We start from the raw sequence: 57,671 nt of genomic DNA on the forward strand, positions 1-57,671 counted from the left end.
GGTAGGTCATTTCCCCTTCTTCAACTTGACGTACAACTGACAATTTAAAGGATAAATTATAATTTCGTTGGGTACGCCTTGCTACAGTCTTTCTCAATATTTTCATAAATAAGTCGATTTACTGTCAACTTATTTCAGGACGGGACAGCACAAAAAAAAAGAGGATGCCTTGGCGAGACATCCTCTATAGTAAAACAGTTACTATGAATTTTTTCGATTCGATTTTGGCGTACCGAATCTGCTAGCATCGGAATAGAAAGAATAAACTGAATCTTTCCGCTTTTCATGCCCGAAAGCTAAAATCCATAACCCAGGCAGGTCTTCTGGCTTGTTCCGGCTCTCAACTCCTTCCCATCCCAACAAATTGAGACAGTGGACACTTGTCGAAAACACAGATTCACAATTGAATCGGAACTTACAGCTGCGGGGACAGCTCCTGATTTAAACAGGATTCCCTATTATTCTCCTGTCGGAGAACCTGAATCGCACTACAATTTTAAACAAAATATATTGATCTTGCAACAGATTTTAAATCTGATTTATATTGCAATATCTTCTTCAAAAAACTGATTTCTAGAAGAAATCCTCATCATCGAAATCATCCGAACTTGCACCTGTATCCTCGTTGGAAACCGCATCACAATCCAAATTAATATTCACTCCTCGAGGCTTTTCAAAATCTCCTTTCGAGATATTCAAATCAGTGTCGCCATATACTTTTTGCATGTACAATGCCCAAATTGGTAAAGCCATATTGGCACCCTGTCCGTAAAAAATGGTTTCAAATCGGATGGCTCTGTCTTCTGCTCCAACCCAAACTCCCGAAACCAACTCTGGTGTAATTCCCATGAACCAACCATCAGAATGATTCTGGGTAGTCCCGGTTTTTCCTCCAATTGGATTTCTCAAACCATATTTAGATCTAAGTCTTATTCCTGTACCTTGTTGAACCACACCTTTTAGCAGATTGGTCATCAAGTAAGCAGTTTTCTCGTTCATCACCTCGTTTTTCTGAGCTACCGATTGAGCAACAAGGTTTCCTTTGCTATCTTCAATTTTTGTAATAAATCGAGGTTTGATGTATACTCCTTTGTTCACAAATGATCCGTAGGCTCCCACCATTTCATAAACCGAAATATCCGAGGTTCCCAGGAAAATTGACGGAACTGGCTCAATTGGACTTACAACGCCCATTTTACGAGCCATAGAAACAACGGCATCGGGTTTGGTTTGTTTCAATACCCAGCCCGAAATATTATTTACAGAATTTGCCAAGCCCCATTTTAAGGTTACCATTTCTCCACTATGGGCACTTGTAGAATTTCTTGAGGTCCAAGGAGAACCATCAGGCAAAATAAATGTTTGCGGGATATTCGGCACTTCGTCACATGGAGTAAGACCTTCCTGCATGGCCAGTGTATACAAAAATGGCTTAATGGTTGATCCTACCTGGCGTTTACCAAGGGTTACCATATCATACATGAAGTGTTTGTAGTTTGGACCACCAACATAAGCCCTCACCTCTCCGGTTTGTGGTACCATCGACATAAAGCCGGCACGTAAAAATCCTTTATAATACAACATGGAATCCATAGGCGACAGAAGGGTATCTCTCTCCCCTTTCCATGTAAAAATTTTCATTTTAACAGGCTTTTTAAAGTTTGCCTTAATCTCATCAAATGATAAACCTTTTTTCTTCAGCACACGATGTCTTTCACTGCGTCGAATCGACAGATCCATCTGGTGTTCAAAGGCTTCATCATCTAAATCATCCGAAAAAGGTGGATTCCTGTGATTCTCTTTTTCTCTGTCGAAAGCTTTCTGCAAATCCAGACCCAAATGCTCTTCCACAGCCTGCTCTGCATATTTTTGCATTCTCGAATCAAGCGTGGTGTAAATTTTTAAACCATCCTTATATATATTATATGGTGTTCCATCCGCTTTTTGGTTTTTGTTACACCATCCGTAAAACGGATTGATTTCCCACTCCAAAGAATCCTGTTTGAATTTCTGCATGTTCCATGAAGGGTAATTCGCTCTTTCAGGTTTTTGAGCAGTTAAGGACATACGCAAATATTCTCTAAAATAAGGAGCCATTCCTCGTTTATGGTCCACTTTCTGGTAGTCAATTCCCAATGGAAGTTGTTTCAGCGAATCTGCCACATGCTTATCCAGGTAAGCATATTTCACCATCTGCGAAAGCACTGTGTTTCTTCTTCCTTTAGTCAATTCTGGCCTTCTTAACGGATTGTAGTAAGAAGAGTTCTTCGCCATTCCAACAAGCATAGCTGCCTGCTCCATTTTTAAAGAATCAGGAGTAGTATTGAAATAAACATTAGCTGCCGATTTAATACCCACTGCAAGATTTAAGAAATCATACTTGTTAAAATACATGGTCATGATTTCTTCTTTGGTATAACTTCTTTCCAGCTTTACAGCAATTACCCACTCCCTGAATTTTCTGAAAACAATATCCAGCTTACTATTAAATTCTTCGCGAGGGAATAGCATTTTTGCCAACTGTTGCGAGATGGTACTCCCACCACCGGCATTTTTATCTCTGGTGATTAAACCTTTTGCAACACGACCCAAACCACGAAGGTCGATTCCCGAATGAGACTCGAAACGAACATCTTCGGTAGCAATTAAGGCATCAATTAAATAAGGCGACAATTCATCATGATCGATAAATGATCGGTTCTGGAAATAGAATTTTCCCAGCAATTCGCCATCGGCGGTATACACCTCTGTAGCCAAACTACTTTTAGGATTCTCCAACTCTTCGAATGTTGGCATAAACCCGAATGTTCCATTTGAAACTCCTACGAAAAACAGGACTCCCGCCAGAATTCCAACAACAAAAACCGACCAAAAAATAAGCAATGGCTTTTTGTAGGTTTTCAAACGCGACTCTTTGGTTATTTCCATTCCTGGATCATTTTCCAGATTAGGATCGATTTCAGTCATACTCCTTATAAATTTTAATTGAGCTGTAAAAATAGCAAATTATATTCTAAGATATAAGACGTATTTTTCTTCATTTTATTTGATTTTGAACCTATATTATTATAGTACCATATTAAAATAATTCGCACAAAATTTTGAACTTAGGTAGCTTATTGTTTTACTTTGCAAAAAATTTTAACCTAAACTTTCCAAAGAACAGATTCGAGATGGTAGAGAATTTAGTAATAGTTGAGTCCCCTGCAAAAGCAAAAACAATCGAGAAATTCCTGGGTAAGGATTTCTTGGTAAAATCGAGCTTTGGGCACATTCGGGATTTGGAAAAAAAGGATTTTGGGATTGATATCAAAAACAATTTCACACCTAAATATATTGTATCTACAGACAAGAAAAAGGTAGTTACAGAACTGAAGAAGTTAGCCAAAGAAGCCAAGACGGTTTGGATCGCATCTGATGAAGACCGCGAGGGAGAGGCCATTGCATGGCACTTATTCGAGGTGCTGAAATTGAAAAAAGAGAACACCAAAAGAATTGTATTCCACGAAATTACAAAGAATGCAATCTTAAATGCAATCGAAAATCCTCGCGATATCGATGATAATCTTGTAAATGCACAGCAGGCAAGAAGAATTCTCGATCGATTGGTAGGTTTTGAAATTTCCCCTGTATTGTGGAAAAAAGTAAAACCTCAACTTTCGGCTGGTCGTGTGCAGTCGGTTGCCGTTCGTCTTTTGGTTGAACGTGAAAGAGAAATTATTGCTTTCAAACCAGAGACCTACTATAAGGTTGTAGCCAATTTCCTAATTACGGAAGAAAACGGAAGCCAAAAAACTTTAAAGGCAGAACATCCAAAACGTTTTGCAAGCAAAGAAGGCGTTCTAAAGTTTTTGGAAACTTGTAAAAATGCAGACTATAAAGTGAGCGATATCGAGAAAAAACCATCGGTACGCAAACCTGCAGCTCCATTTACAACTTCTACCCTACAACAAGAAGCAAGTAGAAAATTAGGATTTTCGGTAGCTCAAACCATGGCAGTTGCCCAGCGTTTATACGAGGCCGGAAATATCACATACATGAGAACTGACTCGGTAAACCTTTCTGATACTGCACTGGCAGCAGCAAAAGAGGAAATTACCAAACGTCATGGCGAAGACTATGTGAAAATTAGAAAATACCAAACCAAAAATAAAGGTGCGCAGGAAGCTCACGAGGCAATTCGTCCTACTTACCTAAACAAAGAGGTAATACAAGGAGAGTCGAACGAGATTCGTTTGTACAACCTGATTTGGAAAAGAACCATTGCTTCGCAAATGAGCGATGCCAAATTGGAGAAAACCAATATCAAGATTGCTGCATCTAACAATGGAGAAGAATTTGTTGCTAGCGGGGAAATGATCAAATTCGACGGTTTCCTTAAAGTATACATGGAATCGACCGACGATGAGAACGGCAAGCAGGAGGAAACCTTACTTCCTAATGTGAAGGTAAACGATCCTGTAATGGAAGATTTCCTGAATGCAACACAAAACTTTACCTACCGTCCACCAAGATTTACCGAAGCAAGTTTGGTGAAGAAACTTGAGGAGCTTGGTATTGGTCGTCCATCAACTTACGCTCCAACCATTACTACGGTTCAGAATCGTGGCTATGTGGTAAAAGAGTCGAGAGATGGTGTAGAAAGAAAATACGAGGTAATCAACCTGAAAGACAATAACATTACAGAGGAAATCAAAACTCAAATTACCGGTGCTGAAAAAAGAAAGCTTTTCCCAACCGATATCGGAATGGTAGTTACCGACTTTTTGAACGAACACTTTCCAAATGTAATGAGTTACAACTTTACAGCTGATGTAGAGAAAGAATTCGACGATATTGCACTGGGTAACATGATCTGGCATGAAATGATTGGTAAGTTTTACAATCCATTCCATGAAAATGTTGAAAAAACCCTGGAGCACTCAGAAAGATCGACAGGAGAGAGAATTTTAGGAGAAGATCCTAAAACAGGAAAAGTGATTTTGGTGCGTATCGGTAGGTATGGTCCAATGGCTCAGTTGGGTGAAACTTCGGAAGACAAAGAAGCAGAAGCACCTAAGTTTGCCAGCTTACGTCCTGGACAACACCTGGAAACCATCACACTCGAGGAAGCTTTGGATCTATTCAAGTTACCAAGAGACCTGGGTTTATATGAAGATAAAAAAGTGGTTGTAGCCATTGGTCGATTTGGACCTTACGTTCGCCACGATGGCAAATTTGCTTCATTGAAAAAGGATGTGGATGATCCAATGGAAATTGATCTTCCACGTGCCATTGAACTGATTGAAGAAAAGAGACAAAAGGATCGTGAAAAATTCATCAAAGCATTTGACGAAGATCCGGACTTACAGATATTAAATGGTCGTTGGGGACCTTACATTGCCTACAAAAAGGAAAACTTCCGATTGGCAAAGGATATCGAAGATCCTAAGGCATTGAGCTATGAAGATTGTTTGAAAATCATCAAAGAAGGTCCTAAAAAGAAAAGCACCAAAAAGGCAGCTACGAAAAAGACGAGTGCCAAAAAAACGGTGACGAAAAAGAAAACTACAACGACGAAGAAAAAAACTACCACTGCCAAAAAGGCTAAAAAGTAATTTTTTCAAAAAAAAAAAAAGGCTGTTCCCGTTTCGCGAACAGCCTTTTTTTATTGCCTTATAGCGTATTTTGAGTGCAAGACCAGATTATTTTATTGTTAATCTAATTTGAAAAACATGAAAATGTATTAACAAAATAAAAAAATCATCGTACATATGGATTACGTAATTGGCACAAAGAATATTGATTATGCAGATGTTAAGCTTTTGATTTGTTTAATTTAATGTTTTTATAACAAAAAATGAATTGAAAATAGACAACTGAAAATTGTTGATAAAAGTGCTTGAACCTCTGATAAAACTTGTAAGGAAGATTTATTTTTATTTACTTTACTCCTCGCAGTTTTTGACCGTTACTGAACTATATAATATTTCATGAAAAAAGTATTTTTCCTTATAATATTGAATTGTTTTGCTCTGATTTTAAGGGCACAACAAGACCCACAGTTCAGTCAAAATATGTTTAATATCCTTTCCGTAAATCCGGCTTTTGCTGGTGCCGAAAAGGATATTGTAGTTTCAGCAATTAATCGTCAGCAATGGGTGGGATTTGATAATGCACCCGTAACAACAGTTGTAAACCTAAGTACCCCAGTACGTTTTGCTGGAAAAACACATGGCTTGGGCTTAACAATTGTACGAGACGAGTTGGGTTTTGAAAAGAATACCGGGGTTAAATTCAGTTATTCTTATCAAAAGAAACTTGCGAATGGTTCTTTGCATTTTGGTCTTAGTGTGGGGTTTCAGAACAACGCCTTAAAAGGTGAATGGTTTGTACCCGAAGGAGATGAATATACTTCGGCACAGGAGGATTTGGGATCCCCAACAATAGACGAAGGGAAGATGGTATTGGATCCTGGTTTAGGAATTTTTTACCAAACAGATAACTTTTATGCCGGTCTTTCCGTATTGCATGTCACGGAGCCTTCTGTTGCGTATAGCGAAGCAGTAGAAACCTATTTGGCAAGGCATTATTATGCCACGGCCGGATACACGTTTAAGCTCGATGAAAGCTGGGAAGTAATACCATCCGTTTTTTACAAAACAGATGCTGTTGTTTCACAAATCGACATAAACAGTTTATTACGATACAATAAAAAGATTTGGGGAGGCGTTTCATATAGAGTCGATGATGCAATAGTTGGAATGGTTGGTGTTTTATTCAACAATGGAATTCAAATTGGATATGCTTACGATATTTCAACATCAAAAATTGCGAAAGCATCTCATGAATTTCTGTTAACGTACAGATTCAACACTAAATTGGAAAGCCGAAATCAAAAATATAAGAGTATTCGATTTTTATAAAAAAGATTAAAAATCTGTGCTTTTAGCACAATTTACAAAACCACTATGAATAAACTACTTACAACACTAGGTGTAATTGTTTTATTGTTCTTGTCAGCCTGTGGAAGCCGCACTGGTAATGGAGAACTTGTTGGTGCCGGTCAGAGAGGAAAATGGTTTGAGCCAAAACCTTATGGTATGGTACAAATTCCGAGAGGAAGTTTTACTATGGGACCTAATGACCAGGACGTAGCTTGGGCACTAAATGCTTCAGCTAAAACTGTTTCTGTAGAATCATTTTGGATGGATGAAACAGAAGTTACCAATAATGAATATCGTCAGTTTGTATACTGGGTACGAGACTCTATTGCTCGTCAGTTGTTAGGACAACAATTCGAAGAATTCCTGATTGCTGAAGACGAAAATGGAAACCCTATCGATCCTCCTTTCATCAATTGGGAAGAAAGATTGGAATGGGACGATGAAGAGTATGCAGAAATTCTGGAAGAAATGTATCTGCCTGAGCATGAAAGATTTTTCCGCAACAAGGAAATCGACACAAGAAAGCTGAAGTATCAGTACGAATGGGTTGATTTGCAACAAGCTGCAAAAAAATCGAATCGTTACAACTACGAAACAGGTGAGTACGAAGGAATGGTTGACGACTACAAAGGTGGTAGAAAACAAATCGAAGACAGATCTTCTTTTATCATGAAAGAAGCTTTAAATATTTACCCGGATACCCTTTGCTGGATTCAGGACTTTACTTATTCGTATAACGATCCTTGGACAAAGCAATATTTCTGGCATCCAGGTTACGATGATTACCCTGTGGTAGGTGTATCATGGAAACAAGCAACTGCATTCTCGATCTGGAGAACTCGTTTCCACAATTCTGCATTAAAGCAGGAAGGTGATTACCCTGTACAGGATTACCGTTTGCCAACCGAATCGGAATGGGAATATGCAGCTCGTGGTGGTATTGCTCAAAATATGTACCCTTGGGGTGGTCCATATACAAGAAACGACCAGGGATGTTTCCTTGCCAACTTTAAGCCATTGCGTGGCAACTATGTTGACGATGGTGGTTTGGTAACTCTTCCTGTTGGAAGTTACGAGCCAAACGAATTCGGTCTTTACGATATGGCAGGTAATGTTGCGGAATGGACTTCCGGAGCTTACGACGAATCAGCCTATGCTTTTACACACGATATGAATCCGAATTATGAATACAATGCACTTCCGGATGATCCTCCAGCATTGAAGAGAAAAGTGATTAGAGGTGGATCATGGAAAGACATTGGTTACTATTTGCAATGCGCAACCAGAACATACGAATATCAGGATACTGCTAAATCGTATATCGGTTTCCGCTGTGTAAGAACTCATTTAGGTAAATAATTTTACCGTATAGCTATTTATTTAAGACCTTTTCAATAAATCCGACATGAATATTACAGAACTGGTACAATCTCCGAGATGGAAAAAATTTATGGGTTACGTGTATGGTTGGGGAGCTTCCGTCGTACTAATTGGTGCCTTGTTTAAAATTATGCATTACCCTTACGCAGGCTTACTTTTATCAGTAGGTATGTCTGTAGAGGCAATTATCTTTTTCTTTTCAGCATTTGAACCACCACACGAACAGCCTGACTGGAGTTTGGTATATCCAGAATTAATTGGATTAGAGCCACGCGAAACCATGGTAAAAGGTGGAGGGGCACAGGTTGAAGGACTAGAGCAGTTGCAACAATTACTTGAAAAAATTAGCGTTGAACCAGATAAATTATCACACCTAAGTGCAGGTTTAGCAAAATTAACCAATGCCGCTGATAATTTGTCGAACCTATCTGATGCTGCAAAAGCGACTGATGGTTACGTTCAAACCATTCAGAAGGCATCTGAATCGGTTGGAGAATTTTCTGGAAAATATGCCGATACAACTCAGCAGTTGTCACAATCGGCTGATCAGTTAAGTGCTTCTTACCAGGGTGCAGCTTCTTCTATCGAGAACTCAGGAAAAGAGTTTGCAAACAAAGTGAACGAGTCGGGTAACAACCTATTGAATTCATATCAGAAAATCGACCAATCATTGCAAAATGATTTTGGTAAGATTTCTGAAAACAGTGGAAATTTCAATACCTCTATGGAGGCTATGAATAAGAATCTTTCATCGCTGAACGCAATTTACGAACTGCAATTGAAGCAGGGCAATCAGCAAATGGAAAATTCGAAATCTGTACACCAGGATTTAGATAAAGTTCTGCAGGCATTAACAGCAACATTGGAAAATGCGCAAACTTATCGCAAAGAAACAGAGCAATTGAATCAAAATCTATCGGCACTAAATACCATTTATGGAAATATGCTTAGTGCAATGGATCATACAAAAAAGAACTAGTACTAACAATCAAGCTGAGCTGAAATGGGAGCAAGTAATTGTAAAGAAACGCCGCGGCAACGGATGATTGGAATGATGTATTTATTTCTGACAGCAATGTTGGCGATAAATGTATCGAACGAAGTACTGGACGCTTTTACAACAATCGATAATGGGTTGGCTAAGACCATATCTACTTTTGAAGAAAAAACTGCCGTTACCTACGGAGAATTCAAAACTGCTTACGAAGCAAATGAAAATAAAGTAAAAGAATCTTGGGAATACGCTCAGAATATTAGAATACAATCCGATAGTCTATTCAACTATATTCAAATGTTAAAAGAAAAAATAGTTGAGAAAGCTGATGGCCCAGAGTATGATATGAAGAATATCAAAAGTAGAGATAATATTGATATTCCAGGTGAAGTAATGATAGTAGGAAGACATGGTAAAGATTTAAGACAAGCCATTTCTAATTATCGAGACCTAGTATTGAATCATGTTAATGAAAATGATGAAAGACTTCGTCATGCGATTCAAGAAACATTAGATACTTCTAAGCCTGAAAAGAGTAAAAAAGGGGATCCTAATTATTCATGGGAATCTAAACTGTTTAATCACACACCTTTGGTAGGAGCAGTTACTCTTTTATCAAAAATGCAATCGGATATCAGAAATACAGAATCGGATATTGTAAATTATCTGTTCAACCAAATTGAAGCAGAATCGTTTAGTTTTAACAAATTGAAGGCTGAAGTGTATGCTCCTTCAAGTTATATTATAAAAGGTAATACCTATAAGGCTCAGGTATTTTTAGCTGCTGTAGATACTACTCAGTATCCTAAAGTTGAAGTAGACCGAAGAGGTATTTTAACTGATTATGACAATGATGGTAGAGCGACTTACACCGCTAAAGCAGATAAAGTTGGACCAGTAAAATGGGGGGGGATCCTTACATACATAACTCCTTCTGGTATTGAAAAAGAACTTGAATTTTCATCTGAATACATTGTCGCAGAACCAAATGTGGTGGTTTCTCCTACCAAAATGAATGTGTTTTATGTTGGTGTTGACAATCCTGTAAGTGTATCTGCACCAGGGTTCTCATCAGATAGAATTCGAGCATCTATTTCTAATAGAAATGGTCGCCTGGTTAAGAGAAGTGATGATGAATATATTGCAAAACCAGAAGTAGTTGGCAGAACTGCAAAAGTTCTTGTAGAGGCCAATTTCGATGGAGAATGGAGACCATTACGAACCGTAGATTTCCGTGTAAAACCAATTCCTGATCCTGTTGCAAAGATTGCAGACAAGAATGGTGGAAAAATCAAGAAGAATCTACTATTGGCACAAAGCGGTGTTGATGCAGTAATGGACAACTTCGATTTCGATCTTGAATTTAAGATTACCGGTTTTACCGTATCGACCATACAAAAAGGTTTTACGGTTGACGAAGCATCAAGATCGGATACCTTTACCCCTGAGCAAATGAGATTGCTTAGAAATTTAAGAAGAAATAATAAAGTTTATATAGAAGATATTAGGGCGGTAGGTCCCGATGGTGTAACCAGAAATCTGCCTGCTATTGTATTTAGAATAGAGTAATAAAATTTACATAGGATGAAGAAAAGCTTATTACTATTAATCGGTCTTGCACTGTTTTGTTCTGCGAATGTAATGTCGCAAACAAACCCAACCAGTGTATACAGCAAGAATCACATTAAGAATCGTAAACCAATTCCTTATTCAAACATTCGTGAATCGGATGTGATGTGGTCTAAATTGGTATGGAGAATCGTTGATTTGAGGGAAAAAATGAACCTTCCAATGTATTATCCAACTACGCCACAGGATGATCGTTACAGCTTAATTGATTTGCTGATGTATGGTATCGAAAATGAAGGTTTGACAGCCTATTCTACAAACGATGATGAATTTAAAGAGCCAATGACTTTGGACGAAATTCACACCAAGTTTGATGCTCAGGCCGACACAATGATGCAACGCAACAGGTTAACCGGTGAATTGGAGCCAGTAATTATTCCTGGTGAAATGCACACCGACGATGTGAAACGTTACATGGTAAAAGAGCAGTGGTTCTTCGACAAGCAGACATCTACCATGCAGGTTAGAATTATTGGTATTTGTCCAATTCGCGAGTATGTAAAAGATGGCGATACTGCCATGGACGGTGTACAAATGAAGCAGCTTTTCTGGGTTTATTTCCCTGAGGCAAGACCATTGTTGGCTACTCATGAAGTATTTAACCCGTTTAACGATGCAGCTCGTTACTCATTCGACGATCTTTTTATGAAGAGACGTTTTTCAAGCTTTATTACTCAAATCTCGAACGTTCACAACAACCGTGGTATCAGCGAATACACAGTTGGAATTAATTCTATGCTCGAAGCAGAAAAAATTAAGAACGATATCTTCGAATACGAACACGATCTTTGGGAATACTAGAAAGAGTATTTCATACAAAATAAAAAAGGACCTCAATGAGGTCCTTTTCTTTTGTAAATATCTTGAGTTTAGATATACTCCTCTCCTTTTGTAATTTTCACATCGTTTACAAACTTTCTAATTTCCTGCTCATCGCGTTTGCGGCAAATTAGCAAGGTTTTATCTGTATCCACTACAATGAAATCTTTTAAACCTTGTACAACCACCAATTTCTCGTTAGGAGCATTCACCAAACAATCTTTCGATTCGTACAACATTACATTTTCGCCCTGAACAGCATTCTGGTTGTCATCTTTGCTTGAATGCTCGTACATCGAACCCCAGGTTCCCAGGTCGGACCAACCAAACTCGGTACAGTATACATATACATTATCCGATTTTTCAAGAATTCCATAGTCGATAGAAATATTCTGGCATTCCGGATATATTTTATCAATAGCTGCTTGTTCCTTTTCTGTATCGATATCCTCAAAAATCGATTCGAATAAAGCATTTACATCAGGTAAAAATTTATTGAACGAATTTTGAATGGCTTGCAAAGACCACAAGAAAATTCCTGAATTCCAGAAAAACTCTCCCGACTCGTAAAAGATCTTTGCCAAATCCAAATGTGGTTTCTCAGTAAATGTTTTAACAGGATAAATATCCGATGATTGATCAACCGATTTTTTGCCCACCTGTATGTAACCATATCCCGTTTCCGGCCTGGTAGGTTGCATGCCCAAAGTCATCAGTTTGTCTTCCTCTTTTACAAAGTCGATTCCTTCTTTTAGTACTTCAAGGAATTTCACCTCGTTCAGAATTAAATGATCGGCTGGTGTAACAACAACCGAAGCATTCGGGTTACGCTTTAAGATTTTATAGTTCGCATAAGCAATACAAGGAGCTGTATTTCTTCTTAAGGGTTCCAACAATACCTGATCTGCTTTCAACTCCGGAATTTGTTCCAATACCAAGTCTTTATAAATGGCATTTGTAACCACGAAAAAGTTCTCCACCGGACAAACCGAAGCGAATCGTTCGAAGGTATGCCTGATTAAGGTTTTTCCTGTTCCCAGGATATCAAGAAATTGTTTTGGTCGTAAATTTTTACTTAAAGGCCAGAATCGGGAACCGACTCCTCCTGCCATGATAACGCAGTAGTTGTTAGTATTCATATTGATTAGTAATAATATGCAGATAAATATTAGATATCCTAAAATACATAAATCCCAAGTCAATTCAAAAATAGTTTGGCTTTTCCTTTGGCAGGAAAAAGCAAGCGATACAATAAGTAAATTATTTGTACTTTTATCGTAAACAAGATAAGTTATGAATCTTTTTGAGCACGTTGGCAAATTCTCTAGATTCCTGATTTTGGTTCTTTCCAAACCAGAAAAAGGGAAATTATTTTTCTCTCAGATTGTGAAGGAAATTCATAAGCTGGGAATCAATTCCATTGGAATCGTTGTAATTATCTCCCTGTTTATGGGGGCGGTTATAGCACTTCAAACGGCCTATAACTTAATGAACCCATTGCTACCTGAATACCTGGTAGGTTATACGACTCGCGAATCAATGATTCTTGAATTCTCCTCGACCATTGTTGGCTTAATTCTAGCCGGTAAGGTAGGCTCCAACATTGCTTCTGAAATAGGTTCGATGAGAGTTACCGAGCAAATTGATGCCTTGGAAATTATGGGGATCAACTCGGCTTCTTACCTGATTTTGCCAAAAATTGTAGCTGCGATTTTTATTAATCCATTCCTTTATGTTCTGAGTGTTTTTGTAGGAATTTTGGGCGGATTACTTGCCAGTTACCTCACCAGCACAGTGCCATTAAGCGATTTTATATACGGAACCCAATTCGGATTTATTCCTTACTATATCACCTATTCGTTGGTGAAAACAGTTGTTTTTGCCTTTATTATTACTGCCATTCCATCCTACTATGGATATTACGTAAAAGGTGGAGCCCTGGAAGTTGGTAAAGCCAGTACCAAAGCTGTGGTAAACAGCAGCATCCTAATTCTATTGGCTAATGTGATACTTACTCAAATTCTCTTAAAATGATCAGACTGGACAAGCTTAACAAATCATTTGGCGATTTAAAGGTCTTAAACGATATCTCCATTACATTCGAAGCCGGAAAAACGAATTTAATAATCGGTCAGAGTGGTTCAGGGAAAACAGTACTCCTAAAATCGATCATTGGATTACACGAGGTAGATAATGGGTCCATTTTTTACGACGATAGAGATTTTACAGCTCTAAACCATAAGGGTAAAAAGGAAATCCGTAAAGAAATGGGAATGGTTTTCCAGGGTGGCGCATTGTTCGATTCCTTTAATGTAGAGGAAAATGTAAGGTTCCCACTCGATATGTTCTCAAAAATGTCGGAAAAAGAGAAAAACAATCGCGTTTCTTTTTGCCTCGACAGGGTAAATATTCAAAATGCAAATCACCTTTATCCATCCGAAATTAGTGGTGGAATGCAAAAACGTGTTGCCATTGCCCGCGCCATTGCCCTTAATCCTAAATATCTGTTTTGCGATGAACCCAACTCCGGATTAGATCCGGTTACGGCAATTGTAATCGATAATTTGATTCAGGAGATCACCAAAGAGTTTAATATGACAACAATTATTAACACTCATGATATGAATTCGGTGATGGAGATTGGAGAAAAAATTCTTTTCATTAGTAAAGGTTATAAGGCATGGGAAGGCACAAAAGATGAAATTTTCAATACCGAAAACCAGGCACTGAACGATTTTGTTTTTGCTTCCGATTTGTTTAAAAACATTAAAAAATCGACCTGATTGCCTCTGAACTTAAAGTTTATGCAAGCATTTGTTATCTTTGCCTAACAAACCAGTTTAGTTTCCAATGAACAAAGTATTGATCATTACGATTGTTGCCATTTCGGCCTTTCTTTTTTCCTGTTCGAAAGAGAAAAAGAGTGAACCCAAATTAAATGAGGATGAATTCATTCACATGCTGATTGATATTCATATTGCCGACGGAACTTTATCGGCTCAGAATGTTTATCGAGCTGGTAAAAATTATCGTCCGAGTTATTATTACAATTCTGTTTACGAAAAGTACAATTTGCAACCGGCAGAATTTGATTCATGTGTATCCTACTATGCACAGAACACTGCCAATTTTACCAAAATTTACGATAGGGTAATTGATTCGCTAAACAGGCTGGAAACCAAATATCGCATTGACATTAAAAATGCGAAACTGGAACAGGATACCATCAATTTGTGGAAAAGAAAAGATCATTATATCGTTCCGAAAGAAGGGAAACCAAATTTTAATTTCCGCATTCCGATTAAAGAACGAGGTATATATACCGTTTCGGCTGATATCAGAATTTTTAAGAAAGATCAAACCGAAAATCCTAAAATGGAGGCTTATTTTTGGAAAAAAGACAGCATTAACGGCCCGCAAAAAGTTCATTTCGATCCTATATCAATTAAAAAAGATTCAATATTCAAGACTTATTCTATTCAGTTGGAATATCCTGATACCATTTATACCGAAATTAGAGGAAACCTGTTTAGTTGGGAAAATGATTTAAAAGTATTTACACAGGAGTATGAAATTAAAAATATCAAGATTTTTAATCCTGAAATAAAGCCTGATACTACTGCTATCGAGAAAGAAATTGAGAAGCACCTGAACCGTGACAGATTAATGCGCGATTATAGTCCAGAATGAGAAAAATAACTGCCAACTATATTTTTCCGGTAAGCTCGGCTCCATTAAAGAATGGAATCATTGTTCTCGACGAGCAGAACAGAATTACCGATATTATTGACACCAAAAACAATTTTAAAGAGATTGCAAACCTTGAGTTTTATGGTGGAGTAATTGTTCCAGCTTTCGTAGATGCATTCACCCTGATCTCCTATGCTACTTTTTCTCAGGCTGATTTTAAAGACTGCCTTGAAGGTGATTTCAATAAAAATCTACAATCAAAATTAAGCGGATTAGATCCTGATTTGAAATCCGTACAACGATCAATCAACCATTTGGAGGCATTTGGGACCAAAGCTACCCTTGATGCTTTTCCAAATGAGGAAAGCGCTGCTCAGAAAGAGAGATCGAAAGTACATTTTACGCAAGAACAGGAGTTAAAATATCGTATTCCCGGTCAGCAAGAGCAAATGGACAGTTCAATTGCTTTAATTAACAGTTCTATACTTTCGAAACTTCCGACTTTACCTAAGCAAAGCCAAGACATTTGCATAGGAACCGGCTCTTTGGGCACGCATCAAAAATTATCGGTTTTTGATGAAATGAAGCTCATTCAGAATCACTTCCCTGAACTTTCGGTTTGGGAAATGATTACATGGGGAACGCTACAGCCTGCTCAAAAGCTACATATCGACGATGATTTTGGTAGCCTGGAAATTGGAAAACAACCAGGCTTGAATTTGATTTCAGGAATCGATTTTGAAAGCAACAAACTTAAGGCTGATGCTGAATTAAAAGTCTTGATTTAAGAAGAAAATTTAGCCGCTTTTTCGAGCAGTTCGGTCAATTTCTCTTCCAGGGTATCAAAAGAAAAATATTTCTTACCCAATTGGTAATTGTATTCTCCAATTTCACGATTCAACTTTTCATTGTGAATTACCTCTTTCATATCAGCAAGAGCTTTATCGGTAATCACATTGTCTTCGAGCATAACCGTTTTAAAGCCTTTGCTGCCGATATCGGGCCAGTAAACCGGCTTATAATTGTTTACAAACACAGGGCATTTACCCAAAACCGATTCGATAAATGCATTTCCGAATCCTTCGTAAGTACTGAAGTAGGTACTTGCTTTTGCATGGGCATAAGCGTCGGAAAGAGCGTATGACTTACTTCCAGGCGTTTGTCTTCTGTGATTTTTAATGATATGAGAGGTAAACTTCACCTGTTTTTCGAGCTTTAACTCGTGAATCTGATCAATGAGCTCGTTGTAGTAAATATTTCCTTCGTCGTCTGAGTGACTGCCGGTAATTACAAGCTTGGCATGTTCATCTTCCAGCATGTGAATTAACTGAATGGCAGTTTCAATCCCTTTTCGGCGAACAATTCTGGTAACCTGGGCAAGGATATAGTCAGAATCGCTTAAACCAATATTGCGTTTTAAATTGATATTGGTTTCGTTGATTTCTCCAAAAGGCAGGTCGAAATTCATCACATTTGGAACCACAACAGATTCCCTGTTGAACCGTTCATTTAGAGTGTCTTGTCCGTAAGTGTTAATCACCGCATGAAATACGTTTGGCAAACGCAAAGGAAAATTATCGGCTACAATGGAATTGATTTCCGCATAAGGAGAAAGATACCTGGTTCCACGTTCCCAGTAAAAATCGTGATCGTGGGTAATGGTTGGAAGTCCCAAATCAACAATCGCTTTTTTAATTCCCAATCCCATTTCCAGGTGAGCAGGCAAGGCCGATGCATTCTCCGATACCAATACATCAATTTTATGTTCCTGTGCCCACTTTATAATTTTGTTTCCAATTAAATCGGCATAGAAATGGATGTGTTCCAGTAATTCTGCTAAGTTGTTATCCGGAAAGTGAAAGGCTTTCTTTTGTCCCCAAAAACCTTCGGGCGAAAAAAATGACATTTCGGGCACCAAAGTTTCGAACTGCGGATCTAGTTTTCGCTCTTCGAATTGCCCGGATAAAGTATACACTTCATGCCCCATTTTTCGAAATACTTTAATCCACTTCTCAGTTTCCAACGCCACTCCATCAACTCCCCCAATTCTCCCAATAAGTATTCCGATTCTCATGCTAAATTTCTTTTAATAACTATTTATTTACGACAGTATTTATCAATTGTTTCTACAATTTAAGTGTTTTTTATGGAACATGCGATATATTATTTTTTTGTTTGCTTATTGAATGTAAAAGTATAACTTTAAGTTTATTACCATACCAAAATTAAGAGTAAACACAAAAACTATGTTAAAAACTACGATCAGAGTAAGCTTTTTTTTACTGATTTTTACAAATTCGTTATTCTGCTTTTCCTGCAATGGAAATATAGGTTCGAATGAGAAGGTTGCCGAAAATAAACTTAGGCAACCCCAAAAATTTGGCCCGGTGAAAAACCTTTTCTACAACGTTCCCAGTCCAATACAGGTAACCGAGTTAATGAAGAAAATGGATCTTCCCTACCAGCCCGACTTAATGAATTCTGTAAAGAATGCTGACAACTATCTTACACAGGCGGATATGGCAATCAATATTGGAATTTATGGTGCAGATTTGAGTTACATTCGAATCTATAATCAATTTCAGGATGCAGCCAGATACCTTGCTGTAATTAAGAAATTTACACGCGAACTGGGAATTCCTGAAGAGCAGGAAAAAATTACCGCTCAGCGTGTTGAAGCCAATATCGAAAACCAGGATTCTTTGCTTAATATTATCTCGGAAACTTTTACTAAATCCGATAGCTATTTAAAAGAAAATCAGCGAGGAGGAACTGCTGCCTTGATCGTTTTTGGTGGATGGATTGAAACATTATACCTGGCCACTAATATTATGGACTTGGACAATCCGCAGAAAGAATTGGTTAGTCTTATTGCTGAACAAAAGCATTCGGTGAAGAACTTAATTGGATTGCTAAGCCAGTATCGAAACGATGCAAAAATTAACGAAATACTGCCCGATTTAAAAAAGCTTGATGCCAAATTCAGAGAAATTGAACAGGTAAAAAGAACACCATCGAGTCTAAAATCGAAAAACGGAAAAACGATTATTCAGAATAAAGTAACTCTAACGGCTTCGAACGAAACCATCAAGGAGATTCATGAAATTAATAATGGGATTAGAGCCAAGCTTACCGAATTATAATTTCTACTAAAACTCACTACTTATGAAGATATTATTACAACTCACCATACTTACTCTTTGCATGCTGGCATTGCCATTCTTTTCGGCGGCGCAATGCAACGAGTACACAAAAAAGGAATGTATCCCTCAGTTAAATCCTTACACCTTTAACGGACAGCTGAACAACGCTGTGTTATCGCAGGGAGAGACAGCTGAATTGCAGCTAACTTTCTACAAAGATCAGGAATACAGGGTACTTGTTGAAGGAGAAGATCAATTGGGGAAGTTGCATTTTCAACTTTTCGATACAGAATACAATCTTTTGTATGATAATGCCGATGAAGATCACACCAAACTATGGGATTTTATGGTAGAAAGTACCGATGATTTTATAATTCGCGTGCTTGTACCGGAAAATAAGGAGAAGGAAGAACTTGAAAGTGGATGTGTTTCCATCCTGGTAGGATTTAGAGCGTTTGGTTCGAGAACCATTTTTAAATAGTTATCTCATATCAAGTTTAACTGATAACAAAAAAACAAGCTTGCCAAAATTGGCAAGCTTGTTTTTTAGCTCTATTATCGTTTGATTTATTTCAATAAAAACTTAGCGTTTCCGATGTGATTCCCTTCAGCAAATACATCTACTTTGTATTCTCCGGCAACCAAACTGCCATCGTTGTCCCAGAAAATTGCTACTTCCAGTTCATCTCCTTCATAATCGATTTCTCGCTTGGCAGAATAAACCAACTTGGTATTCTCAAAATCGAATAACAGGTTTTGTGGATTTCCAAGAACCACTTCATCAGGACGGGTTAAACGTATAAAAATTTCCTTAGCTCCTGTCGATGCAGTAATGTTCTTACGCAACACAAAGCTGGTTTTTAATTTTACTGTTTTCGAAATTTTCTTAACCGTTTTTCCTTTTTTATTAATTGGCTCACAAGTTAAAGCGGCAACATCCAAAGCTGCAGCTTTGCTAATTACCTCTTTCATGTTTTCGGTTGACTCCTCGAGCTTTTGGTTTCTTTCCTTCACCCAGTCAATCTGCTTTTTAACTCGCTTATTTTCTGCAGTTAACAACTGATTGCGAGTATTTAGCGAATCGATCTGAACAATATAGTCTCTCAATACTTCCTTTAATGTGCCCAACTCGCGCTTGTACTTGTTAATCTCAGCATAAGAGTTATTGCGGAAAACTCTCATTCTTTCCAACAGTTCAGCAATTTTTTCCTGCTCCATTTTAAGCTGAACATTCAAGGTATCATTACTGGTTTGCAAAGAATCGTAATCTGCCGACAGCAACTGTAGTTCGTTCTCCAGACTTACTTTCTCAGCTGTAATTTCACCAATATATCTCTTGTTTTCACGATGTTCTGAGTAATACATTACTGCAACAACAACCAAAACAATTCCCAATCCAATTAATACGCCTTTGTAAATTTTATCTTTCTTCTCGTTTTCCATATCTACCGTGGTAATTCAGTCTTTTTTAATGTTTCGTGCAAATTTACTTATCTTTTTTAAAATAAGTAAGAAATAGCTACTAAGTCGCTGTCATTTAAATGCATTTTCAATAGCCATTGCATCAAAATGGTCAATTTCCGTACCAAGCTACTCTTCACACCACAAAATAAGTCACAAAAAAACGGAACTGTCATGAAATGAAACAGTCCCGTTAAAACTAACCCACAGTTTTTAATAAATGTGCATGTAGAATATTTCTACAATAAATTGCCAATTTTAATACCGAAGTAAATTGTTCTTGGATTAAGAGGACCATAGATAAATCCTGGATCTCTTTCAACTCCGCTATCAAAGTCATCCTGGTACGAATTGAAAATGTTCTTCATACCTGTGTAAAGCTGAAGTTTTGCACCATTCAACTTGATGTTGTAACGGAATTTCATACCTAAATCGAAGAATGAATCAGATTTGATAAATGTTCCAGCATCAGGATCAGGCAAGCTTACGCCAAAGAATTCAACATTCATAGGACCAGTGTAGTTACCAGTTGTTGAGAAACCAAAGTTTTTAGTTGGTTTCCAATCTATTGCAAAGTAACCATACTCGTTTGGAGTTCTAAAGAAATCTTTTTGTCCGAAGTTCTGAGCTTCTTCGTATTTACTGCTTTGAATAGTAAATCCACCTTTTAAAGATAATTTATCGCTAGGAACAACATTAAATTCCATGTTTAAACCTTTTACAACAGCACCTTCAGTTGCGTTTACACGAGTATAAATAACAGTACCATTAGCATCTGCCTCACCATATTCGTTTGCGAAAGGATTATCAAGTTTTGTGTAGAAACCTTCAACAAGGAATCCAACGAAAGTATTACCAATTTTCTTGTTAAAGTCAAGAGAAGCCATATAAGAGTGACTTGTTTCCTGCTCTAAATCATCAGAATTTTCGTGAAGTACTTTTCTAGAACCTGAAGTTTCGATGTGAAGGTCTTCGTCGAAAATTTGAGGAGCACGGTAACCTTTAGAGTAGCTTGCTCTTGCTTGTAAGTGCTCTTTAATATCATACTTTAAAGTTACACGAGGACTTAAAACATTTCCTGTTTCTTTATCACCGTGATCTTTATCTTTTACTGAGTAACGGTCGAATCTTGCACCAACAGATACGCTTAATCTGTTAAAATCCATTTCGTACTGAGTGAAAAGACCAAAAGTATTTTTTTCTTGATCTGCAACAATTGTATTATCAGTGTGAGGAATAACAATTTCACCTTCTCCGTTTACAGTTGCATTGTCAACATCAAGATATCCTAATTTCTTATCTTTCAAAGTCTCACCAACATGCTCCATACCAAATACAAGATTTGAATTTTCGAAATGTGCATTATATTGAGAACCTAAGGTATAAGTTAATCCTTTAGTATTACCGTAATCAGCTAATGATTGTTCTGCTCCGTAGTATGAATCTCTATCAACTCTCTGACCAGAAACATAAACAGACCAAAGATCTTTTTCTCTAAAGAATTGATCGTAAGTAACAGCAGCAGTAGTAATATCATGCTCTAGAGCTTCAGCAATTCCTGCTTCGTGCTCTACATAGCTGTGCTTATCACCACCACGACGATTTTCTTTAATGTTAAAGAAATCTACAGCTACCTTGCTTCTTGCACTAAATCTGTGGAATAATCTTGAACCAACAGTTGTGTTTTGAAGAGAAGAAATTTCTGAGAAAGTATCATCATTTGCATCAAATGGAGCTCTGTCACGGTAGAAACCGTAAACAGCTAAACCAGTTTTTCCATCAGAAGAAACCAATGAAGTATTCATGCTAGCAGTATAATCTTCAGCTGCATCACCTGCGCCATCAACACCAACTCCAACAAAACCAGTTCCTGCTGAGAATTCATATGAATTGTTTACAGGATCTTTTAAGATTAAGTTGATTGTACCAGCAATTGCGTTACTACCATATAATGCAGATCCACCACCACGTACAACTTCAACACGCTCAATCATGTTTGCAGGCATTAATTCTAAACCATAAACACCAGCAAGACCACTAAAGATAGGACGGCTATTGATCAATACCTGAGAGTAAGGACCTTCCATACCATTCATTCTTACCTGAGTAAAACCACAGTTCTGACAGTTGTTCTCCATTCTTAAACCTGGAGCAAAGTTTAAACTCTCAGAAAGAGTTACCGACTGAGTTGTAGTGAAAAGTTTAGGAGTTAAAGTGTTTACAATTGTAGAAGATTCAGTTCTGTTTTTTTCGTTTCTGTCACCAGTCACAACAACTTCATCAATACCTAAAACATCTTTTTCAAGATCGAAGTGTACTTCTTTCGATTCTCCTTTTTTGAATTCAACTGTAACTACCTGGGATTTGTACCCGATAGCCTGAGCCTTAATTTTAAGGCTTCCCAATGGAAGATTTACAATTTGGAAGTGACCTGTTTCATCGGCAGCGGTTCCAATTGTTGTACCTTCAATAGAAATGGTTGCAAATGGGAGATGTTCACCATCAGCAATAACATGACCGTAAATATTTGCGTCTGTTCTTTTTTCTTGTGCAACAGAAACAAATGATAATACCATAAGCGCTACGCTTAAGCATAACTTTAATGATTTTTTCATAGTTATTATTTTGTAAATGTTAGTTACGATTAGAATATAAAAGTAAGTTATACAGAGGTCTACACCTCCGCATTGTTTATTCTCTCGATAAATTAAATTTGAAATAACATCCTTAAGAAGGATGTGTAAATAGCCTATTAAGCCAATACAGGAGGAGCCCTGTTGGGTAGAAGACTTGCTAAAAGATTCTTCTTAACATGATAGTGGTAAACCTTTGATGATTCAACGAACCTGTTTCTATTGCATAGAACAACGATTACTGCAGCTAATACAAACAGAAAGTTCGTTATTTTGTCAATGGAGAAACACTCACTTGAGTTGTGCGAATGTTTTGCTCCATTCTTCACAGGATTATTCGCGCAATCGTCCGCATAAGAGCATGCAACCGATTTATTAAAAGGATGAGCATGGACAAACAGTTGTCCTTTCTCAGATTTATGAACGTGCCAATTAAATACAGCATTGCCTGCCAGCATTAACATTGCTGGTAAAAGGATGCAAACAACTGCTATTTTGTATTTTTGAAACCAGTTCACGATCTAAAACTTGTGCTTTATCACTTATTACGGCACAAAAATAGATGAACAGCAATCAGCAAACAATACCTAATTGTTGGTATATGGATCTAAACAGTATGTTACGCAACACGTTTAGGCATATTATACGAAAAGGCACTTGTTCATAACCTCCTCATCGATAGTAAGATTTGAAATACCTGGCTTATTTAAAGAGTTGATTCTCGCATAATAATCGTTCATGCTACATATCATTTCATGATTGTACAAATACCACAATTGCACATTCTGCCATAGTTTTTCACCGGGTCCGTATTTGACTCTCCATTCGTAGGCCAGTTCGGTAAGTTGGTCAGATTCTGAGCCAAACCTGTAAAACACATTCTTAAAAGATATGGGATGAATTCCGGTTTGCTTGGCTTCATCGAATTTAAAATCGGCAAACTCTATTAATTCCTGAATTTCCTTTCTGCCTTCGAAATGCGAATCGACAATGGAAAATTTATGCAAGCGCTCCACAAATTCCGATCCCGAAACATTCAAATGTTTCTTGCATTCTTTTTCGAGAGCCGATAACTGATCCTTCAAATTAGATGTGCTATCTACAGGCATCAATTGAGAGGAAAGAATATCATTTTCGTTAAAGCTAATCTCATCTTCAAACAATGCACTCAGCTCACGAAGTAGAACATTCACAAAATCAATTCCAACATCTTCGCTTTCGCTGATTAACAAGAAATAATCCTGGTACCGAATTAAACGAACCACCTGATTATCGACATGGAATTTCAAACTTCTCTTCAAAAACAAGCCTTTTTTGTCAAGGCACATGTGAAGTTCGGTTTTATGCTCACCATCGCTACTTCTAAAGTCTAACAATTTGTTGTAATGAACAGAATAAGATTCTGTAATCAATTGCAATCCATCGGAAACCACCAACTCCTTATCATTGCCCTTTTCGCATTTCACATGATTTAAAATGATAACACCATTGGCAACAGCCGACTTAATCATCGACATTAACAGTCGATTGGCATTAATTTTAAATTCACTTTCCAGATTTACAGAAGAACCCGGAGCCAATTTCAGAGCAGACTCATACCTTGGCAAATCTTTTTCTTTGATACGATTGGAAAATAATGCCGCAAACCTGCTTTTCTCTTTTTGGATATGCAGGTACTCATCGGGTAGAATCAAATGGGGAAATCGTTCACGCAAACTAATGATTGATTTGGAACCTGCATTTTTTGCATCAACAACAGTATGTAGCTCGATTTCAAAATCTTGCTCACAAAAAATCGCACATCGAAACCCTAAGTTCGAGGCCATTAAACAGAACAAAGCTTCTTTAAATCCACAATGAGTAAACACAAAATCGAACTCATTGGCAGTGGCTTCTTCCAGAATTTTTTGCCTGTTTTCTATCGAAAATGCTGTCGAATCAACCATTTTACTTTTATTAACTTATTTTTGTACTTAATCTTTGTAATTTTGTTGCGAATATCAATTATCAAAACCAATCAATTTGAAAAAGATAGCTTTAAATATTCTTCTGGGATTATCAGTTTCATTATTTATATATTCATGTGCTAATCAGGGTTACCCTACTGGTGGTCCTATTGATGAAACACCTCCAAGGGTTACCGAAACCAGACCTGAAAATTATGCCCTAAACTTTAAAGGTGGCAAAATAGAAATTTTCTTTAACGAATTTGTGAAACTTGAAAACATCAACGAAAAATTTGTGGTTTCACCTCCTTTTAAGAAAACTCCGACCGTAAAGTTAAAAGGAAGATCGATATATGTAAAATTAGAAGAGGAATTAAAAGAAAATACCACCTATACCCTCGATTTTGGCGATGGTATCGTTGACAACAACGAGGGTAATCCATTGGGAGAGTACCAATTTGTATTTTCAACCGGGGAAACAATCGACTCGCTAAGTATTAAAGGGAAAGTTGACAACTCTTTCGATGAAACTCCTGTGGAAAAATCGATGGTAATGGCCTATTTGAATACTCATGATTCTGTTCCAATGACTACAATTCCCGATTATATTGCCTTAACCGATTCGGCAGGATATTTTCAGCTGAACAACTTGAAAGAAGGAACCTATAAGCTGTTTGCCCTTGTAGATGGTAACAGAGACTACTTGTACAATGGTCCTGGTGAAATGATTGGTTATTTCGATGAATTGATTGTTCCTTCGGCACATCGATTTGAACAATTGGATTCGATTGGAGGCGATTCTGTCGTGATTAGACAAGCAATTGCTCTGGAACCCAATAACATTCACATTAGAATGTTCGACGAAGAGAATCCATTGCAATATCTTACCGGATACAAAAGACCAAGAAGAGAAAAGCTGGAATTTGAGTTTAATGCCAAAAGAACCGATAGTTTGAAGATCGATTTTATCGGTTTTGAAGAAAATCCAGATTGGTTTCTTGCAGAAATTAATGAAAGAAAAGATACCTTATCTTTCTGGATTACTGATTCTACCATTTACCAGCGCGACACACTTTTGGCAGCCCTTGAATACTTTAAAACAGATTCTACCAATCAGTTAAGCTTATTTCAGGATACGGTTAAATTGAATTTTAAAGATCCTAAAAAGGCAAAAGCCAAGCAGTCGAAAAAGAAGGATAAGAAGAAGGTTAAAATCAAAAAGCCACAATACAAATTCAATTTCAAAACAAGTACGAAACAGGATTTGCATAAAAACATTACAATTTCATTCGATGAGCCTTTGGCAAGAATCAATTATGACAGCATTCATTTTTACCAGCTGAAAGATACGCTTGAAATTCCTGTTGATTTTAAAATTGAAAAGGATCCAAAGAAATTGCTACAGTACAATTTTGTGTACAAATGGGAGCCGGAAACCAGCTATAAAATAGATATCGATTCAACTGCTTTCCAGAATATCTACGGTGTGTTTAGCGATTCTTTCGAGGGTAAAATCAGAACCCGTGAGTTGGAGCACTATGGTAAGCTATTCCTTAATGTTTCTGGTGTTAAGATTCCTACTTTAGTACAACTGCTGGAAACTGGTAAAAACGAAAAACTGGTACAAACTAAGAAAATCGAATCCGATCAAACCGTAATATTCGATTACCTTGAACCGAAAACCTACATTATTAAGGTGATCGAAGATGAAAATGATAATGGAACTTGGGATACAGGGAATTACCAGGAAAAAATTCAGCCAGAGCAAGTCTATTACTTCTATAAGGAACTAAAAGTACGCTCGAACTGGGAGGTTGAAGATAAAATCATGATTCCATCAAGCAAAGAAGTGATGTTTGAAATTCATGAAGATGACCTTCTTGATAAAGTGGAAGAAATGAAAGAAGCCATTGATCAAAAAGTTAAAAAGAAAAGAGGCAAAAAAGAATAAGCACCAAAAAACCGATAAATCATGTCAGTACTAGTTGAATTCTCAATATTCCCAACCGATAAGGGAGACAGTGTAAGCTCAGAAGTGAGTAAGGTAATCGATCTGATCCGCGAAAGCGGTTACAATTACCAGCTTACTGCAATGGGAACACTGATCGAAACAGATAGCATGTCGGAAGCTTTGGAGGTAGTAAACCGATCGCACGATATTTTGGCCGAAAACTCGAATCGCATCTACTGCACCATGAATATCGATAGCCAAAAAGGAAAAGACAAGCGCCTGAAAACAAAGGTGGAATCCATCGAAGAAAAAATCGGAAAGGTAAGCCGATAAACTCAAGCTAACCAGGTTAAAATCATCCGTACTTTTGGTAAAACTGATCTTCCCTCCACGCCTGAAATATGTTTTCATATTTATGGTTCTATTGTCAATTTTTGCGGGCAATTCAGCTTCGGCACAATGTGTCGAAAAGAATTTTGCTTTCGAGGCTGGCGAGAAATTAACCTATCGCGGATATTATAACTGGGGTTTTATTTGGGTAGCTGCGGGTGAAGTAATTCTGAGTGTTGAGCAAAGCAAATACCAGGAAAAAGATGCCTACAAATTTTATGGAACAGGAAAAAACCTAAAGGCATTCGATTGGTTTTTCCACTTGCGTGATACACTTACTTCCTATGCCGAAAGAGAAACTTTAGCGCCCTTGTATTTCGATCGTAGAACACATGAGGCAAAATATCATGCACATCACGAGTATTGGTTCAACTACTCCGACAGTACGATTCTTTCGAAAATTCAGAAGCGTGAAAAACCAGAACAGTTGGATACCCTGGCTAACAAGCCCTGTACTTTCGACATTCTTTCGGTAGCATACTATGTTCGAAATTTAGATTTCAGCAAGTACAAAAAGGGAGATAAAATTCCACTATCGATGTTGGTTGATAACGAAATACACTCCCTTTACATTCGATACAAAGGGCTGGAAACCATTAAAACCAAATCGGGCGAGCGATTCGAATGCCTAAAATTTTCGCCTCTCCTGGTAAAAGGAACCATGTTTAAGGGAGGTGAAGACATGACCGTTTGGTTGAGCAACGACGATAACCGAATCCCCATACAGGTTGAAGCCAAAGTTCTGGTAGGCAGTGTAAAAGGCATTCTCGATTCCTACGAAGGTTTGCGCAACTCCAAAAATTCTTTCTTCAAAAAGCGCAATGGAAAATTGGATATTAAAGAGTAAGAATCCTCCTTTCGATATTTAGCTTTGTTCCACATATATTGTTTTGTAGCTTTAAACTAATCTACATCAATTGGCAAATGCAATGAAGCAAACCAACAGTAAATATGACAAAATCATAATCTACTATTTCTCTGGAACGGGAAATGCCAAAAATGCTTCATTATGGATTGCCAATCTTGCCAGGGAAAATGGCATAGAAACCAAATTAATCAATATCGACAAGATTGAAGCAATTGAATATCCCGATTTAAAATCGAATACGCTCGTTGGTTTTTGTTCTCCAACACATGGTTTCAATCTACCTCCAATAACATTAGAATTTATTTATCGGTTTCCAAAAGTTAAAAAGCTTGATGCTTTTATTTTGAATACTCGTGCCGGACTAAAATTGTCGCAACTATTCATTCCAGGATTGAGCGGTTTAGCACAAATATTACCGGCTTTATTGCTAAGATTGAAAGGATTCAATATCCTAGGAATGCAACCACTGGATCTGCCTTCAAATTGGCTATTTCTGCATCCCGGATTAAAAGAAAAGGTAGTGCATTCCATTTACCAGCGTTGTCATAAAATTGTCAGCAAATTCACTTCAAGACTCTTATCGGGTAAAAAAACATATAGAGCCTTGCTCTCTCTTCCTATTGATATTGCTTTACTACCAATAGCAATTGCATACTATTTTATTGGGCGATTTTTCCTGGCCAAAACTTTAATTGCAACGCATTCCTGTAATCTTTGTAACAAATGTATCGAAAAGTGCCCTGTTCAGGCCATTCGTTTGGTTCAAAAGCGTCCGTTCTGGACCTATAAATGCGAAAGTTGTATGCGTTGTGTCAACAAATGTAATCAGAGAGCTATTGAAACCGCTCATTCTTTTGCAACTGTTGTTTTAATTCTTACTTCCCTGGTGATTTCGCCATTGCTTATTGCCTTGCTTCAATATTTATCACTCTGGGAACATATTCATCAAAACCTTTTTAGCAGAAGTCTATGGTCTGTGATTGATGCATTGGTTTTTATTCTATTTACCTTTATCAGTTATGGAATTTTACACTTTTTAATGAAATACAAATGGGTGAACCTTACAATAAGTTACACCTCTTTAAGTTTCTATAAATTCTGGAGAAGATATAAAGCTCCAAAATATTAATAGTTCAATCAATATGAAAAAACTCGTCTTTCTAATCATCTCGATTCTTACCATACAGTATTCAAGCGCTCAGAATAACCAATGCTCTGTACTCTTAAAATCAATTTCGGGAAGCTATACTGGCGATTGCAAAAATGGATTGGCCAATGGTAAAGGAAAATCTGTTGGACAGGATACCTATATCGGAATGTTTAAAGATGGCTTGCCACATGGTAAAGGAAAATACCTCTATCGCAATGGAAATACTTTTCAAGGTTATTGGAAAAATGGAGAGAAAAATGGCAAAGGCAAATACAAGTATAGTCTAAACGGAGAAAAACATACCCTTAGCGGATATTGGAAGCAGAATGAATATGCAGGAAGTACAAATCCTGATATTTTTTATCGCATAAGCTCCTCAACAGGCATTATGAACTACAAAGTGGAGAGAATGGAAGCTCTTAATCCCTACGATAAGGATATCACTTTTTCCATCAGAAGTTCATTTTCCAATTTCGTACCCAGCGATTTAAGAATCGAAAAGTCTTCAGGGAAATTAACCAAATCAGGGAAAAAATTTATCATTAGCAATTACAGCTGCCCTTTGCGCTGCGAGATCAGTTATACCATTAAACTGGCAAACACACGCAAACAATGTCGTTTTATTATTGATATTCTGGAAGACAATAAGTGCTCAGTAGTACTTTCTCATGATTAAAGTGGAACTTGTAAATCCTTGAGTAGCTATTTCTTCTCAATTTTAATTTCGAACAACTTTGGCCAGCGTTTACCGGTAACAAACATTCTTTGGCTGGCCTCATCCCATGCAATTCCGTTTAAAACATCATCGTTTTTGTCCAGCTTGATTCTATCCGATTGCTTTAAAATCTTTCCAAGGTTAATACTGCCTTCCACTCTTCCCGTTTCCGGATTAATGATTACAATTCGTTCTGTCAACCATACATTGGCATAAATTTTACCATTGATGTATTCCAACTCATTTAGGTTGGTTACAGCTCCATTGTTATCGTATACCTCAATGCTGCGCTTTTTACCGTAATTGGTATCATCCAGAATGGTTAAAATGTTAGATCCATCGGAAATCACAAGTTCGTTATTCATGGTAGTAATTCCCCAACCTTCGTTATTGGTGGTTTGTGGTTCGAAGAAATCAATCTGCTCAAATGTTTCAGGATCCACAACAAATACCTTTCTCGAATTCCAGGTCAATTGAATAATTCTGTTTTTGCTATAGGTAATTCCTTCTCCAAAATATTCCTGCTCCAAATTCTTAATGGAAATGGCTTCTCCATTTTCCAATCTCACTTTTCTTAGCGAAGATTCACCATGCTGTCCGGTTCCTTCGTACAAAAATCCTTCATGGAAAAACAGGCCTTGCGTATAAGCTCTTCTATCGTGAGGAAAGGAATTGATAATTTCGTATGAATACTGATCGGGCAATTTGTCTGATTTGATATTGATGTAGGTGGTCAACAAACCAACGGTCCCATTTTCATGATAGGCCAACAACTTGATGTTGTGCTTTCCCATTTTATCTTTTGTTGGTATCCATTTTAGGTTCCAAGGTTTTTCTGTAATGGTTTGTACCAACTTTCCATCGCCCCATAGTTGCAGCGAATCAATATCACCCGATTTTTTCTTTGGGTGTACCAATAATTCAATCTCTTCACCATAAGCAAACACATCTCCTCTTTTTGGAGCTTTCAACCTCATGCTATTTACAAATTCAATTGTTGTAACAGTTGGTACCACTTCTTTTTTATCAGTTTCGGTCTTTTTTACGTCATTGTTACCGCATCCTGATAAGATAAAGAATAGAGAAGATAAAAGAATTTGAAACTTCATTTTTGTGCTTTGTTTATGGGTTTGGATTGACTTATCTAAATTAGGTAAAAAATAAAAAAACTGTCCCAATTTCTCAGGACAGTTTCAATTAATTTATTTTGTGATTTCCCATTCGAAACCATCTTTGGTGTCTTTCACCACGATGCCTAAGTTGGTCAATTCATCTCGTATTTTATCGGCTGTTGCCCAATCTTTGTTCTTTTTGGCCTCATTTCGTGTTTCAAGCAAAAAGGCAATTACTTTATCAAGCAATTCATTGTTACCATCATCGGCACCACCTTCTTCCTGTAAACCTAAGACTTCAAAAACCAAAGTGTTGTATAATGATTTCAGGCTCTCCAAATCTTCGGCAGTAATGCTTTCGCTCCCTGCTGCCAACGAGTTAATCATCTTCACTCCATCAAATAAGTGAGCAATTAAAATTGGTGTATTCAAATCATCGTTCAAAGCTTCGTAGCATTTGTTTTTCAAATCCTCAACTTTGATGCTCGACGATGCAGAAGCCTGAATTTTATTTAAAGTTGCCATGGCCGCCATCAACCTGTTGAAACCTTTCTCGGCAGCTTTTAGTGCATCGTTAGAGAAATCGAGCGGACTGCGATAGTGCGCCTGCAACATGAAGAAACGAACAGTCATTGGGCTGTAAGCCTGATCCAAAACATCATTTTCTCCAGAAAACATCTGCGAAAGCGTAATGAAGTTACCCAATGATTTACCCATTTTCTGACCGTTAATGGTAATCATGTTATTGTGCATCCAGTATTGTACAGCTTCTTCGCCATTTGCTCCTGTCGATTGTGCAATCTCACATTCGTGGTGTGGAAATTGAAGATCCAATCCGCCACCATGAATATCAAACTGTTTGCCTAAATATTTCTCTCCCATAGCTGTACATTCCAGGTGCCATCCAGGGAATCCATCGCTCCATTTCGAAGGCCAACGCATAATATGCTCAGGAGCCGCTTTTTTCCACAGTGCAAAATCGAAGGAGTTTTTCTTTTCGCTCTGTCCTTCCAACTCACGAGTATTTGCAATTAACTCATCAATTTTACGACCCGACAGTTTACCGTATTCATGTTTCTTGCTGTAGGCTTCCACATCGAAATAAATCGACCCTTCGCTTTCGTAAGCAAAGCCATTTTCCAATAGTTTGTCGATTACTTCCATTTGCTCAATAATATGACCCGATGCACGTGGCTCAATACTTGGCTTACGCACATTCAAATCGTCCATATCTTTATGGTAACGATCGGTAAAAAACTGAACAACTTCCATTGGTTCAAGCTGTTCCAAACGAGCTTTTTTCGCAATTTTATCTTCTCCCTCATCAGCATCATTCACCAGGTGCCCCACATCGGTAATGTTACGAACGTAGCGAACTTTATACTCTAAATGAGTAAGATATCTGAAAAGTAAATCGAAAGTAATAGCCGGACGAGCATGACCTAAATGAGCATCGCCATAAACCGTAGGACCACAAACATACAAACCAACAAATGGTGCATTAAGAGGTTCGAACCGTTCTTTCTTTCGCTTTAGTGTATTATAAATGAACAACTTGTTTTCCATATCCGTAATATAATTCGAATTTTTGTTTGGGGCTGTAAAATTATAAAAAATTATGGCTCATGTGGTGCAATCAGGGCAATATATTTAGAATTCTGATAGATAGCCATACATCATTTTAATGTGCATGCTAATTAAATAGAATATTGTAGGGTGCTAATTCAATTAGCCCTAAAAAAGAATTGTCCTATAATTCCTGTGCTTTAATTTGCTCAAGCCGCATGGCTTTTACTTTCTCTATTGATGAGAAAGTAAACAAAGAATCCAGGGCTTGTAAGCACAAACTACTTCTACTCGAAAACATTAAGTTCGGCGGGGTGATCTTCTCAATTCTTCGAAGCTTCCCCGTCTCTCTATACGTTTTCTTCGAATAAGAAGCTTGTTCTTCCAATGCCCACCACTCCAATTTAATCTGTGCAGAGAATATTATAATTTCTCACAAATTAAACTTCACTTAAAGTATTACCTGCAATTCACAAGAATTTTCTTTACGTTTTAAGGTTAAACTTACACAATAAACATGCAGATTTAAGATATTATTTGCTGAAATTAAAATGTACTTCTATCTTTGTATCAGCAATACCGCGCTTTCAAATCTTGTTTGGTAGTAATATCAACAAGATTGATAATTCCGGATTCTCCTCTCTACGGAATTTTATCAGAACTCAACAAAAGGTACTACAAATTAGGTTTATAGTACAATTCCACATGTATTTGCATGCGGAATGATGGATATAAATACATTACTTCGGGGCAAATTCGGAGTAAAATTAACAGAGAAGTATTGAGTTCGCTGCCCTGTTTCAAATTATTATGACTACATTAATAATTGGGTAAGAACTCGAAAAATCTTAAGGCTAAGATTTATAAATTATGATGAAAAAAAGAAAGAAACAATCAGGTCAAAGATATAATCGGAAAAGCTTAGAAAATCTAATTGTAGGGATTTTCAGCAATAATCCTGAGAAAACATTTAACTACAAACAAGTATCCAGGCAACTGGAAATAAAGGAAATGGGAGTAAAACAATTGGTGGTAGGAATTCTTTACGACCTTGTACATCTTGATTTCCTACATGAGGTTTCGACCGGAAAATTTAAACTGAAATCGAAAATTGGACACATTACAGGAACTGTAGATATGACAGCCAGAGGTGCAGCCTTTATCATTTCTGATGATTTGGAAGAGGATGTATTTGTGTCGCAAGCCAATTTAAATCGTGCCCTTCATGGCGATATTGTAAAGGTGTATTTGTATGCCAGAAGAAAAAGCAAGCAGCCAGAAGGCGAAGTGGTAGAAATCGTAAAAAGAAAGAAAACCACTTTTGTAGGAGTGGTAGAAATATCAAAAAACTATGCCTTCCTAATTCCAGATGGCAGAATGCCTTACGATATCTTTTTGCCGCTTACCAAACTAAATGGTGCAGAAGATGGCGAAAAGGCTGTTGTGCAGATTACTGAATGGCCAAAGAAATCGAAAAATCCGGTAGGACAGGTATTGAATGTGCTTGGTAAACCCGGCGAGAACGATACAGAGATGCACGCGATACTGGCAGAGTTTGACTTGCCATATCAGTTTCCTGAAAAAGTGAACGAAGCTGCCGAACTGATTTCCGATAAAATTACGGAAGAAGAAATTGCATTGAGAAGAGATTTCAGGCAAATTCCAACCTTTACAATCGATCCGCACGACGCTAAAGACTTTGATGATGCTTTATCGCTAAGAAAATTAGAAAATGGGAATTGGGAAGTTGGTGTTCATATTGCCGATGTTACCCACTATGTGAAGAAAGGAAGCATTATTGAGCAGGAAGCATTTGACAGGGCAACTTCGGTTTATTTGGTAGACCGCGTAGTTCCAATGCTACCGGAAAGGCTTTCGAACGGGGTTTGTTCCTTGCGACCAAATGAAGAAAAGCTGACTTTCTCGGCGGTTTTTGAAATGAACGACAAAGCCGAAGTTTTAGATACCTGGATTGGTAGAACCGTAATCAATTCGGACAGAAGATTTACCTATGAGGAAGCTCAACAGGTTATTGAAACTGGCGAAGGAGATTATAAGGAAGAGGTGCTTTGCCTGGATCGATTGGCAAAAGTTCTACGCGAAAAGCGATTCAAAAAAGGAGCGATCGACTTTGACAGGTACGAAGTGAAATTCGATATTGATGAAAAAGGAAAGCCTACCCGCGTATTCTTTAAAGAGTCGAAAGATTCGAACAAACTGATTGAGGAGTTTATGCTACTGGCCAATAAAAAGGTGGCCGAATCGGTTGGCAGGGTTTCGAAAGGCAATAAAGCCAAAACTTTTGTGTACCGAACACACGATCAGCCAAATCCTGACAAGCTGAATTCTTTCAACCAGTTTATTCGCAAGTTTGGATATGGCATAAAAACCGCAAATCCGAAGGCCATTTCAAAATCGATGAACAACCTATTGCACGATGTAAAAGGGGAAAGCATTCAGAATTTGGTAGAGACTTTGGCAATTCGATCGATGGCCAAAGCTGAGTATTCTACTGTGAATATTGGTCATTACGGTTTGCATTTCGACCATTACTCTCACTTTACATCGCCAATTCGCCGTTATCCGGATATGATGGTTCACCGTTTACTGGAAAAGTATGAGAACGGCAGCAAATCGGTAAATGCCGATAAATACGAAGAGTTTTGTCAGCACTGCAGCGAAATGGAACAGAGAGCCGCCAATGCCGAACGAGCTTCGATCAAATACAAGCAGGTTGAATTTATGCAGGAGCACCTGGGACAGGAATTTGAAGGAACCATTTCAGGAGTTACCGAGTGGGGATTTTATGTAGAAATTGATGAAAACAAGTGCGAAGGTATGGTTTCGATTCGCGAACTGGAAGATGATTTCTATGAGTTCGACGAAGACAATTACTGTATTGTAGGGCGTCATCATCGAAAGATTTACCAGTTGGGAGACAAGATTAACATTCGAGTGGCCAAAGCCAATCTGGTAGCAAAACAACTGGATTTTGTTCTGGCAGATCGTGCTGAATTCTAATGTAAATCATTAAATCTTAATAAATCATAAAAGAAAGCTCGCGATTTCATACATCCGAGCTTTTTATGTAATTTTGGTTATACGGCTTAATCTTTCTGATATTTCCAGATATTTTTTGCTGAAGATCTGATAAACAAAACCATCCTTATCCGCATGAAGAGAATATTAATTATAGACGATGATGCTACCATTTGCCTGATGCTTCAGGGATTGCTTAAACGTAAAGGTTTCGATGCTGATACTGTTTTTTCGGCAGGCGAAGCCATTAAAAAACTGGAAGATGAAACTTTCGACCTGGTTTTAAGCGATTTTCGATTGCCTGATTTCGATGGTTTAGAGCTCTTGCAAAAAATAAAGGCAATGCATCCTTCGGTTCCTGTAATTATTATGACCTCTTATGCTGATATACGTACAGCGGTAAGTGCCATTAAAATGGGCGCCTTCGAATATGTTACCAAACCATTGAATCCTGATGAAATTCTTTTGCTGATTAATTCGGCACTGGAAAAAGCCCAGGAAAAACAAGAGACTCCTAAAAAGAAGGTAACAAAAAAGAAAGCCAGCATTGATTTTGTACGTGGAGAAAGCTCCAGTTCTCTTCAAATCGATCAGTACATTAAATTGGTTGCGCCAACCGATATGTCGGTAATTATCGAAGGAGAAAGTGGAACGGGTAAGGAAATTGCAGCAAGGAGAATTCATTCTGAAAGCAATCGAAAAAGCAAAGCTTTCGTGGCTGTTGATTGTGGTGCTTTATCAACCGATTTGGCAGGAAGTGAACTTTTCGGTCATGTGAAAGGATCGTTTACCGGTGCCATTGGCGATAAGGAAGGACAGTTTGAAGCTGCCAAAGGTGGTACGCTTTTCCTGGATGAGATTGGAAACCTATCCTATGAAATACAGGTGAAGTTGCTACGTGCCTTACAGGAAAGAAAAGTTCGAAGAATTGGTAGCAATAAAGACATTGATGTGGATGTACGAATTGTAGTGGCCACCAATGAAGATCTGGCTTTAGCCGTAAATAAAGGTGAATTTAGAGAGGATTTGTACCATCGTTTAAACGAATTTAAAATTACGGTTCCTGCGCTTCGAAACAGGGGCGAAGACATTGTGTTGTTTGCCAATTATTTCCTCGATTTATCCAATAATGAATTGAATAAGGAAATTGAGAAGTTCTCGGGCGAAGTTTTGGATAAGTTCAGAAGCTACTCATGGCCGGGCAATTTGCGTGAACTTCGAAATGTGGTTCGCCGTTCGGTTTTGCTTAGCCAGGGAGAACAGGTAGAAGTAATTAGCTTGCCAACTGAAATCTTAAATGATCAGGCTAAAAATGATGTGGTAATTGAAGGTTCGAACTTAAAATTAATACAGGCCGCAAACGAAAAAGAGTTGATCATATCCACTTTACGAAAGGTAAATTTCAACAAATCGAAAGCTGCCAGATTACTAAATATCGATAGAAAAACGCTCTATAATAAGATCAAGCAATACGGGATTGAGGTGTAATCAGGCAAGAATTTCATTACTTATAGATGCAACTACTGTCTGTGAGTTTTGTATAACCTCATCCACCAACTCATTGATATAATCCGGAGATTCAAGCACTTCGGATTTTTTATGCAATAAATCTTCCAGCTCCTTCAATAAAGGAGTAACACTAGCCACTTTCAACTGGTTAAAGGAGCTCAACATTTTATGGGCAACCGAACCAACTTCAAGGTAATTTTCCTGATCTGCTGCTTCTTTTAAGGCCGCGATATTTTCATTGGCAGAATTAATAAACTGATTTAAAATCTGTTTGATTAGTTCTGGATCATCCGATGTAAACTGCTTAATTTGTGAAAGATCGAACAAAGGTTCATCTTCAATTCTACTGATATCAACATCCTGAATTTGAGGTTGCGCTTTGTAATCATCCAAAAGCAGCTCGCTGATCATGGCGCGCAACAATTCTTCATCGAAAGGTTTAACCAAACATTCGGTCATGCCCGATGAGATGTATTGTTTCAAATCCGATTCCAGTACATTAGCCGTGAGAGCCACTATTGGAATATGCTCATAACCGTTATTCAACTCGCGTACTTTACGACAAAGTTCAATTCCTCCCATTTTTGGCATGTGAATATCGGTCAGAATCATATCGTAATGCTTCTTCTGAATTAAGCTCCAGGCTTTTTCTCCATTATCCACAAACTCGGCTTTTAAATTCCAGGTATTAAAAATGGTTTGCAACAACAATAAGCTATAGTCATCATCATCGGCAACCAGGAATTGTTTATCCTTTAGTTCTTCTGCAATTGAAACTGATTTTTGCGCCACTGTTTCTGCAATCTGTTTTGTAGATTCTTTTAAAGGCAATCGAAGTGTAAAAGTGGACCCTTTATCCATTTCACTTTCCACAAACAAATCGCCTCCCAATAAAATGGCGAGTCGTCTGCTAATGGCCAATCCCAATCCTGTACCACCGTACTTTCTTGCAGAAAATGAATCGGCCTGACTGAAATCTTCGAAAATGCTCTCCAATTTGTCTTCAGCAATTCCAATACCTGTATCTTCCACATCTACTTCCATAAGATATTGTTGCCCTTGCTGTATTACCGAAGCACGAATTACAACTTTTCCTTTTTGAGTGAATTTAATGGCATTTGATCCGAGGTTCAGCAAAATTTGCTTGATTCGGAAAGGATCGCTCAAAAGACGAATTTCATTCTCCCCAGAATATTCCAATTCAAATTCCAGGTTTTTATTGCTGGCATTCACTTTAAGTAAATCGTAAACTTCGTTTACCAAGGCCTGTGGATTAAAATTGATATTCTCCACATGAAGTTTTCCTGCTTCAATTTTCGAAAGGTCCAGAATCTCATTTACCAAGCCCAATAAATGCTTCGAAGAGCTTTTTAAAACACTTACAAAATTCTTTTGTTTCTTCTCCAAATCCGTCTTGCCTAATTGATTGGTAAAACCGATAATAGCATTTAATGGTGTCCTGATTTCATGACTCATTGTAGCCAGGAAATCTTCCTTTACCTTGGCAAGTTTCTCCGCTTTTCCTTTGGCAATAATCAACTCCGATCGGTAATAATTACTCTTGGAGATATCGGTAAGAATAAAAATGATGAAAAGAATACCCAATACAAAGCCTACAATAATAATGATGGAAATAAGGGAAATTGTATTGCTTGCAATTTGCTTTGCTTTGTCTGATTCATGGCGAAGTTGAATAAACCTCTCCGACTCAAGCTGCCTTAGAAGCAGTTTAATTTTATCCCATATCACTGTATTCTCCTCAACAAGTCTCAACTCCTCACGAAACACAATGTCACGATTCAGTTTTTCAATTTCTTGTGCTCTTTTCAATTGATCCTGAAGACTTTGCAACAAGCTATCCGACTGTGGCAAATAACTTGTATCTACCTGTACCTGTGTTCTTTGGATGACTGTTTCAATAGAATCAACCTTATTCTTTTTACTTTTAAACAATCCCAAAAAACCTCTCTTTTTATTTTCCTCGGGCTGCTTGGCCGATTTTACAGTATCGAGAATTGTTGTTGTTGTGGTGGTGGTTTTGATTTGAGTTTTAGCAGAATCTGTAGCTTCACTCAATTGTCTCATTGCATTTTGGGAAGGATTAATTCTCTCCTTGGCCTGCTTCAATCTCACAAACTTCTCCAGCTTCTCTGCTCTATCCCCTAGCAAAAAATTCATCGAATCGATTAAAACCAAGGAACGACTACTGTCTGGACTAAATTTTCGCAGCGAGTCCAAATCATTCTGAATTTCAATGATATTCTCGTAAAAGTGTTCTAAAAATTTTTCTTCTCTGGTTAAGGAATACACCCTTATTTTATTCTCAGCCTCCGATAAGTTGGTAAGCACACGATTCATCCTGGTAATTTCGGCATCGGGTTTGGAAAGAATGGCAACCGAGTTCAGAAGCTTATTGTAGGCCTGATTGGCTATAAACAAAGAGGCAACAATGGCCAGAAATACAAAAATGTAGCCTAATACAACTTTGATTTTAATGTTACTCCTTTTCTCTGAACCCATAAGATACCTATTAGTAGAATATTCAGTTTAGTAAAGTTAATAAGAATTTTGGAAGTGAAATTGGATGTGCGAAAGCGATAAAAGTTGTCCACACTTGGGGAATAATTACACGAAAAGTGTGGAACAATTCCCCATATTTAATTCCACAAGTTAAGGAACAATAAAATTGGCAATTTAAATGCCAAATTATTTCTAGGCTGATTTTATGACACTTAGGTAGAATAGTTTTGTTTTTATTAAACTTTTTGTGATTTCGGCACGATATTCACATAGAGTATACCAACACACATTGCGAAACCTAATCTCTAAAATATATTTATATGAAACGTCTAGTATTAGTATTGTTGATTTTACCATTTTTTGTGGCTTGTAACCAAAAAGAGTTAAAGCAGCTAAGAGAGCAAAATCAGCAGCTAACTTCAATGGCAAAGCAAAAAGATTCTACAATTAACGATTTTATCGAGTCTTTGAATACCATTGAAGAGAATCTTGAAATTATTAAAGAAAAAGAAACAATTATATCAGTAAACTCTGAAAACCCTAATAAATCTCAGAAGCAAAAAATCGCAAGCGATCTAACTTCTATCAACAATTTATTAGAGCAAAACAGAGAGAAAATTGCTGACTTAGAAAAGAAATTAAACAACAGTTGGTATCAAAACTCGAAGCTTCGTAAGTTGACCGATCGTTTAAAAACAAAACTGGAAGCAAAAGAAACTGAAATTATTGCTTTAAACGAAAAAGTTGCAAAACTAAACATCGAGGTTGAAAACTTACACGGACAGGTTAGCGAGTTAAACGGAACAGTTTTAGCTCTGAACACCGAGAACGAGAACAAAACAAAAGAGATCGAAGAAAAAACTACGGCTCTTAACACAGGTTATTACGTGTGTGGTACTAGCAAAGAATTGCAAGAAAAGAATGTGATTACCAAAGATGGTGGATTTATCGGAATTGGTAAAACAGCAGTTCTTAACGAAGATTTTAAAGAAAGTGAATTTAAAAAAATTGATATCACCCAAATTACCACAATTCCTGTAAAAGGAAAGAAGATTAGCTTGGTAACAAGTCACCCAACCAACTCTTATAAGGTTGAAGGAGAAGGTACGGTAGAAGGAATTACCATTCTTGATCCAGCTGAGTTCTGGAAATCTTCAAAATATTTGGTAGTTGCGGTACGATAATCAATTCATGGTTGAGTTTTAAGGTTGTCCAAGAAAGGCTGTCCGGTGGGACGGCCTTTCTTATTTTAAGACGGAGCCAAAAATCAAATTCTTACTACAAAAAATAAAATTCAGGCAGTAAAGTGCAGCTCAAAGTATGAGCTGCACTTTTTTTATTTGTCAGACCTGTTATCATTAAAAGCCTTTGGCGCATCCAAAACTTAGCATACCAATCATAACAAATTCATTTAAAATTCTAATCATGTATGAATAAGTTAAACAAAACAGAAGGACGAAATCTCACCTTTTTTAAGTTACCCCACTAAAACACCCTCCCAATTTGCTTGATTTTGTTGATTTTTTATTAAACACCCCAGTTTTTATAACCTTTGCGTTAATTTTTTATATGTTTTTAATCAATTACCCTCTTAATTTTTATAGTTAAACTATATTTTTTACATATTTTTAGCGGCGTACCCCTAAATCTCTCTAGCCATATTCATTTATTTACTGAAATAAATGTCAATCTGGTTACTATTAGAACTATTAGCCATTTAATGTTATTAAAACTACAAGTATGGAAAATGTAGATTTACAAAAAGCCACTAAAATTAATTTGTTTAGCCTTAAGACAGTACAAATGAGAACTTTTCACATTACCTGGTTCTCATTCTTTTTGTGTTTCTTTGGTTGGTTTGGTATAGCCCCGCTTATGGCTATCATTCGCGAAGAGCTTCAGCTTACCAAGCCTCAAATTGGTAATATTATCATCTCATCGGTAATGATTACCATTTTTGCCCGTTTGTTTATTGGTTGGCTGGCCGATAAAATTGGTCCTCGAATTACCTACACATGGTTGCTGATTTTGGGAGCAATACCAGTCATGTTAATCGGATTAAGCAACGATTACACCTCAATTCTGATTTTTCGTTTACTAATTGGAATTATCGGAGCATCCTTTGTTATTACCCAGTTTCACACTTCCTTAATGTTTGCCCCTAATATTGTTGGAACGGCCAACGCAACAACAGCCGGTTGGGGAAACCTGGGAGGTGGAGTAACCCAGATGGTAATGCCATTAATTTTTGCTGCATTCCTTGGTCTTGGATTTGTTGACAGTCAGGCCTGGAGATATGCAATGCTAGTGCCCGGAGTTCTCATGATAATCATGGGTGTTGTTTATTACAAATATACCACCGATACTCCCATTGGAAATATCAAAGATTTAAAAAAGAAGGATCCAAACTTTGCGATGACAAAGAAAGATGAAAAAGGAAATTTTCTTTCTGCCATTAAAGATTATCGCGTCTGGAGTCTCTTTATCATTTATGCTGCATGCTTTGGTGTAGAGTTAACCATTAATAATATTGCATCACTTTACTATGCTGATTATTTTCATCTTGATGTAAAAATGGCAGGTTTAATTGCCGGTTTGTTTGGTTTGATGAATTTGTTTGCACGTTCATTAGGAGGAATATTAGGTGACAAATCGGGCATTAAATGGGGTTTAAAAGGAAGAGTATATTTCCTTTTTATCACCTTGCTACTTGAAGGTTTGGCCCTCATCCTCTTTAGCAGGATGAGCATACTGCCTTTGGCAATCGGTACCATGATTGTATTTAGCCTTTTTGTCCAGATGTCGGAAGGTGCCACTTTTTCGGTTGTACCTTTTATTAATAAAAAGGCCATTGGTACTGTTTCCGGAATTGTTGGTGCAGGAGGAAATGCTGGTGCTGTTGCCGCAGGTTTTCTTTTCAAGATGGAGGATGTTTCCTACCAACAGGCCCTGCTGGTAATCGGAATTGTTGTTGCCGTAATTTCATTCTTTGCATTTGCCATTCGATTTTCCGAAAAGGCCGAAACAGATGCTCAAAAAGAAATGATTGCGAGTTTGAACCAAGAAAAGGTGAAATTACGTGTAACTCCTTAGGTTTTTTACTTGGAGCCCTTGAAAAGGGCAAATACTCACATACCGATAATTAATTAGAGATCATATCAAACTATCCCTATTCTTTTGAATTCGGCATATACATAGTTGATGTGGTAATGTCACTAATTATTTATCGGTATAAATCTGAACTGCATGAAATACGAATACAAATCGACCTGCTCCTATTGTGGTGTGGGCTGTGGAATTCTTGTAAGCCGTACTTCCGATGGTAGAGTTTTCATAAAAGGAGATCCGAATCATCCCGTAAATAAAGGAAAGCTCTGCTCCAAAGGATTAAACCTGCATCATGTTGTAAATAACAAAAGCGATCGCATACTGTACCCAAAAGTACGAATGGCAAAATCTTACCCATTGCAACAAGTTGAATGGCCCAAAGCAATCGACAGGGTAGCCAAGGTTTTTACATCCTTAATCAGGAAATTTGGTCCCGATTCGGTTGGCTTCTATGTCTCGGGACAGTGTCTTACCGAAGAATATTACCTGGCCACCAAATTGGCCAAGGGATTTTGGGGCACAAACAATATCGACACCAATTCGCGACTGTGCATGAGCTCTGCCGTAGTAGGTTATAAAATGCAAGTGGGCGAAGATTTGGTTCCAATATCCTACGAAGACATCGATTTTGCCGATTGTTTTTTCATAACTGGTGCCAATCCGGCCTGGTGCCACCCTATTCTTTTTAGGCGAATTGAAGAGAGAAAAAAGAACAATTCGAATGTAAAAATTATTGTTGCTGATCCTCGCAGAACACAAACTTGCGAACTGGCCGACCTGCATTTACAATTGAAACCGGGAAGCGATATTTATTTAAACAATGCAATTGGCAGAATATTGATTGAAGAAGATTTTATCGATTCATCATATATCAGTAAACACCTAAATGGTTTCGAGGAGTACCAGAAACAGGTAATGACACTTAGCGTGAAGGAGTATGCCGATAAGTGTGGGATAAAAGAAGCGGATATTCGCCTGGCTGCCTCTTTTATTGGAAATGCCAAAGGCTACATCCCGATGTGGGCAATGGGTCTTAATCAATCTGTTATTGGAGTCAACAAAAATTTATCATTGATCAATTTATCTCTAATTACAGGTCAAATTGGTAAAGTCTGAGCAGGCCCTTTTTCATTAACTGGACAGCCTAATGCAATGGGAGGAAGAGAAGTAGGTGGCATGAGCAACTTGCTTCCAGCTCACCGCGACCTGAACAATGAAAATCATCGAAAGGAAGTTGCCGATTTTTGGGGTGTTGAAGAGATTCCCTTAAAAGCTGGTTACACAGCTACCGAAATGATAGATGCAATTGAAGAGGATAAATTAAAAGCCATTTGGATTATTTGTACCAATCCACTGGTGAGTATGCCCAACTCGAAGAAAGTAGAAAGTGCACTTAAAAAAGCCAGATTTGTGGTTGTTCAGGACATTTATGCCAATACCGATACAATGGCTTTCGCAGATGTGATTCTACCGGCTGCCGGCTGGTTGGAAAAAGAGGGTAGCATGACCAACTCAGAACGTAGAGTTACCAACCTAAATAAGGTAATAGATCCTCCAGGAGAGGCACTGCCCGACTACGAAATCATTTGCCGGGTAGCGAAACAAATGGGCTATAGCGGATTTAACTTCAAGAATGCCGAAGAAGTTTTTAACGAATACAAACTCCTGACAAGAGGGACAAGTATATCTATTGAAGAATTAACCTATGAACGTTTAGATCAAATAGGATCGGTTCAATGGCCCTATAAAAATGGAAAAGGTTTAAAAAGGCTTTTCAGCGACCATAAGTTTAATACGCATAATAATAAAGCCAATTTATTTGCTGTTGAACCCCACAATGAATCACAGGCATCAAGTGAAGAGTATCCGCTGATTTTGACCACCGGCAGAGTTCGAGATCAATGGCATACAATGACTAAAACGGGTAAGGTTCAAAAACTAAAGCAGCACATCAATCAGGCCTTTGTAGAAATACATCCTTCTGATGCCCAAAAGTACAAAATTGAAGAAGATGACATTGTTGTAATTAAGGGGCCAAATGGTAAGGTGCAGGTTCCAGCCAAAATTACTACAGATATCAGGTCGGGAGTTGTTTTTTTACCCATGCACTGGGGAAAAGTTTTATCGGGTGATTTGGCCAGGGCCAACAACTTAACCAATGACTTGATAGATCCTATATCCAAAGAGCCTGATTTTAAATTTACCGCTGTTTCAATATCAAAATTCCAAAAAGCAAAGGAGCGAATCGTAATCGCTGGAGCAGGAGCTGCTGCCTTACACTTTATTCAATCGTTTCGTAAAAAAAATAAACGAGATGAAATTGTGGTGATCTCGAAAGAGAAACATCCTTTTTACAATCGGATATTGTTGCCTGAGTACATTTCAGGACAATCGAGTTGGGAAAATCTTCAGAAAGCAAGCGTAGAAGAAATAAAAAATCTGAATATCAGAATTGAAATAGAGCTTTGCCTTGAAAATATCAATACGGATGACAAAACAATTAGCTGTTCACAAAAAAAGACCTTTAGCTATGATAAACTGATACTTGCAACCGGATCGAAACCATATGTACTAAATTCCGAATGGATGAAACATCCTAAGATTTTCACGATCAGAAATAAAATAGATGCCGATCGGTTGAAGGATTCAATTTCTAAGGGAAATCGTGTATTGATTGTTGGTGGAGGTTTACTGGGTTTGGAAGTGGCAGCCTCTTTATTGGAACTCGAAATGCAAGTCACCTTAGCAAACAGAAGTTCCCGATTAATGGATCGCCAACTGGACGATGTATCCAGTCAATTGCTCTCTGAAATCCTAATCGAAAAGGGAATCCACTTGTTACTAAATGATGAAATTAATCAACTCCTGACAACCGAGGAGAACAGGTATCAGGTAAGTTTTAGCAGTGGCAAAAGAAGTTTGTTCGATGCGGTGATATTTGCTGTTGGTACTCAAGCGAATATTGAATTTGCAAAAGATGCACTTGATTGTCGTAGAGGAATTATAATTGATGAACATCTGAAAACCAGCAACGAATCAATATTTGCCATAGGTGAAATTGCCGAACTACATGGCAAAATGTATGGAATAACAGCAGCAGCTGAAGAGCAGGCAAGCATACTGGCGAATCATCTGAATGGAAATCCAATGTCTTCTTATCACGGAAGTGAAGCCATGAATATGCTCAAATTTCCAGGTATAAATCTTTGTTCCATCGGTTTAACCAAACTTCCTGAGAATGATCCCAGCTATGAAGAAATTGTTTTCACCGATAAAAAGGCCAGGTATTACAAAAAATGCATCATTAAAAATGATGTTCTGGTAGGTTCAATTCTTATGGGAGACAAGGCGGAATTTGCTGAATTCAAGAAGCTCATTGTACAAAAAACAGAATTATCTGACCTGAGAAATAAACTATTGCGAACCGGCAAAGCCATTGAACCGGTGATTGGTAAAATTCTGTGCTCTTGCAACCAGGTAGGAGAAGGGAATATCGAAAATTTAATTGGTTCTGGTGTGAAGGATCTTGATGAAATCTGCGAGAAAAGCAATGCCGGCTTAGGCTGTGGCAGTTGTAGACCCGAAATTCAAAAAATTCTGAATGATCAACTCAAAAATGAGCAATATGAAAAAGTCAAATGAGCTGTCTCGTGTATTAATTAAGGGAGGAACTTTATCTCCTGCTCTTTTCTACGATATTATTTCTTTTGCCGAAAATTTCGGAAACCAATACATCCACCTGGGCTCCAGGCAAGATATTTTGTTTTCCTGTCCAATGAATCAAAATCACGAACACAGAACAGAATTTTCGCTTCAGAAAAAAGGATCGGCAGTTCAGAATATTGTTTCCTCTTTTGTTTGTGTTGATATTCTTCCCTCTACAAGCTGGCTATACTCTGGCATTTACCTTAAGGTTCTGGAACAATTTAATGATACACATCAATTGCGAATCAATATTGTTGATCCTAAACAAAATATGATGCCTCTTTTTTATGGACAGCTTAATTTTGTTGCCTCCGAAACTGCCAATTACTGGCATCTTTATTTGAATCTGGCTGCTGATAAAAATCTACAACACTGGCCTGGATTAATTTTTACCGATGACATCGCCCAGTTTGCCCGCCAGCTCGAAAAAGTGATTATTCAGAAGAACCTAACATGCAAAGAATTACTTGTTAAGGAAATAGAGAAAATACACCTACAAAAGAATACACTAACGAGCGATGAGAAAATCATTTTGCCTGAAGGATTTTTCCCTTACTACGAAGGATTCAATAAGGTAGATGGGAAAGATTTGTATTGGATTGGCCTGTACTGGAGAAACAACCAGTACCCCATTCCATTTTTAAAAGAACTGTGTGAACTCTGCAGAAAAACCAATGTGGGTAAAATTAGCTTTACCCCGTGGAAAACACTCATTATAAGAGACATTAATTCAAAAGATAAAATGTATTGGGATGAATTAATAGGTCGTTACGGACTCAACATGCGTCACTCCTCTTTCGAACTGAACTGGCATCTCCCCTTACTGGATAAGCTTGCTCTACAATTGAAGCAATATATCGTTTCCAAATTCGATCAGCTCGATATCAGAACTTATGGATTGTCATTTTCCATTCAAAGGAAGATTGATGAAAGATTAACCACTATCGTGATACGACCAAAGGGCAGATTCCCATTTCTTGGAAGCCTTGATTTTACACGCAGCTATACGATTGAATATGCAATGGACTTTAATCCGAACAATAACAAATATGTTAGCTATGCCATTAAACTCAGTAAAAAAGATTTGCCGGCAAGCTTATATGAGCTCTCCAAAAAATATTCTGCCTTTCAATTTGTTCATTATAACACCCAAAAATTAGCCAAAAACGAGAGGACTGAAAGCAAAGCTTTTACGGTATATCAATGCAGCAATTGCCATAGTGTTTACGATGAACGATATGGGGATCAATTGGCGAACATTGAAGCTGGTACACCATTTCAACTATTACAAGAAGATTATTGTTGCCAGCTTTGCGATAGTGCAAAATCAGACTTTGTGGAAACAGAAATGTGGGAGACAGTTTAAAATGCATATCAATCAACACTTTAAAAACCTCTGATGATGAAAAAAATAATACTGATAGGAAATGGAATGACAGGCTTTAAATTCTGCGAAAAATTTGTTGCCTCATCATTAAGACATGAATACGAATTGCTGGTATTTGGAGAAGAAAAACATCCGGCATACGATCGTGTACACCTAAGTTCATATTATACAGGAACACAAGCAGATGATTTGTATTTGGCCCCGTCCAACTGGTATCTGGAGAATAAAATTCATCTACGAACCAATGAAAAAATCGTGCAAATTGATCGTGAAAGCAAGAGTGTCTTATCTGAACAGGGAAAAAGCTATGCCTACGATATTCTCGTATTGGCTACCGGTTCCTCTGCCTTTGTTCCTCCAATAAACGGGCTTAATAAAAAAGGTGTGTTTGTATATCGCACTCTTTCCGATATCGATGAAATCAAAAAATATGTGCCACATGCAAAAAAAGCTGCAATTATTGGTGGTGGATTGTTAGGTTTAGAGGCTGCCAAGGCGGTTTTAGACGATGGGCTACAAACAAGTATCATAGAATTTGCTCCTCGACTTATGCCTAGACAATTGGATGATCGGGCTGCGGAAATCCTGAAAACAACACTACAGGAATTAGACCTGGAAATATTGTTGAATAAAAGCACCGAAAAAATTATTGGCTCAGACAAAATCGAAGCCCTGCAGTTTACCGATGGATCGAACTTAAAAACTGATTTACTTATTATTTCGGCAGGCATTAAGCCAAGGGATGAACTGGCAAAATCCGCTGGCTTAGAGATTCATCCGCGGGGAGGTATTCTTGTAAACAGCAGAATGGAAACCGCAGATCCTTCCATTTTTGCAATTGGTGAGTGTGTTGTGGTACACGAAATGGTATGGGGATTGGTGGCTCCATGTTACGAAATGGCCGAAGTACTTATCGACAATTTACAAAATGGTTCTTCAGAATTTTTAGGATTTGATCTCTCTTCAAAATTAAAACTAATTGGAACCGATGTGGCCAGTTTTGGAGATGCAATGGTGAAGGATGAAAATACAAAAACCATCATTTACGAAAACAAGGCAAGTGGAATTTACAAGCGTCTTAATATCACTAAAGACTGCAAATATTTACTTGGAGGCATCCTGGTAGGCGAAAGTGAAGAATTTAATCTTTTGAAACAGGTGGTCAACAACAAGATGCCTTTACCGGCAAATCCGGAAGATTTTATTCTGGGTGCCAGGGGAGGTGATAGTTCTGCAGGAATTGGCGTGGCCGACCTTCCTGGTAGTGCGATCATTTGTTCTTGTGAAAATATCAGTAAGGAAAATATTGAAATGGCCATTGAAATGGACGAAGCCCAAACAGTTCCTTTAATTAAGAAATGTACCAAAGCAGGAACAGGCTGTGGCGGTTGTATTCCCATGCTGGACGATATTCTGACCCACTATTTGAAATCTCAAGGCCTGGAAGTTAGAAAAACCATTTGCGAACATTTTGATTATACCCGACAAGAGTTGTATGATATCATCAAAGTAAATGAAATAAAAACTTTTGATGAGCTCTTGAAACAGTATGGTAAAGGCTCAGGCTGCGAAACCTGTAAACCTTTAATTGCTTCGCTACTGGCAAGCATTTGGAACGATTTAATTGTAAAACAAGATACCATACAGGATACCAATGATCGCTTTCTGGCCAATATTCAGCAAGGTGGTGTTTACTCGGTTGTTCCTCGCGTTCCGGGTGGTGAAATTACTCCAGACAAGCTGATACTTATTGGGCAGGTAGCCAAGAAATATGACTTGTACACCAAAATAACGGGAGGTCAGCGTGTTGATTTATTCGGTGCACGAGTAGATCAGCTGCCAATTATATGGGAAGAATTGATAGCCGGTGGTTTTGAGAGTGGACATGCCTATGGAAAGTCGCTTCGAACAGTAAAAAGTTGTGTCGGTTCAACATGGTGCAGATTTGGTATGCATGATTCAGTTTCCTTTGCCATTGAAATAGAAAACCGTTATAAAGGATTACGCTCACCTCACAAATTAAAAGGAGGTGTATCGGGCTGTGTTCGCGAATGTGCCGAAGCCAGGAGCAAAGATTTTGGCATTATAGCTACCGAAAAAGGCTGGAACCTGTTTGTATGTGGAAATGGTGGTGCAAATCCTCGTCATGCCGATCTGCTTGCCTCCGATTTAAGTAAGGAATTGGTCATAAAATATCTTGATCGTTTCCTGATGTATTATATCAAAACAGCCGAGCCGTTAACACGCACATCAAAGTGGTTGAGCAATTTGGAAGGTGGTTTAAAATACCTGCAAGATGTTGTTATAAACGACTGTTTAAGCATTGGTGACAAATTGGAGACTGAAATGGATCAAGTTCTCTCACACTATAAATGTGAGTGGACAGAGGTGGTAAAATCACCTGAGCTGAGAAAAAAATTCCGCCAGTTTGTAAACACCGATCAAAAGGATGAGAGTATCAAATTTGTTTCACTAAGGGATCAGAAAATGCCTGCTAAGTAAGTAAACGCTATGAAAACAGAAGAATATCAATGGATAGAGGCTGCTCCGGTTGAGGAATTTCCTTCAAATGGCGGTGCTGCTGTTTTAATTAAGGGTGAACAAATCGCAATTTTTCATTTCAGCAATGAAAACCGATGGTTTGCCACCCAAAACAAATGTCCCCATAAGGCTGAAATGGTAATTGCAAGGGGACTTACGGGTGATAGCGATGGACATCCAAAGGTAGTGTGTCCCCTACACAAAAGATCTTTTTCGCTGGAAAATGGGAAATGTTTCTCTGATAAAGAATATCAACTCAAAACTTACCCGGTAAAAGTGGAAAATGGAATGGTTTATATAGGCTTTGAATAATTTACTGATGCCTATTTGTTTAGCATGTTGATCCTTAAAATGGCTTTGTTATTTTTTTCATAAACAACAGGTTTTGAATATTCCCGACTTTTTGTATTTTAGTATTTAGATTTTTTCTAAATAAAAATAACAAACATGAAAGAAGCATATCAAGTTAATAAAGTATACTCGTTGATACTCATACTGGCAGGCGCATTTGGTTTTGTCGCCAGGTACTACGAAATGGGAGATTGGCAATTTACAGCCTTAATTCCACTATTCTTTGGAGTCATTTTATTCTTTTGCACTCCAGGAATCAGGAAAGAAAATGCAGCCATTGGACATGTTGCTGCCCTCTTAACAAGCTTATTGGTGATTACAGCCATTGTAATGCTCTCGAAAGGCATTTTTGGAGATGCAGGCTGGGGACGTAAACAATGGGTCTTCCTGGTAGTAATTTTGGGAGGTATTTGGAGTTTACGTAGTCAGATTAATTATTTTAGAGCCCAACGCAGAAGAAAAGCTGCTCAGGCAAAGTCATAAAAAAAAGCCCTTTTTCAAGGGCTTTTTCTTTGTATTATATTTTCGACTATTGATGGTCTTCTTTTACGAAATAATTGCGCTGAAACAAGAGAATAAACGCCACACCAATTGTGATGTAAGAATCGGCAATATTAAAAACCGGGCGGAAGAAGATAAAGTGTTCCCCTTTCCAAAATGGGAACCACTCCGGGAAATTTCCTTCTACCAATGGGAAATAAAGCATATCAACAACTTTTCCGTGCAAAAAGCTTGAATAACCACCTCCTTCGGGCATGAACTGTGCCACCTGGTAATAGCTATCGTTGAATATCATGCCGTAAAAAGCACTATCGATGATATTCCCCATTGCACCGGCAAAAATCAATGAGATTGCAACAATTAATCCCATTGGAGCTTTCTTCTTACAGATATCATGTAAATACCATCCAATTCCGCAAACAGCGATAATTCTAAAAAGGCTTAATAGCATTTTTCCCCACTCGCCTTCCAGTTCCATACCAAAGGCCATACCGTTGTTCTCAATAAAGTGGATCATGAACCAATCTCCAAAAACCGAAAATTCTTCGCCCAACATCATATTGGTTTTAATCCAGATTTTTATGGCCTGATCTAAAATCAGAAGTACAACAATAAATGCTACCGATTTTTTAAATAGCGACATATCTTAAAATGTTTTGTTCGTGTTTTTCAGGATTTAAAGAAATAAAAACCTTTGCTTCTATACAAAAATGATTGGAAGAATCTCTTCTTCCAATCATTTTATATATTCGAGTTGAATAATTTACTGCTTGTTCTTAGCTTCGATACTTAAAGTAGCGTGAGGCACTGCACGCAATCTTTCAGGAGCAATAAGCTTACCTGTTTCGCGACAGATACCATAAGTTTTATTCTCGATACGAATTAAAGCGGCTTCCAGATGAGAGATAAACTTAGCCTGACGCTGTGCCAAACGGCCAGCCTCTTCTTTAGAAAGAACTGAAGCACCTTCTTCCAAAACTTTAAATGTTGGAGATGTATCTTCAATATCGTTACCTGAGCTATTAGAAATAACAGCTTTTAATGTATCGTAATCCTTCTTGGCCTTACTAAGTTTTGAGTTGATCAAGTCTTTAAATTCTTGCAACTCCTCGTCTGTATATCGCTTCTTTTCAGTCATTGCTTCTATAGTTTATTTCGTTCTCTAAAGATAACAAAAAATCGATTATTCACTAACTTTTTCAATCTTAATGAAGCTTTCTACACCTTGTTCTATCTCTACCGCCTTCGCTTCGTTTTCTGCTAATTTTTCTACCAGTTCAACGCTCACAGCCAAGGTTTGGCTTCCAATGTATTCTTTATGAGCAAGTACCGCATCGTTGATTGAATCATGCATCATAATTTCAAGCTTGATTTTATCAGTCACATCGAAATCGCTATCCTTTCTTAGGTTTTGAATTCTGTTGATAAATTCACGAGCAATACCTTCTTGTCTTAGCTCTTCAGTAATGTTTACGTCCATTGCCACAGTAAGTTTCCCTTCGTTGGCAACTAACCATCCTGGAATGTCTTCCGAAATGATTTCAACATCTTCCAAAGTAAGATCTACATTCTCCTCATTTACAGTAATTGCGTAGCTTCCAGCCTTCTCAAAAGCAACAATATCCTCTTGAGTCATTTGTCCGATAGCAGCAGCAATTTGTTTCATAATCTTACCATGTTTAGGACCTAAGGTCTTAAAGTTTGGCTTGATTTTCTTCACCAATACACCCGAAGTATCGGTAATGAATTCCATTTCTTTCACGTTAATTTCTGAAAGAACAATGTTCTTAACAGCTTCTAACTGTGGAACCATGCTCTCATCCAAAATTGGAATCATGATTTTTTGAAGTGGCTGACGAACACGAATTTTCACCTTACGACGTAATCCTAGAGACATAGAAGAGATCTTCTGTGCCATGTCCATTCTTTCTTCCAATGCCTTATCGATTTCTTCCTCGTTATATTTAGGGAAATCTACAAGGTGAACTGATTCCTCAGAATAACGCCCTGTTACAGAATTCAGATCTTTGAACAACTGATCCATATAGAATGGAGCAATTGGAGATGCAAGAACAGAAATGGTTTCCAAACACTTGTAAAGAGTCTGGTAAGCCGAAATCTTATCGGTATCGTATTCTCCACCCCAGTATCTCTTACGACACAAACGAACGTACCAGTTCGAAAGGTTTTCGTTTACAAAGTTCTGAATTGCTCTACCAGCACGAGTTGGCTCGTAGGCTTCGTAACATTCTTCTACTTCTTTAATTAATGAGTTTAGAAGAGAAAGAATCCAACGGTCAATTTCAGGACGATCTTCCATCTTGATATCAGCATCTGAATAGTTAAATCCATCGATGTTGGCATACAGCTGGAAGAAGCTATAAGTATTGTAAAGTGTTCCGAAGAATTTACGACGAACTTCTTCAACACCACCTAAATCAAATTTCAGGTTATCCCATGGCTGAGCGTTTGTAATCATATACCAACGTAATGGGTCTGAACCATATTTCTCAATGGTTTCGAAAGGATCAACAGCATTTCCAAGACGCTTAGACATCTTGTTTCCTTTTGCATCCAATACCAAACCATTTGAAATGATATTTTCGAAAGCTACACCATCGAAACACATGGTAGCAATTGCATGAAGTGTAAAGAACCATCCACGAGTTTGGTCAACACCCTCGGCAATAAACTGTGCAGGGAATAGCTTATCGAATTCCTCTTTGTTTTCGAACGGATAGTGCTGTTGCGCATATGGCATCGCACCTGAATCGAACCAAACATCGATCAAATCCAATTCACGAACCAATTTCTTTCCTGATTCGGAAACAAGGTATACGCCATCAACATACGGACGGTGCAAATCGAATTTTTCGTAATTCTCTTTTGAGTTATCACCTTCCACGTAATCAGCCAAAATATTTTCGCTCATGAAACCTGCCGCTATCGATTTTTCAATCTCAGCTTTCAGTTCAGCAACCGAACCAATACATTTTATTTCAGTACGATCTTCGCTTACCCAAATTGGAAGCGGAGTTCCCCAGTAACGAGAACGAGAAAGGTTCCAGTCCTGAAGGTTTTCCAACCATTTCCCAAAACGACCTTCACCTGTTGATTGAGGCTTCCAGTTAATGGTTTTATTTAGTTCGATCATGCGATCGCGAACTTTCGTTGTTTTGATAAACCATGAATCCAATGGATAGTACAGTACCGGCTTATCGGTTCTCCAACAGTGTGGATAGTTGTGAACATGCTTTTCCACTTTAAATGCCAGGCTGTCTTTCTTCAAAGAAACGGCGATATCTACATCTAAAGTAGGATCTTTCTCTGTTAATTTCGGATCGTAAGCATTCTTCACAAAGCGACCTGCGTATTCACCATAAGCATCCACATTCACAAAGTTCTTAACAAACTCAGGATCCAAATCTTCGATCAAGAAGAATTTACCAGTACGGTCAACCATTGGTTGCATCTTTCCTTCCTTATCGCGAAGAATTAGTGGAGAAATATTTGCTGCTTTCGCTACTCTATCATCATCAGCACCAAAAGTAGGAGCGATGTGTACGATACCTGTACCATCTTCGGTGGTTACAAAATCACCAAGGATTACGCGGAAAGCGTCACCTTCCGGTTTTACCAATGGCATTAGCTGTTCGTAACGAATTCCTTCCAAATCGGTTCCTTTGTGCTCAGAAAGAGTTTTGAAAGTTAAACGTTTGTCGCCAGCTTTGTATTCGCCCAATTCCAAGCCTTCATATTTTTTATCGAAGAAATTGTAGAACAGGTCTTTTGCAAGAATTACCACACATGGAATTCCTGTATATGGATTGAATGTACGTACTCTTACATAATCCACTTTTGGTCCAACTGCCAATGCGGTATTCGATGGAAGTGTCCAAGGCGTAGTGGTCCATGCAATAAAGTAAGCATCGCAATCAATACCTTCGTATAAAAATTCACTTTTCTCGTCGCGGGCAACTTTAAACATACCCACAGCAGTAGTATCCTTAACATCTTTGTAGCAACCCGGCTGGTTCAGCTCGTGAGTTGACAAACCAGTACCTGCAGCAGGCGAGAATGGCTGGATGGTATATCCTTTGTAAAGCAAATCTTTTTCGAACAATTGCTTTAACAACCACCAAAGTGTTTCGATATAACGATTATCGTAAGTGATATATGGATCTTCCATATTCACCCAGTATCCCATTTTTGAAGTCAAATCTTCCCACTCGCGGGTGTACTTCATTACATTGGTTCTACATGCTTCGTTGTATTCGTCAACCGAAATCTTTGTACCAATATCCTCTTTCGTAATTCCCAGTTCTTTTTCTACACCAAGTTCAACAGGCAGACCGTGTGTGTCCCAACCTGCTTTACGATTCACCTGAAAGCCCTTAAGGGTTTTGTAACGACATACAATATCCTTAAGTGCACGAGCCATTACGTGGTGAATACCTGGCATTCCGTTCGCCGAAGGTGGCCCTTCGTAGAAAACAAACGATGGATGACCTTCACGGGTCTCCAAACTCTTCTCAAAAGTCTTGTTTTCTTCCCAATCTTTTAAGATATCCTTATTAATCTGCGACAGATTAAAATTCTTGTATTCTGGAAATTTCGTGCTCATTTATATTAATTTAATCTAGTATTTTCTAACACCGATTATCATTTGTTAGAATCATTATCTGCACAAGCTTGATACTGATTAACAAATGCATATCGCCATTATACCGGTTTACTAATTTGAATATATGGTATAAAAAGTTTACAAATATAGAAAAAATACAAAAGCGAATGACCATATTTCCAGTATAATCAGAGCGCTAACAGTTTTTTAATCAGCATCTCACTAGAGAGAAAATCGCATTTTGTTCATCTTGCTTATAATTCGGAATTAATAGATAAATTTCGCTTTAAAATTGAAAGTATTTCAAACAAAATAAAGCTCAATCTGCAGAGATTGAGCTTCTGTTGTGGTCATGAAACTTTTCCTGGCTTGAATAAGCCTCCTATTTTATACATGTGAGTTTCTTCTTTATCCAATTCCACCAATGAATCTTTCTGTCGAGAAAAAGTATCAAAACGTATATAACAACTCCAATTAAAATTGGGATCATATCAATTTCATCTTCGGGAACATATTCAAACCCTTGAAGAGTGTGTGCTACTATTTTTACGATCCTTTCTTATCTTTTTTGAATGTTAGCATATGCTTTATCTTCTCTGAAACTTTGTTTTATTTACTTATCCAAGAAACCAAGTATTTTAGCAGTAAGAAGAATAAAACTTGTAATTCCACTAACTCTTAAAATCTTATTAAAATCAACAATATCATAGAAAATAAAATCAATACTTATGTAACAAACAGCCTGAATAGAAAAGAAAATAAAGATAAATATTAAATATTCTTTTAGTTTTTTCATGATAAATGTTTTAATGCTATAGATATCCTAGTAGTGGTCTTACTCTCAAATTTTTATAAGTAGTACTTCCAACTAATATTCTTTCTATTTCTGTTGATTTGTCTTCAATTTCATCTAAATGCTTTTCTAGTATACAAGAATCAATTTTTGAACAAAAGGCATATATATAAATTAGCTGATTTTCCTTATCAAAGTCAGGATGATTATATAAATAAGAATCCAATTCTGCATACAATGCTACATTAGATAAATCAACTTCATTTTCGCTATAAGTTTCTATTTGATTTAAATTATCAGCATATACCATGCAGATGCACATCATTTCTTAAAACATCTGCAATAGTTACAGGAGCATCTATAACTATCTCACAATCATAATTTCTTGCTATATCTATAGCAGCAAAAGCACTTTGAGATGACGCTCCTAAAAAAATTGCTGAACCATATGCAACTTGTCCAAATCCAGGTATTGTATTTACAGCTAAGGCTCCAACTCCCACAACTGCTCCTCCAATGGCATCTTCAATGGCTATTTTTTTTGTAACTCGCCATACTTCATTCCACCACTTTTTTGATTGCACGTCATCCCAAAAGCTTTTAGCTTTACCCTCAGAAAAAATTGCATCCCATTTCAAAAAATTTTCATTCCAATATTGAATGGATGATTTAACAACCTCCAGATAAATCATTACTACCTGAGTTTCCTTTTTTGATAAATCCCTTTTTATACAACTTTCCAAATTCTCTAGCTTTTCTAATACAATATTTAAATTGGCAGATTCATCTAGCATAAAAATAGACTCACATTGTAATAGATATTTTATTTGTAACTCAGAAAACTCATCTCTATTTTCATTTATAACTGATAGAATAGAAGGAGTATAATTGACTTTATCAGAATTCGAAGTTTTCACTTTTCCAAAATAATTTTCAACCTCCTGATTTAGATAATTTATGGCGTTATCTAATTCTTCTCCTGTAAATTGGGTACTACAATATTTCATGTAATCCATTCTTTATTACAGTCTCAACATCAATAGAACTTTTAGTACCTGTTTCTTTCTGGGCTAATAAACTTTTGAAAACGAAACCTAGGGCTTCATTATGCTTAACTCCAATATCCCTAATTTCAGTTTCTGACAATAAATTATCATTTTTAATTTCAGTTTCATCACTTTTATTACAAGCACTCAACCATATCAATTGCATTAGTAATA

At 37.6% G+C, this 57,671-nt stretch carries 43 protein-coding genes, 1 pseudogene and 1 riboswitch (1 of these 45 running past the window's edge); of the genes and pseudogenes, 27 read left to right on the forward strand and 17 right to left on the reverse strand.

Annotated features, from left to right (window positions below; genetic code table 11):
• Positions 1 to 296: 296 nt before the first annotated feature.
• Positions 297 to 497: riboswitch (cobalamin riboswitch) on the reverse strand.
• Positions 498 to 573: 76 nt separating this feature from the next.
• Positions 574 to 2,967, reverse strand: a complete 2,394-nt coding sequence (locus tag ELS83_RS15675; RefSeq protein ID WP_249414465.1) for a transglycosylase domain-containing protein — start codon at positions 2,965 to 2,967, stop codon at positions 574 to 576.
• A 206-nt stretch (positions 2,968 to 3,173) separates the two neighbouring features.
• Between ELS83_RS15675 and topA the strand changes: the two genes are divergently transcribed.
• From topA to porN, 6 genes are all read left to right on the forward strand, one after another.
• On the forward strand, positions 3,174 to 5,597 hold the full coding sequence (gene topA / locus ELS83_RS15680) for a type I DNA topoisomerase (protein WP_171596491.1): 2,424 nt from the start codon (positions 3,174 to 3,176) through the stop codon (positions 5,595 to 5,597).
• Between the two features lie 375 nt (positions 5,598 to 5,972).
• Positions 5,973 to 6,905, forward strand: a complete 933-nt coding sequence (locus tag ELS83_RS15685; protein WP_171596492.1) for a PorP/SprF family type IX secretion system membrane protein — start codon at positions 5,973 to 5,975, stop codon at positions 6,903 to 6,905.
• Positions 6,906 to 6,950: 45 nt separating this feature from the next.
• Complete coding sequence (gene porK, locus ELS83_RS15690) at positions 6,951 to 8,285, forward strand: T9SS ring complex lipoprotein PorK/GldK (RefSeq protein ID WP_171596493.1); 1,335 nt, start codon at positions 6,951 to 6,953, stop codon at positions 8,283 to 8,285.
• 46 nt (positions 8,286 to 8,331) lie between these two features.
• The gene (gene porL, locus ELS83_RS15695) at positions 8,332 to 9,285 is read left to right on the forward strand and encodes a type IX secretion system motor protein PorL/GldL (RefSeq protein ID WP_171596494.1); all 954 of its coding nucleotides are present in this window, start codon (positions 8,332 to 8,334) and stop codon (positions 9,283 to 9,285) included.
• A gap of 24 nt (positions 9,286 to 9,309) precedes the next feature.
• The gene (gene porM / locus ELS83_RS15700; protein WP_283242733.1) at positions 9,310 to 10,869 is read left to right on the forward strand and encodes a type IX secretion system motor protein PorM/GldM; all 1,560 of its coding nucleotides are present in this window, start codon (positions 9,310 to 9,312) and stop codon (positions 10,867 to 10,869) included.
• A gap of 15 nt (positions 10,870 to 10,884) precedes the next feature.
• Positions 10,885 to 11,730 carry a type IX secretion system ring subunit PorN/GldN gene (gene porN, locus ELS83_RS15705; RefSeq protein ID WP_171596496.1) on the forward strand — a complete coding sequence of 282 codons (846 nt, stop codon included), beginning with the start codon at positions 10,885 to 10,887 and terminating at the stop codon, positions 11,728 to 11,730.
• A gap of 68 nt (positions 11,731 to 11,798) precedes the next feature.
• Here the strand turns inward: porN and ELS83_RS15710 are convergent, their stop codons facing one another.
• The gene (locus tag ELS83_RS15710; RefSeq protein ID WP_171596497.1) at positions 11,799 to 12,887 is read right to left on the reverse strand and encodes a mannose-1-phosphate guanylyltransferase; all 1,089 of its coding nucleotides are present in this window, start codon (positions 12,885 to 12,887) and stop codon (positions 11,799 to 11,801) included.
• Positions 12,888 to 13,041: 154 nt separating this feature from the next.
• On the opposite strand from ELS83_RS15710, the gene ELS83_RS15715 reads away from it, so the two are divergent.
• The 4 genes from ELS83_RS15715 to ELS83_RS15730 all read left to right on the forward strand — a co-directional run bounded on the left by ELS83_RS15715 (position 13,042) and on the right by ELS83_RS15730 (position 16,226).
• Positions 13,042 to 13,782 (forward strand): MlaE family ABC transporter permease, encoded by a 741-nt coding sequence (locus ELS83_RS15715; protein ID WP_171596498.1) that lies wholly within the window; start codon positions 13,042 to 13,044, stop codon positions 13,780 to 13,782.
• The gene (locus ELS83_RS15720) at positions 13,779 to 14,531 is read left to right on the forward strand and encodes an ABC transporter ATP-binding protein (RefSeq protein ID WP_171596499.1); all 753 of its coding nucleotides are present in this window, start codon (positions 13,779 to 13,781) and stop codon (positions 14,529 to 14,531) included. Before ELS83_RS15715 ends, ELS83_RS15720 begins: the two co-directional genes overlap by 4 nt.
• 67 nt (positions 14,532 to 14,598) lie before the next feature.
• Positions 14,599 to 15,438 carry a DUF4296 domain-containing protein gene (locus tag ELS83_RS15725; protein ID WP_171596500.1) on the forward strand — a complete coding sequence of 280 codons (840 nt, stop codon included), beginning with the start codon at positions 14,599 to 14,601 and terminating at the stop codon, positions 15,436 to 15,438.
• Positions 15,435 to 16,226, forward strand: a complete 792-nt coding sequence (locus ELS83_RS15730) for an amidohydrolase family protein (protein ID WP_171596501.1) — start codon at positions 15,435 to 15,437, stop codon at positions 16,224 to 16,226. The genes ELS83_RS15725 and ELS83_RS15730 overlap by 4 nt, the downstream gene beginning before the upstream one ends.
• Here the strand turns inward: ELS83_RS15730 and ELS83_RS15735 are convergent.
• Positions 16,223 to 17,512, reverse strand: coding sequence for a glycosyltransferase family 4 protein (locus ELS83_RS15735; RefSeq protein WP_171596502.1), 1,290 nt, complete (start codon positions 17,510 to 17,512; stop codon positions 16,223 to 16,225). The two genes, ELS83_RS15730 and ELS83_RS15735, sit on opposite strands and share 4 nt — an antisense overlap.
• Before the next feature lie 313 nt (positions 17,513 to 17,825).
• On the opposite strand from ELS83_RS15735, the gene ELS83_RS15740 reads away from it, so the two are divergent.
• Both ELS83_RS15740 and ELS83_RS15745 read left to right on the forward strand, forming a co-directional pair.
• Complete coding sequence (locus tag ELS83_RS15740) at positions 17,826 to 18,581, forward strand: hypothetical protein (RefSeq protein ID WP_171596503.1); 756 nt, start codon at positions 17,826 to 17,828, stop codon at positions 18,579 to 18,581.
• Between the two features lie 22 nt (positions 18,582 to 18,603).
• On the forward strand, positions 18,604 to 19,062 hold the full coding sequence (locus ELS83_RS15745; protein WP_171596504.1) for a hypothetical protein: 459 nt from the start codon (positions 18,604 to 18,606) through the stop codon (positions 19,060 to 19,062).
• Between the two features lie 86 nt (positions 19,063 to 19,148).
• Here the strand turns inward: ELS83_RS15745 and ELS83_RS15750 are convergent, their stop codons facing one another.
• From ELS83_RS15750 to ELS83_RS15765, 4 genes are all read right to left on the reverse strand, one after another.
• Positions 19,149 to 20,024 carry a hypothetical protein gene (locus ELS83_RS15750; protein ID WP_171596505.1) on the reverse strand — a complete coding sequence of 292 codons (876 nt, stop codon included), beginning with the start codon at positions 20,022 to 20,024 and terminating at the stop codon, positions 19,149 to 19,151.
• 257 nt (positions 20,025 to 20,281) lie between these two features.
• A complete protein-coding gene (locus ELS83_RS15755; protein ID WP_171596506.1) occupies positions 20,282 to 22,657 on the reverse strand; it encodes a TonB-dependent receptor in 2,376 nt (791 codons plus the stop codon).
• A gap of 137 nt (positions 22,658 to 22,794) precedes the next feature.
• Entirely contained in the window at positions 22,795 to 23,193 is a 399-nt protein-coding gene (locus tag ELS83_RS15760) for a hypothetical protein (RefSeq protein ID WP_171596507.1), read from the reverse strand.
• A gap of 123 nt (positions 23,194 to 23,316) precedes the next feature.
• Entirely contained in the window at positions 23,317 to 24,621 is a 1,305-nt protein-coding gene (locus tag ELS83_RS15765; RefSeq protein WP_171596508.1) for a hypothetical protein, read from the reverse strand.
• A gap of 76 nt (positions 24,622 to 24,697) precedes the next feature.
• Here ELS83_RS15765 and ELS83_RS15770 point away from each other — a divergent pair, with 76 nt between their 5' ends.
• The 5 genes from ELS83_RS15770 to ELS83_RS15790 all read left to right on the forward strand — a co-directional run bounded on the left by ELS83_RS15770 (position 24,698) and on the right by ELS83_RS15790 (position 29,656).
• Positions 24,698 to 26,572, forward strand: a complete 1,875-nt coding sequence (locus ELS83_RS15770) for an Ig-like domain-containing domain (protein ID WP_171596509.1) — start codon at positions 24,698 to 24,700, stop codon at positions 26,570 to 26,572.
• Between the two features lie 21 nt (positions 26,573 to 26,593).
• A complete protein-coding gene (locus ELS83_RS15775) occupies positions 26,594 to 26,905 on the forward strand; it encodes an MTH1187 family thiamine-binding protein (protein ID WP_171596510.1) in 312 nt (103 codons plus the stop codon).
• A gap of 34 nt (positions 26,906 to 26,939) precedes the next feature.
• Entirely contained in the window at positions 26,940 to 27,809 is an 870-nt protein-coding gene (locus tag ELS83_RS15780; RefSeq protein WP_216616602.1) for a DUF3108 domain-containing protein, read from the forward strand.
• Between the two features lie 82 nt (positions 27,810 to 27,891).
• The gene (locus tag ELS83_RS15785) at positions 27,892 to 28,959 is read left to right on the forward strand and encodes an EFR1 family ferrodoxin (RefSeq protein WP_171596511.1); all 1,068 of its coding nucleotides are present in this window, start codon (positions 27,892 to 27,894) and stop codon (positions 28,957 to 28,959) included.
• Between the two features lie 13 nt (positions 28,960 to 28,972).
• On the forward strand, positions 28,973 to 29,656 hold the full coding sequence (locus tag ELS83_RS15790; RefSeq protein ID WP_171596512.1) for an MORN repeat-containing protein: 684 nt from the start codon (positions 28,973 to 28,975) through the stop codon (positions 29,654 to 29,656).
• Positions 29,657 to 29,682: 26 nt separating this feature from the next.
• Here the strand turns inward: ELS83_RS15790 and ELS83_RS15795 are convergent, their stop codons facing one another.
• Together ELS83_RS15795 and cysS are read right to left on the reverse strand one after the other, a co-directional pair.
• The gene (locus ELS83_RS15795) at positions 29,683 to 30,804 is read right to left on the reverse strand and encodes a glutaminyl-peptide cyclotransferase (protein ID WP_171596513.1); all 1,122 of its coding nucleotides are present in this window, start codon (positions 30,802 to 30,804) and stop codon (positions 29,683 to 29,685) included.
• Positions 30,805 to 30,897: 93 nt separating this feature from the next.
• Complete coding sequence (gene cysS, locus ELS83_RS15800) at positions 30,898 to 32,373, reverse strand: cysteine--tRNA ligase (protein WP_171596514.1); 1,476 nt, start codon at positions 32,371 to 32,373, stop codon at positions 30,898 to 30,900.
• 870 nt (positions 32,374 to 33,243) lie between these two features.
• Here cysS and rnr point away from each other — a divergent pair.
• Entirely contained in the window at positions 33,244 to 35,394 is a 2,151-nt protein-coding gene (gene rnr, locus ELS83_RS15805; protein WP_249414466.1) for a ribonuclease R, read from the forward strand.
• Positions 35,395 to 35,547: 153 nt separating this feature from the next.
• A complete protein-coding gene (locus ELS83_RS15810) occupies positions 35,548 to 36,900 on the forward strand; it encodes a sigma-54-dependent transcriptional regulator (protein WP_171596515.1) in 1,353 nt (450 codons plus the stop codon).
• Here the strand turns inward: ELS83_RS15810 and ELS83_RS15815 are convergent, their stop codons facing one another.
• Positions 36,901 to 39,441, reverse strand: a complete 2,541-nt coding sequence (locus ELS83_RS15815) for an ATP-binding protein (RefSeq protein WP_171596516.1) — start codon at positions 39,439 to 39,441, stop codon at positions 36,901 to 36,903. It lies immediately after the preceding gene.
• Between the two features lie 320 nt (positions 39,442 to 39,761).
• Here ELS83_RS15815 and ELS83_RS15820 point away from each other — a divergent pair, with 320 nt between their 5' ends.
• The 8 genes and pseudogenes from ELS83_RS15820 (at position 39,762) to ELS83_RS15850 (ending at position 51,016) form a co-directional block, all read left to right on the forward strand.
• Positions 39,762 to 40,625: a Cbp1 family collagen-binding glycoprotein adhesin gene (locus tag ELS83_RS15820; RefSeq protein ID WP_171596517.1), complete on the forward strand. Its 864-nt coding sequence runs from the start codon at positions 39,762 to 39,764 to the stop codon at positions 40,623 to 40,625.
• Between the two features lie 556 nt (positions 40,626 to 41,181).
• The gene (locus tag ELS83_RS15825; RefSeq protein WP_216616610.1) at positions 41,182 to 42,534 is read left to right on the forward strand and encodes a NarK family nitrate/nitrite MFS transporter; all 1,353 of its coding nucleotides are present in this window, start codon (positions 41,182 to 41,184) and stop codon (positions 42,532 to 42,534) included.
• A gap of 153 nt (positions 42,535 to 42,687) precedes the next feature.
• Positions 42,688 to 45,927: pseudogene (locus ELS83_RS22300) on the forward strand (molybdopterin-dependent oxidoreductase); the annotation flags it as partial.
• Between the two features lie 66 nt (positions 45,928 to 45,993).
• A complete protein-coding gene (locus ELS83_RS22580; protein WP_346728160.1) occupies positions 45,994 to 46,191 on the forward strand; it encodes a (2Fe-2S)-binding protein in 198 nt (65 codons plus the stop codon).
• Positions 46,175 to 47,620, forward strand: a complete 1,446-nt coding sequence (locus tag ELS83_RS15835) for a rubredoxin (RefSeq protein WP_171596518.1) — start codon at positions 46,175 to 46,177, stop codon at positions 47,618 to 47,620. Before ELS83_RS22580 ends, ELS83_RS15835 begins: the two co-directional genes overlap by 17 nt.
• A gap of 36 nt (positions 47,621 to 47,656) precedes the next feature.
• Positions 47,657 to 50,143, forward strand: coding sequence for a nitrite reductase large subunit NirB (nirB, locus tag ELS83_RS15840; RefSeq protein ID WP_171596519.1), 2,487 nt, complete (start codon positions 47,657 to 47,659; stop codon positions 50,141 to 50,143).
• A gap of 9 nt (positions 50,144 to 50,152) precedes the next feature.
• Entirely contained in the window at positions 50,153 to 50,494 is a 342-nt protein-coding gene (gene nirD / locus ELS83_RS15845) for a nitrite reductase small subunit NirD (protein WP_171596520.1), read from the forward strand.
• A gap of 135 nt (positions 50,495 to 50,629) precedes the next feature.
• Complete coding sequence (locus tag ELS83_RS15850) at positions 50,630 to 51,016, forward strand: hypothetical protein (RefSeq protein WP_171596521.1); 387 nt, start codon at positions 50,630 to 50,632, stop codon at positions 51,014 to 51,016.
• 46 nt (positions 51,017 to 51,062) lie between these two features.
• On the opposite strand, the gene ELS83_RS15855 is transcribed toward ELS83_RS15850, so the two are convergent.
• From ELS83_RS15855 to ELS83_RS15885, 7 genes are all read right to left on the reverse strand, one after another.
• Entirely contained in the window at positions 51,063 to 51,677 is a 615-nt protein-coding gene (locus ELS83_RS15855; RefSeq protein ID WP_171596522.1) for a lipoprotein signal peptidase, read from the reverse strand.
• Positions 51,678 to 51,797: 120 nt separating this feature from the next.
• The gene (locus ELS83_RS15860) at positions 51,798 to 52,172 is read right to left on the reverse strand and encodes a TraR/DksA family transcriptional regulator (RefSeq protein ID WP_171596523.1); all 375 of its coding nucleotides are present in this window, start codon (positions 52,170 to 52,172) and stop codon (positions 51,798 to 51,800) included.
• Between the two features lie 45 nt (positions 52,173 to 52,217).
• Positions 52,218 to 55,658, reverse strand: coding sequence for an isoleucine--tRNA ligase (ileS, locus tag ELS83_RS15865; RefSeq protein WP_171596524.1), 3,441 nt, complete (start codon positions 55,656 to 55,658; stop codon positions 52,218 to 52,220).
• Positions 55,659 to 56,271: 613 nt separating this feature from the next.
• The gene (locus ELS83_RS15870) at positions 56,272 to 56,454 is read right to left on the reverse strand and encodes a hypothetical protein (RefSeq protein WP_171596525.1); all 183 of its coding nucleotides are present in this window, start codon (positions 56,452 to 56,454) and stop codon (positions 56,272 to 56,274) included.
• Between the two features lie 16 nt (positions 56,455 to 56,470).
• A complete protein-coding gene (locus ELS83_RS15875) occupies positions 56,471 to 56,761 on the reverse strand; it encodes a hypothetical protein (RefSeq protein ID WP_171596526.1) in 291 nt (96 codons plus the stop codon).
• Positions 56,748 to 57,458: a hypothetical protein gene (locus ELS83_RS15880; protein WP_171596527.1), complete on the reverse strand. Its 711-nt coding sequence runs from the start codon at positions 57,456 to 57,458 to the stop codon at positions 56,748 to 56,750. The genes ELS83_RS15875 and ELS83_RS15880 overlap by 14 nt, the downstream gene beginning before the upstream one ends.
• Positions 57,445 to 57,671 carry the 3' portion of a hypothetical protein gene (locus ELS83_RS15885; RefSeq protein WP_171596528.1) on the reverse strand. 28 nt of this gene lie beyond the right edge of the window, so the window shows 227 of its 255 coding nt (coding positions 29-255); the start codon falls outside the window, past its right edge; it ends in the stop codon at positions 57,445 to 57,447. Before ELS83_RS15885 ends, ELS83_RS15880 begins: the two co-directional genes overlap by 14 nt.

This window comes from Marinifilum caeruleilacunae (assembly GCF_013141825.1).
Taxonomy (GTDB): Bacteria; Bacteroidota; Bacteroidia; order Bacteroidales; family Marinifilaceae; genus Marinifilum; species Marinifilum caeruleilacunae.

What these genes read in the sequence shown, in the direction of transcription:
- ELS83_RS15675 (WP_249414465.1), bottom strand. Translation starts at nt 2,967, where the DNA reads ATGACTGAAATCGATCCTAATCTGGAAAATGATCCAGGAATGGAAATA.
- topA (WP_171596491.1), top strand. Translation starts at nt 3,174, where the DNA reads ATGGTAGAGAATTTAGTAATAGTTGAGTCCCCTGCAAAAGCAAAAACA.
- ELS83_RS15685 (WP_171596492.1), top strand. Translation starts at nt 5,973, where the DNA reads ATGAAAAAAGTATTTTTCCTTATAATATTGAATTGTTTTGCTCTGATT.
- porK (WP_171596493.1), top strand. Translation starts at nt 6,951, where the DNA reads ATGAATAAACTACTTACAACACTAGGTGTAATTGTTTTATTGTTCTTG.
- porL (WP_171596494.1), top strand. Translation starts at nt 8,332, where the DNA reads ATGAATATTACAGAACTGGTACAATCTCCGAGATGGAAAAAATTTATG.
- porM (WP_283242733.1), top strand. Translation starts at nt 9,310, where the DNA reads ATGGGAGCAAGTAATTGTAAAGAAACGCCGCGGCAACGGATGATTGGA.
- porN (WP_171596496.1), top strand. Translation starts at nt 10,885, where the DNA reads ATGAAGAAAAGCTTATTACTATTAATCGGTCTTGCACTGTTTTGTTCT.
- ELS83_RS15710 (WP_171596497.1), bottom strand. Translation starts at nt 12,887, where the DNA reads ATGAATACTAACAACTACTGCGTTATCATGGCAGGAGGAGTCGGTTCC.
- ELS83_RS15715 (WP_171596498.1), top strand. Translation starts at nt 13,042, where the DNA reads ATGAATCTTTTTGAGCACGTTGGCAAATTCTCTAGATTCCTGATTTTG.
- ELS83_RS15720 (WP_171596499.1), top strand. Translation starts at nt 13,779, where the DNA reads ATGATCAGACTGGACAAGCTTAACAAATCATTTGGCGATTTAAAGGTC.
- ELS83_RS15725 (WP_171596500.1), top strand. Translation starts at nt 14,599, where the DNA reads ATGAACAAAGTATTGATCATTACGATTGTTGCCATTTCGGCCTTTCTT.
- ELS83_RS15730 (WP_171596501.1), top strand. Translation starts at nt 15,435, where the DNA reads ATGAGAAAAATAACTGCCAACTATATTTTTCCGGTAAGCTCGGCTCCA.
- ELS83_RS15735 (WP_171596502.1), bottom strand. Translation starts at nt 17,512, where the DNA reads ATGAGAATCGGAATACTTATTGGGAGAATTGGGGGAGTTGATGGAGTG.
- ELS83_RS15745 (WP_171596504.1), top strand. Translation starts at nt 18,604, where the DNA reads ATGAAGATATTATTACAACTCACCATACTTACTCTTTGCATGCTGGCA.
- ELS83_RS15750 (WP_171596505.1), bottom strand. Translation starts at nt 20,024, where the DNA reads ATGGAAAACGAGAAGAAAGATAAAATTTACAAAGGCGTATTAATTGGA.
- ELS83_RS15755 (WP_171596506.1), bottom strand. Translation starts at nt 22,657, where the DNA reads ATGAAAAAATCATTAAAGTTATGCTTAAGCGTAGCGCTTATGGTATTA.
- ELS83_RS15765 (WP_171596508.1), bottom strand. Translation starts at nt 24,621, where the DNA reads ATGGTTGATTCGACAGCATTTTCGATAGAAAACAGGCAAAAAATTCTG.
- ELS83_RS15775 (WP_171596510.1), top strand. Translation starts at nt 26,594, where the DNA reads ATGTCAGTACTAGTTGAATTCTCAATATTCCCAACCGATAAGGGAGAC.
- ELS83_RS15785 (WP_171596511.1), top strand. Translation starts at nt 27,892, where the DNA reads ATGAAGCAAACCAACAGTAAATATGACAAAATCATAATCTACTATTTC.
- ELS83_RS15790 (WP_171596512.1), top strand. Translation starts at nt 28,973, where the DNA reads ATGAAAAAACTCGTCTTTCTAATCATCTCGATTCTTACCATACAGTAT.
- ELS83_RS15795 (WP_171596513.1), bottom strand. Translation starts at nt 30,804, where the DNA reads ATGAAGTTTCAAATTCTTTTATCTTCTCTATTCTTTATCTTATCAGGA.
- cysS (WP_171596514.1), bottom strand. Translation starts at nt 32,373, where the DNA reads ATGGAAAACAAGTTGTTCATTTATAATACACTAAAGCGAAAGAAAGAA.
- rnr (WP_249414466.1), top strand. Translation starts at nt 33,244, where the DNA reads ATGATGAAAAAAAGAAAGAAACAATCAGGTCAAAGATATAATCGGAAA.
- ELS83_RS15810 (WP_171596515.1), top strand. Translation starts at nt 35,548, where the DNA reads ATGAAGAGAATATTAATTATAGACGATGATGCTACCATTTGCCTGATG.
- ELS83_RS15815 (WP_171596516.1), bottom strand. Translation starts at nt 39,441, where the DNA reads ATGGGTTCAGAGAAAAGGAGTAACATTAAAATCAAAGTTGTATTAGGC.
- ELS83_RS15820 (WP_171596517.1), top strand. Translation starts at nt 39,762, where the DNA reads ATGAAACGTCTAGTATTAGTATTGTTGATTTTACCATTTTTTGTGGCT.
- ELS83_RS15825 (WP_216616610.1), top strand. Translation starts at nt 41,182, where the DNA reads ATGGAAAATGTAGATTTACAAAAAGCCACTAAAATTAATTTGTTTAGC.
- ELS83_RS15835 (WP_171596518.1), top strand. Translation starts at nt 46,175, where the DNA reads ATGAAAAAGTCAAATGAGCTGTCTCGTGTATTAATTAAGGGAGGAACT.
- nirB (WP_171596519.1), top strand. Translation starts at nt 47,657, where the DNA reads ATGAAAAAAATAATACTGATAGGAAATGGAATGACAGGCTTTAAATTC.
- nirD (WP_171596520.1), top strand. Translation starts at nt 50,153, where the DNA reads ATGAAAACAGAAGAATATCAATGGATAGAGGCTGCTCCGGTTGAGGAA.
- ELS83_RS15850 (WP_171596521.1), top strand. Translation starts at nt 50,630, where the DNA reads ATGAAAGAAGCATATCAAGTTAATAAAGTATACTCGTTGATACTCATA.
- ELS83_RS15855 (WP_171596522.1), bottom strand. Translation starts at nt 51,677, where the DNA reads ATGTCGCTATTTAAAAAATCGGTAGCATTTATTGTTGTACTTCTGATT.
- ELS83_RS15860 (WP_171596523.1), bottom strand. Translation starts at nt 52,172, where the DNA reads ATGACTGAAAAGAAGCGATATACAGACGAGGAGTTGCAAGAATTTAAA.
- ileS (WP_171596524.1), bottom strand. Translation starts at nt 55,658, where the DNA reads ATGAGCACGAAATTTCCAGAATACAAGAATTTTAATCTGTCGCAGATT.
- ELS83_RS15870 (WP_171596525.1), bottom strand. Translation starts at nt 56,454, where the DNA reads ATGAAAAAACTAAAAGAATATTTAATATTTATCTTTATTTTCTTTTCT.
- ELS83_RS15875 (WP_171596526.1), bottom strand. Translation starts at nt 56,761, where the DNA reads ATGGTATATGCTGATAATTTAAATCAAATAGAAACTTATAGCGAAAAT.
- ELS83_RS15880 (WP_171596527.1), bottom strand. Translation starts at nt 57,458, where the DNA reads ATGAAATATTGTAGTACCCAATTTACAGGAGAAGAATTAGATAACGCC.